General features: G+C 69.2%; 47 protein-coding genes (1 of these 47 running past the window's edge). 16 read left to right on the forward strand and 31 right to left on the reverse strand.

From position 1 onward, the window contains the following. Positions 1 to 324: 324 nt before the first annotated feature. From ACZ67T_RS19660 to thyX, 3 genes are all read right to left on the reverse strand, one after another. On the reverse strand, positions 325 to 2,010 hold the full coding sequence (locus tag ACZ67T_RS19660; RefSeq protein ID WP_469985543.1) for a ribonuclease J: 1,686 nt from the start codon (positions 2,008 to 2,010) through the stop codon (positions 325 to 327). A 135-nt stretch (positions 2,011 to 2,145) separates the two neighbouring features. Beyond that, positions 2,146 to 3,045, reverse strand: coding sequence for a 4-hydroxy-tetrahydrodipicolinate synthase (gene dapA / locus ACZ67T_RS19665; protein WP_326773827.1), 900 nt, complete (start codon positions 3,043 to 3,045; stop codon positions 2,146 to 2,148). A 208-nt stretch (positions 3,046 to 3,253) separates the two neighbouring features. Beyond that, entirely contained in the window at positions 3,254 to 3,994 is a 741-nt protein-coding gene (thyX, locus tag ACZ67T_RS19670) for an FAD-dependent thymidylate synthase (RefSeq protein WP_469985545.1), read from the reverse strand. 275 nt (positions 3,995 to 4,269) lie between these two features. Here thyX and ACZ67T_RS19675 point away from each other — a divergent pair, with 275 nt between their 5' ends. Then, a complete protein-coding gene (locus tag ACZ67T_RS19675; RefSeq protein ID WP_227297627.1) occupies positions 4,270 to 4,509 on the forward strand; it encodes a hypothetical protein in 240 nt (79 codons plus the stop codon). A 105-nt stretch (positions 4,510 to 4,614) separates the two neighbouring features. Next, the gene (locus ACZ67T_RS19680; RefSeq protein ID WP_469985547.1) at positions 4,615 to 5,175 is read left to right on the forward strand and encodes a PH domain-containing protein; all 561 of its coding nucleotides are present in this window, start codon (positions 4,615 to 4,617) and stop codon (positions 5,173 to 5,175) included. 72 nt (positions 5,176 to 5,247) lie between these two features. Here the strand turns inward: ACZ67T_RS19680 and ACZ67T_RS19685 are convergent, their stop codons facing one another. From ACZ67T_RS19685 to eccD, 6 genes are all read right to left on the reverse strand, one after another. Continuing rightward, positions 5,248 to 5,700 (reverse strand): tetratricopeptide repeat protein, encoded by a 453-nt coding sequence (locus ACZ67T_RS19685; RefSeq protein WP_469985549.1) that lies wholly within the window; start codon positions 5,698 to 5,700, stop codon positions 5,248 to 5,250. Between the two features lie 8 nt (positions 5,701 to 5,708). Continuing rightward, a complete protein-coding gene (dapB, locus tag ACZ67T_RS19690) occupies positions 5,709 to 6,464 on the reverse strand; it encodes a 4-hydroxy-tetrahydrodipicolinate reductase (protein WP_469985551.1) in 756 nt (251 codons plus the stop codon). A 36-nt stretch (positions 6,465 to 6,500) separates the two neighbouring features. Then, positions 6,501 to 7,880: a M16 family metallopeptidase gene (locus ACZ67T_RS19695; RefSeq protein WP_469985553.1), complete on the reverse strand. Its 1,380-nt coding sequence runs from the start codon at positions 7,878 to 7,880 to the stop codon at positions 6,501 to 6,503. Continuing rightward, a complete protein-coding gene (locus ACZ67T_RS19700) occupies positions 7,877 to 10,093 on the reverse strand; it encodes a polyribonucleotide nucleotidyltransferase (RefSeq protein ID WP_469985554.1) in 2,217 nt (738 codons plus the stop codon). Before ACZ67T_RS19700 ends, ACZ67T_RS19695 begins: the two co-directional genes overlap by 4 nt. A 376-nt stretch (positions 10,094 to 10,469) precedes the next feature. Beyond that, on the reverse strand, positions 10,470 to 10,757 hold the full coding sequence (gene rpsO / locus ACZ67T_RS19705; RefSeq protein ID WP_116509164.1) for a 30S ribosomal protein S15: 288 nt from the start codon (positions 10,755 to 10,757) through the stop codon (positions 10,470 to 10,472). Positions 10,758 to 10,949: 192 nt separating this feature from the next. Continuing rightward, entirely contained in the window at positions 10,950 to 12,464 is a 1,515-nt protein-coding gene (eccD, locus tag ACZ67T_RS19710) for a type VII secretion integral membrane protein EccD (RefSeq protein WP_469985556.1), read from the reverse strand. Positions 12,465 to 12,778: 314 nt separating this feature from the next. Between eccD and eccCa the strand changes: the two genes are divergently transcribed. The 5 genes from eccCa to ACZ67T_RS19735 all read left to right on the forward strand — a co-directional run bounded on the left by eccCa (position 12,779) and on the right by ACZ67T_RS19735 (position 19,098). Next, positions 12,779 to 16,747 (forward strand): type VII secretion protein EccCa, encoded by a 3,969-nt coding sequence (gene eccCa, locus ACZ67T_RS19715; RefSeq protein ID WP_469985558.1) that lies wholly within the window; start codon positions 12,779 to 12,781, stop codon positions 16,745 to 16,747. Between the two features lie 149 nt (positions 16,748 to 16,896). Next, a complete protein-coding gene (locus ACZ67T_RS19720; RefSeq protein ID WP_469985559.1) occupies positions 16,897 to 17,346 on the forward strand; it encodes a hypothetical protein in 450 nt (149 codons plus the stop codon). Continuing rightward, positions 17,346 to 18,101 (forward strand): hypothetical protein, encoded by a 756-nt coding sequence (locus ACZ67T_RS19725; protein WP_469985560.1) that lies wholly within the window; start codon positions 17,346 to 17,348, stop codon positions 18,099 to 18,101. The genes ACZ67T_RS19720 and ACZ67T_RS19725 overlap by 1 nt, the downstream gene beginning before the upstream one ends. Next, a complete protein-coding gene (locus tag ACZ67T_RS19730; RefSeq protein WP_469985562.1) occupies positions 18,098 to 18,637 on the forward strand; it encodes a hypothetical protein in 540 nt (179 codons plus the stop codon). The genes ACZ67T_RS19725 and ACZ67T_RS19730 overlap by 4 nt, the downstream gene beginning before the upstream one ends. A 119-nt stretch (positions 18,638 to 18,756) precedes the next feature. Beyond that, a complete protein-coding gene (locus tag ACZ67T_RS19735) occupies positions 18,757 to 19,098 on the forward strand; it encodes a DUF397 domain-containing protein (RefSeq protein ID WP_469985564.1) in 342 nt (113 codons plus the stop codon). A gap of 84 nt (positions 19,099 to 19,182) precedes the next feature. On the opposite strand, the gene ACZ67T_RS19740 is transcribed toward ACZ67T_RS19735, so the two are convergent. From ACZ67T_RS19740 to ACZ67T_RS19785, 10 genes are all read right to left on the reverse strand, one after another. Next, complete coding sequence (locus ACZ67T_RS19740; protein WP_469985566.1) at positions 19,183 to 20,679, reverse strand: outer membrane protein assembly factor BamB family protein; 1,497 nt, start codon at positions 20,677 to 20,679, stop codon at positions 19,183 to 19,185. A gap of 150 nt (positions 20,680 to 20,829) precedes the next feature. Then, entirely contained in the window at positions 20,830 to 21,129 is a 300-nt protein-coding gene (locus ACZ67T_RS19745; protein WP_469985568.1) for a WXG100 family type VII secretion target, read from the reverse strand. A 52-nt stretch (positions 21,130 to 21,181) separates the two neighbouring features. Next, a complete protein-coding gene (locus tag ACZ67T_RS19750; protein WP_266559376.1) occupies positions 21,182 to 21,520 on the reverse strand; it encodes a WXG100 family type VII secretion target in 339 nt (112 codons plus the stop codon). Positions 21,521 to 21,634: 114 nt separating this feature from the next. After that, complete coding sequence (locus ACZ67T_RS19755; RefSeq protein ID WP_469985570.1) at positions 21,635 to 22,807, reverse strand: S8 family serine peptidase; 1,173 nt, start codon at positions 22,805 to 22,807, stop codon at positions 21,635 to 21,637. Positions 22,808 to 22,935: 128 nt separating this feature from the next. Further along, complete coding sequence (locus ACZ67T_RS19760) at positions 22,936 to 24,663, reverse strand: WXG100 family type VII secretion target (RefSeq protein ID WP_469985571.1); 1,728 nt, start codon at positions 24,661 to 24,663, stop codon at positions 22,936 to 22,938. Next, a complete protein-coding gene (locus ACZ67T_RS19765; protein WP_469985573.1) occupies positions 24,660 to 25,136 on the reverse strand; it encodes a hypothetical protein in 477 nt (158 codons plus the stop codon). The genes ACZ67T_RS19760 and ACZ67T_RS19765 overlap by 4 nt, the downstream gene beginning before the upstream one ends. A 341-nt stretch (positions 25,137 to 25,477) precedes the next feature. Beyond that, positions 25,478 to 26,044 (reverse strand): hypothetical protein, encoded by a 567-nt coding sequence (locus ACZ67T_RS19770; protein ID WP_469985574.1) that lies wholly within the window; start codon positions 26,042 to 26,044, stop codon positions 25,478 to 25,480. Continuing rightward, a complete protein-coding gene (locus ACZ67T_RS19775; RefSeq protein ID WP_469985576.1) occupies positions 26,020 to 28,305 on the reverse strand; it encodes a hypothetical protein in 2,286 nt (761 codons plus the stop codon). The genes ACZ67T_RS19770 and ACZ67T_RS19775 overlap by 25 nt, the downstream gene beginning before the upstream one ends. 12 nt (positions 28,306 to 28,317) lie before the next feature. Then, positions 28,318 to 28,800, reverse strand: coding sequence for a hypothetical protein (locus ACZ67T_RS19780; RefSeq protein ID WP_469985577.1), 483 nt, complete (start codon positions 28,798 to 28,800; stop codon positions 28,318 to 28,320). An 831-nt stretch (positions 28,801 to 29,631) separates the two neighbouring features. Then, on the reverse strand, positions 29,632 to 29,985 hold the full coding sequence (locus tag ACZ67T_RS19785) for a DUF4333 domain-containing protein (protein ID WP_469985578.1): 354 nt from the start codon (positions 29,983 to 29,985) through the stop codon (positions 29,632 to 29,634). A gap of 260 nt (positions 29,986 to 30,245) precedes the next feature. Here ACZ67T_RS19785 and ACZ67T_RS19790 point away from each other — a divergent pair, with 260 nt between their 5' ends. Further along, on the forward strand, positions 30,246 to 30,965 hold the full coding sequence (locus ACZ67T_RS19790; RefSeq protein ID WP_469985579.1) for a hypothetical protein: 720 nt from the start codon (positions 30,246 to 30,248) through the stop codon (positions 30,963 to 30,965). Between the two features lie 72 nt (positions 30,966 to 31,037). Here ACZ67T_RS19790 and ACZ67T_RS19795 read toward each other — a convergent pair whose 3' ends face one another. From ACZ67T_RS19795 to eccB, 6 genes are all read right to left on the reverse strand, one after another. Then, positions 31,038 to 31,562 (reverse strand): hypothetical protein, encoded by a 525-nt coding sequence (locus ACZ67T_RS19795; RefSeq protein WP_469985580.1) that lies wholly within the window; start codon positions 31,560 to 31,562, stop codon positions 31,038 to 31,040. A gap of 35 nt (positions 31,563 to 31,597) precedes the next feature. Continuing rightward, the gene (locus ACZ67T_RS19800; RefSeq protein WP_469985582.1) at positions 31,598 to 32,893 is read right to left on the reverse strand and encodes a putative T7SS-secreted protein; all 1,296 of its coding nucleotides are present in this window, start codon (positions 32,891 to 32,893) and stop codon (positions 31,598 to 31,600) included. A gap of 71 nt (positions 32,894 to 32,964) precedes the next feature. After that, positions 32,965 to 33,270, reverse strand: coding sequence for a hypothetical protein (locus ACZ67T_RS19805; RefSeq protein WP_469985583.1), 306 nt, complete (start codon positions 33,268 to 33,270; stop codon positions 32,965 to 32,967). A gap of 196 nt (positions 33,271 to 33,466) precedes the next feature. Next, positions 33,467 to 34,069: a hypothetical protein gene (locus ACZ67T_RS19810; protein WP_469985584.1), complete on the reverse strand. Its 603-nt coding sequence runs from the start codon at positions 34,067 to 34,069 to the stop codon at positions 33,467 to 33,469. Beyond that, complete coding sequence (mycP, locus tag ACZ67T_RS19815; RefSeq protein WP_469985586.1) at positions 34,066 to 35,346, reverse strand: type VII secretion-associated serine protease mycosin; 1,281 nt, start codon at positions 35,344 to 35,346, stop codon at positions 34,066 to 34,068. Before mycP ends, ACZ67T_RS19810 begins: the two co-directional genes overlap by 4 nt. A 13-nt stretch (positions 35,347 to 35,359) precedes the next feature. Beyond that, positions 35,360 to 36,895 (reverse strand): type VII secretion protein EccB, encoded by a 1,536-nt coding sequence (gene eccB, locus ACZ67T_RS19820; RefSeq protein WP_469985588.1) that lies wholly within the window; start codon positions 36,893 to 36,895, stop codon positions 35,360 to 35,362. 179 nt (positions 36,896 to 37,074) lie between these two features. On the opposite strand from eccB, the gene eccE reads away from it, so the two are divergent. The 8 genes from eccE to ACZ67T_RS19860 all read left to right on the forward strand — a co-directional run bounded on the left by eccE (position 37,075) and on the right by ACZ67T_RS19860 (position 48,805). Next, entirely contained in the window at positions 37,075 to 38,436 is a 1,362-nt protein-coding gene (gene eccE / locus ACZ67T_RS19825) for a type VII secretion protein EccE (protein WP_469985589.1), read from the forward strand. Then, entirely contained in the window at positions 38,436 to 39,257 is an 822-nt protein-coding gene (locus ACZ67T_RS19830) for a hypothetical protein (RefSeq protein ID WP_469985591.1), read from the forward strand. The genes eccE and ACZ67T_RS19830 overlap by 1 nt, the downstream gene beginning before the upstream one ends. 337 nt (positions 39,258 to 39,594) lie before the next feature. Continuing rightward, positions 39,595 to 42,465, forward strand: coding sequence for an SCO5717 family growth-regulating ATPase (locus ACZ67T_RS19835; RefSeq protein WP_469985593.1), 2,871 nt, complete (start codon positions 39,595 to 39,597; stop codon positions 42,463 to 42,465). A gap of 329 nt (positions 42,466 to 42,794) precedes the next feature. Next, positions 42,795 to 44,696, forward strand: coding sequence for an ABC transporter substrate-binding protein (locus ACZ67T_RS19840; RefSeq protein ID WP_469985595.1), 1,902 nt, complete (start codon positions 42,795 to 42,797; stop codon positions 44,694 to 44,696). A gap of 77 nt (positions 44,697 to 44,773) precedes the next feature. After that, the gene (locus tag ACZ67T_RS19845) at positions 44,774 to 45,850 is read left to right on the forward strand and encodes an ABC transporter permease (RefSeq protein ID WP_469985597.1); all 1,077 of its coding nucleotides are present in this window, start codon (positions 44,774 to 44,776) and stop codon (positions 45,848 to 45,850) included. 8 nt (positions 45,851 to 45,858) lie between these two features. Next, on the forward strand, positions 45,859 to 46,794 hold the full coding sequence (locus tag ACZ67T_RS19850; RefSeq protein ID WP_469985923.1) for an ABC transporter permease: 936 nt from the start codon (positions 45,859 to 45,861) through the stop codon (positions 46,792 to 46,794). Continuing rightward, complete coding sequence (locus ACZ67T_RS19855) at positions 46,791 to 47,792, forward strand: ABC transporter ATP-binding protein (RefSeq protein ID WP_469985599.1); 1,002 nt, start codon at positions 46,791 to 46,793, stop codon at positions 47,790 to 47,792. Before ACZ67T_RS19850 ends, ACZ67T_RS19855 begins: the two co-directional genes overlap by 4 nt. Beyond that, the gene (locus ACZ67T_RS19860; RefSeq protein ID WP_469985600.1) at positions 47,789 to 48,805 is read left to right on the forward strand and encodes an oligopeptide/dipeptide ABC transporter ATP-binding protein; all 1,017 of its coding nucleotides are present in this window, start codon (positions 47,789 to 47,791) and stop codon (positions 48,803 to 48,805) included. Before ACZ67T_RS19855 ends, ACZ67T_RS19860 begins: the two co-directional genes overlap by 4 nt. 48 nt (positions 48,806 to 48,853) lie before the next feature. On the opposite strand, the gene ACZ67T_RS19865 is transcribed toward ACZ67T_RS19860, so the two are convergent. The 6 genes from ACZ67T_RS19865 to infB form a co-directional block, all read right to left on the reverse strand. Next, the gene (locus ACZ67T_RS19865) at positions 48,854 to 49,807 is read right to left on the reverse strand and encodes a bifunctional riboflavin kinase/FAD synthetase (protein ID WP_469985602.1); all 954 of its coding nucleotides are present in this window, start codon (positions 49,805 to 49,807) and stop codon (positions 48,854 to 48,856) included. 123 nt (positions 49,808 to 49,930) lie between these two features. Continuing rightward, entirely contained in the window at positions 49,931 to 53,389 is a 3,459-nt protein-coding gene (locus ACZ67T_RS19870) for a serine protease (RefSeq protein WP_469985603.1), read from the reverse strand. Positions 53,390 to 53,614: 225 nt separating this feature from the next. Next, entirely contained in the window at positions 53,615 to 54,523 is a 909-nt protein-coding gene (gene truB, locus ACZ67T_RS19875) for a tRNA pseudouridine(55) synthase TruB (protein ID WP_469985604.1), read from the reverse strand. Then, the gene (rbfA, locus tag ACZ67T_RS19880) at positions 54,520 to 54,981 is read right to left on the reverse strand and encodes a 30S ribosome-binding factor RbfA (protein ID WP_469985605.1); all 462 of its coding nucleotides are present in this window, start codon (positions 54,979 to 54,981) and stop codon (positions 54,520 to 54,522) included. Before rbfA ends, truB begins: the two co-directional genes overlap by 4 nt. Before the next feature lie 33 nt (positions 54,982 to 55,014). Continuing rightward, a complete protein-coding gene (locus tag ACZ67T_RS19885; RefSeq protein ID WP_116509238.1) occupies positions 55,015 to 55,308 on the reverse strand; it encodes a DUF503 domain-containing protein in 294 nt (97 codons plus the stop codon). 141 nt (positions 55,309 to 55,449) lie between these two features. Next, on the reverse strand, positions 55,450 to 57,671 hold the 3' portion of the coding sequence (gene infB, locus ACZ67T_RS19890; protein WP_469985607.1) for a translation initiation factor IF-2. The gene runs 895 nt beyond the window's last position; 2,222 of the gene's 3,117 nt are visible here — the last part of the coding sequence; its start codon lies off the right edge, out of view — the gene reads right to left on this strand; the stop codon is at positions 55,450 to 55,452.

Genomic DNA, 57,671 nt, shown 5'->3' on the forward strand with positions numbered 1-57,671 from the left:
ACGCTTCCTTTGTACTCACCCGAGAGACTCTCTCAGGCTTTCCTCCGGGCAGTTTCCCTTCGGTCTTGCGTTTCCGACTCTATCAGACTCTTTCGCGTCCGATTTCCTCGGTGCCTTTCAGGTTTCCGCTCCGGCCTTTCGGCTTTTTGCGTTTCCCTTTCCGGCGGTTCCGACTTTATCAGAGATTCTGAGTCGGAATTTCCGGCCCACTCGGGGAGGTTCAATCGGGCACGTGAGTGCGCCGGTTTCCCCTTGGGCGGAGCCGTAAACCTACTGGAGCGGGGCGCCCCGATGCAAATCGAGGCGCCCCGCTCCTCAGGTGCTTCAGACCTCCACGACGACCGGGAGGATCATCGGGCGCCGACGGTAGGTGTCGGAGACCCACTTGCCCAGCGTGCGGCGGATGAGTTGCTGCAGCTGGTGGGGTTCGACGACGCCGTCCTGGGCCGACTTGTCCAGGGCTTCCTGGATCCGCGGCATGACGGCGCTGAACGCCGAATCGTCGATGCCGGAGCCACGCGCCTGGATGGTCGGGCCGCTGGTGATCTTGCCGGTGCTGGAGTCCACCACCACGAAGACCGAGATGATGCCCTCGTCGCCGAGGATCTTGCGGTCCTTGAGCGCGGGTTCGCCGACGTCACCGACCGAGAGGCCGTCCACGTAGACGTAACCGGCCTGGACCTTTCCGACGATCTTGGCCTTGCCCTCGACGAGGTCGACGACGACGCCGTCCTCGGCGATCACGATGCGGTCGTGCGGGACGCCGGTGAGGGCGCCGAGCTCGGCGTTGGCGCGCAGATGGCGCCATTCGCCGTGGACCGGCATCAGGTTCTTCGGCTTGCAGATGTTGTAGAAGTACAGCAGCTCGCCGGCCGAGGCGTGGCCCGAGACGTGGACCTTGGCGTTGCCCTTGTGGACGACGTTCGCGCCCCAGCGGGTCAGGCCGTTGATGACGCGGTAGACCGCGTTCTCGTTGCCCGGGATCAGGGACGACGCCAGGATCACCGTGTCGCCGGAGACGATCCGGATCTGGTGGTCGCGGTTGGCCATGCGGGACAGCGCGGCCATCGGTTCGCCCTGCGAGCCGGTGCACACGAGCACGATCTCGTTGTCCGGGAGGTCGTCGAGCGTCTTGACGTCCACGACCAGGCCCGGCGGGACCTTCAGGTAGCCGAGGTCACGGGCGATACCCATGTTGCGCACCATCGAGCGGCCGACGAAGGCGACCCGGCGGCCGTACTCGTGAGCGGCGTCCAGGATCTGCTGGATGCGGTGCACGTGGCTCGCGAAGGACGCGACGATGATGCGCTTCTGAGCGCCCGCGAAGACGCCGCGGATCACGTTCGAGATGTCGCGCTCGGGCGGGACGAAGCCCGGGACCTCGGCGTTCGTGGAGTCGGTGAGGAGAAGGTCGATGCCTTCCTCGCCGAGCTTGGCGAACGTGGGGAGGTCGGTGAGGCGGCGGTCCAGCGGGAGCTGGTCCATCTTGAAGTCGCCGGTGTGGACGACCATGCCGGCCGGCGTGCGGATGGCGACCGCGAGCGCGTCCGGGATGGAGTGGTTGACCGCTACGAACTGGCAGTCGAAGGGGCCCAGGCGTTCGCGGTCGCCCTCGGCGACCTCGAGCGTGTACGGGCGGATGCGGTGCTCCTGGAGCTTCGCCTCGATGAGGGCGAGCGTCAGCTTGGAGCCGATCAGCGGGATGTCCGGCTTCTCGCGCAGGAGGTAGGGGACGCCGCCGATGTGGTCCTCGTGGCCGTGCGTGAGCACGATGCCGTCGATGTCGTCGAGGCGGTCCCTGATGGACGTGAAGTCCGGCAGGATCAGATCGATGCCGGGCTGCTCCTCCTCGGGGAAGAGCACGCCGCAGTCGACGATGAGCAGGCGGCCGTCGTACTCGAAGACCGTCATGTTGCGGCCGATCTCACCGAGGCCGCCGAGCGGGGTGACGCGCAGGCCGCCCTTCGGGAGCTTCGGCGGGGCGCCCAGTTCAGGATGCGGATGACTCAAAAGACTCTCCTCACCACGCGCGCCACGTACCTGTTAGGCACGTGGCGCGCGTGACGTTCGTGCAGTAGCAGTTGTCTTGTGTGGGTGCAGGAGCGGTGTCCTGCCGTCGTGCGTATTCAGTTGTGAAGTCTGTGTTTAGAGCTGTACCCCGCCCGCGGCGAGATCGATCTTGAGCTGGGCGGTCTCGTCGGGCGTCAGCTCCACGAGGGGCAGGCGCAGCGGACCGGCGGGCTGGCCCTGGAGGGCGAGTGCCGCCTTGGTCGTGATGACGCCCTGCGTGCGGAACATGCCGGTGAAGACCGGGAGCAGCTTCTGGTGGATCTCGGTGGCCTTCTGCACGTCGCCGCTGACGAACGCGTCGAGCATGGCGCGCAGGTCGGGGGTGACGACATGGCCGACGACGGAGACGAAGCCGACCGCGCCCACGGAGAGCAGCGGCAGGTTGAGCATGTCGTCGCCGGAGTACCAGGCGAGGCCGGAGCGGGCGATGGCCCAGCTGGCGCGGCCGAGGTCGCCCTTGGCGTCCTTGTTGGCGACGATGCGCGGGTGCTCCGCGAGGCGGACGATCGTCTCGGTGTTGATGGGTACGCCGCTGCGGCCCGGGATGTCGTACAGCATCACCGGCAGCTCGGTGGCGTCGGCGATCGCGGTGAAGTGTCGCAGGAGGCCTTCCTGCGGGGGCTTGTTGTAGTACGGCGTCACCGTGAGCAGGCCGTGCGCTCCGGCCTTTTCGGCGGCGCGGGCGAGCTCGATGCTGTGGCGGGTGTCGTTCGTACCGACGCCGGCGATGACATGGGCGCGGTCGCCGACCGCCTGTCGTACGGCTCGTACGAGATCCGATTTCTCCGCGTCGCTGGTGGTCGGGGACTCGCCGGTGGTGCCGTTGACGACGAGTCCGTCGTTGCCTGCGTCCACCAGGTGGGCGGCGAGTCGCTGCGCGCCGTCGAGGTCAAGTGCGCCGTCCGCCGCGAACGGCGTGACCATAGCGGTGAGGACCCGCCCGAAGGGGGTCTGCGGAGTGGAGGTCGGAGCCATGGGTAATACGCTACTCGCTGCTCAGCGCGCGGTCCCCCCTCGGGGGATGCCAGGGAGTGTGGCGGAGGTGGATCCCGGCACTGCCTGCTCGGGGGTTCAAGCAGTGCCGGGTCCGTTTGATCAGGCTAGATGAACTTTCCGAAATGCCGCAATACGGACACTTCGCACGGCTGAACCGTACATCTGTACCGAATCCTGGTTTCCCTGACTACGGCGCGACCCGGCCGTTCCCGTTGAATGCGGCGTAGGTGAGCGGCATGAGCTCGGCCCACTCCGCCTCCATCTTCTCGCCGACCATCTCGATCTCCCGCTGCGGGAAGGACGGGACCTTTGCCAGCTCGTGCTGGGTGCGCAGGCCGAGGAAGTGCATCAGTGAGCGTGCGTTGCACGTCGCGTACATCGAGGAGAAAAGGCCGACCGGGAGGACCGAACGGGCCACCTCGCGGGCGACGCCCGCGGCGAGCATCTCCTGGTACGCCTCGTACGCCTGGCGGTACGAGTCCTCCATCACGCGGCCGGTGAGCTCCTGCTGCCCCTGCGTGCCCTCGACGAACTGGTACTTGCCGGGGCGGCCCTGCTGCACCAGCTTGCGGGAGGCCTCCGGGACGTAGAAGACCGGCTGGAGCTCCCTGTAGCGGCCCGACTCCTCGTTGTACGACCAGCCCGCGCGGTGTCGCATGAACTCGCGGAACACGAAGATCGGGGCGTTGATGAAGAACGTCATCGAGTTGTGCTCGAAGGGGCTGCCGTGACGGTCCCGCATCAGGAAGTTGATCAGGCCCTTGGAGCGCTCCGGGTCCTTGGTCAGCTCGTCGAGGGACTGCTCTCCCGCGGTGGAGACGCGGGCGGCGAACAGCACGTCGGTGTCGCTTGCGGTGTGCTTGACGAGCTCGACCGTCACGTCGCCGCGGAAGGTCGGCTTGAGGTCGTCAGCAGGGGTTTCGGTCACGGTTCGAGGGGTCCTTCCATCACTTCGCTCGGGCGGCGCCCACTCTACGGGCAGGCTATGACAACGGGGCATTCGGTCGCGCCTCGCGACATTCCGATCCGAACATCGCCGAACTTCTGTTAATTCGGCGAAACAGGGCACCTTTTGGGGCATCCGTGCGTCTGTATGGGTAACGGGGCGGTTCGTTCGCCGCTCTCGGAGCTCTGAGCCCATTCGACGGCCGGAGCCGTTCCATGATCCGAACGTTTCGATCTTGACGAGGAGAAGCAGCACCCATGTTCCGTCGGCGCGAGCCCGTTCCGTTCGCCTTCATCGCCGAAGCCGACAAGTTCCGCAGTAACGTCACTCCGCCCCCGCGCGAACGCGCGTCGGCCGGCCAGATCGCCGGTCGCTCGCTCGTCGGCCTCACCGTCGTCGCCGGGCTCGTGGGCGCCCTGCTCCTGGGGATGCCCGCCCTCTCGTCCGGTCAGGCACCGGCGCACACGCAGCAGTCCGAAGCGTCCGACGGTCGCTGACCGGCCTACCCCCGTCCGGCCCCCCAGGGGTGGAAGGCGGGCGCACGCCTAGGTAGCCTCACCGGGCACAGCCCGAATACAGCGTGGATTGAGTGAGGACCAGTCGTGCCCCTGCCCTTCCTGACGGCCGACCGCGCTTTTGACGAGGTGGCCGACGACGTCGCGCTGCCTTTCGACGATCGCGACCGATGGCGGCGTCCCTACCGGCCGGGGCCGTGGCGCGTGGGATTCGCCGCACTGCTCCTGCTGCTCGCCTCGTACGTCATGTTCGCCGCGGTGATCATCGCCTTCACGGGTGGTCTCGGCGGGGGCGCGTCGTGCGCTCTCGTCGCGCTGCTCATCATCGGGGCGGCCCTGCGGCTGCTGCGGATGGGTACATGGGTGAGCGCGCACGGCCTGCGCCGTGTGGCCTTCTTCCAGACCCAGACGGTTCCGTGGGCCCAGGTCGTGACGGTCCGTACGGTCCAGCAGCCGGTCCGCTGGCTGGGACTCCCCCGCACGGTGCAGGGGCAGGCACTGCTCCTCGTACGGCGGGACAAGGCCGATGAGAGCTCGGCGCTGGTCACCAGTCACGGCGCGGACTTCCTCGCGCGGACCGAGGCCTTCGACCGGGCGTCGGACACGATCGAGGTGTGGGCCGAGGAGTACCGGCCGCAGCACGCCTGAACGAGGCACACGTGAAGGGCCGCGCCGGAACACCGGCGCGGCCCTTCACGTGTACTGGGGACTCACACGTCCTCAGACGCTGACCGTCCTGCCCTCCTGAAGGGCGATGGCGCGCTGCATCGCCTTGCGGGCGCGCGGGGTGTCCCGGGCGTCGCGGTAGGCCACGGCGAGGCGGAACCAGCAGCGCCAGTCCCCCGGGGTGTCCTCCGCCTCCGCCTTGCGGCGGGCGAAGACCTCGTCGGCGGAGTCGCGGTCGATGCGGCCGTACTGGTCACGGCGCAGCTCGTCCACGGGCAGGCCGCCCTCGGCCTCCAGGAGATCGGCGAGACGGTTCGCCTTGCGGACGAACTGGGTGTTGGCCCAGAGGAACCACAGGCCGATCACCGGCAGGATCAGCACGGACACGCCGAACGTGACGGTGAGCAGGGTGCCCTGCTCGATGAGGAGCAGGCCACGGCTGCCGACCAGGACGAAGTAGAAGACCAGGACGAGGGCGGTGACGAGGTAGGTGAGCTTTGCGCGCATGAGGTCCGTCAGACGTTCAGGTCGAGGAAGTGTTCCAGGCCGAAGGTGAGGCCGGGAGTGGTCACGACGCGGCGGGCGCCGAGCAGGATGCCTGGCATGAAGCTGCTGTGGTGCAGGGAGTCGTGCCGGATGGTCAGCGTCTCGCCCTCGCCGCCCAGGAGGACCTCCTGGTGGGCGAGGAGGCCGCGCATGCGCACGGAGTGGACCGGGACGCCGTCGACGTCCGCGCCGCGGGCGCCGTCGAGAGCGGTTTCCGTGGCATCCGGCTGCGAGGCGCTGCCGGCCTTCTCGCGGGCCGCCGCGATGAGCTGCGCGGTACGGGCGGCCGTGCCGCTGGGCGCGTCCACCTTCTTCGGGTGGTGCAGCTCGATGACCTCGACGGACTCGAAGTAGGGCGCCGCGGCCTCGGCGAACTTCATGGTGAGGACGGCCCCGATGGAGAAGTTCGGGGCGATGAGCACACCGGTCCGCGGGGAGTCCGCGAGCCAGGTGGTGAGCCGGGCGAGACGGTCGTCGGTCCAGCCGGTGGTGCCGACGACGGCGTGGATGCCGTGGCGTACGCAGAAGTCGAGGTTGTCCATCACCGAGTCGGGCGTGGTCAGTTCGACCGCGACCTGGGCGCCGGACTCCGTGAGGGTCTCCAGCTTGTCGCCCCGGCCGAGGGCCGCGACCAGTTCCATGTCGTCGGCGGCCTCGACGGCCCGTACGGCCTCGGAGCCGATACGGCCCCCGGCGCCGAGGACCGCCACGCGCAGCTTGCTCATCTTCTTCGTTCCTTACGCGAGTTGCGAACGGGTGGGCTACGCCACCGCTTCGTGCAGGCGCGCCGCCTGCTTGTCCTTGAGCGGGCCGATGACCGACAGCGAGGGGCGCTGCCCCAGGATGTCTCGGGCCACCGCGCGCACCTCGTCTGGGGTGACCGAGGCGATCTCCTCCAGCATGTCGCTGACGGACATCTGCTCGCCCCAGCAGAGCTCGCTCTTGCCGATGCGGTTCATGAGCGCGCCGGTGTCCTCGAGGCCGAGGACCGTGGAGCCGGAGAGCTGGCCGATGGCGCGGCTGATCTCGTCGTCGGACAGGCCGTGCTCCGCGACGTGGGTGAGCTCGTCCCGGCAGATCTTGAGCACGTCGTGGACCTGGCTGGGCCGGCATCCCGCGTAGACCCCGAAGAGGCCGCAGTCCGCGAAGCCCGAGGTGTACGAGTACACGCTGTAGGCGAGGCCGCGCTTCTCCCTGACCTCCTGGAAGAGGCGGGACGACATGCCGCCGCCCAGGGCGGTGTTGAGGACGCCCATGGCCCAGCGGCGCTCGTCGGTGCGGGCGAGGCCCGGCATGCCGAGGATGACGTGGGCCTGCTCGGTCTTGCGGCCGAGGAGCTCCATGCGGCCCGCTGCGCGCACAGGCTTGCGGCCGTCACGCGGGGCCATGGGGACGGCGTCGGTGCGGGTGAGGGCGCCGGCCTTCTCGAAGGCGGCACGCACCTGGCGTACGACCTTGTTGTGGTCGACGTTGCCCGCGGCGGCGACGACGAGGTGCGTCGGGTCGTAGTGCTTCTTGTAGAAGCGGGCGATCTGGCCGCGGTTCAGTGCGTTGATCGTGTCGACCGTGCCGAGGACCGGGCGGCCGAGCGGGGTGTCGCCGAGCATCGTGTGCGCGAACAGGTCGTGCACGCAGTCGCCCGGGTCGTCCTCCGTCATCGCGATCTCTTCGAGGATCACGCCGCGCTCGGCGTCGACGTCCGCCTCCTCGATGAGGGAGCCGGTCAGCATGTCGCAGACGACGTCGATCGCGAGGGGGAGGTCGGTGTCGAGCACGCGCGCGTAATAGCACGTGTACTCCTTCGCCGTGAAGGCGTTCATCTCGCCGCCGACCGCGTCGATCGTGGAGGAGATGTCGAGGGCGCTCCGGCGAGAGGTGCCCTTGAAGAGCAGGTGCTCGAGGTAATGCGTCGCGCCATTGAGCGTGGGCGTCTCGTCGCGGGAGCCGACGTTCGCCCAGATACCGAAGGTCGCGGAGCGTACGGAGGGCAGCGTCTCGGTGACGATGCGCAGGCCGCCGGGGAGGGTGGTCCTACGGACCGTACCGATGCCGTTCTCGCCCTTGATCAGGGTTTGGGTACGGGCGACGGCCCGCGCCTCCGAGGAGGTGCGGGCCGTCGCCTTGGAGCTACGGGACGTCACTTGTCGGTGTCGTCCTTCGTCTCGTCGCCCTCTTCGCCCTCGACGACGGGGATGAGGGAGAGCTTGCCGCGGGAGTCGATCTCGGCGATCTCGACCTGGACCTTGGCGCCCACGCCGAGAACGTCCTCGACGTTCTCCACGCGCTTGCCGCCGGCCAGCTTGCGGATCTGCGAGATGTGCAGCAGACCGTCCTTGCCCGGGAGCAGGGACACGAACGCACCGAAGGTCGTCGTCTTCACGACGGTGCCCAGGTAACGCTCGCCGACCTCCGGCATGGTCGGGTTGGCGATCGAGTTGATCGTGGCGCGGGCGGCCTCGGCCGCCGGGCCGTCGGCGGCACCGATGTAGATGGTGCCGTCGTCCTCGATCGTGATGTCGGCGCCGGTGTCCTCCTGGATCTGGTTGATCATCTTGCCCTTCGGGCCGATGACCTCACCGATCTTGTCCACGGGGATCTTGACCGTGATGATCCGCGGGGCGTTCGGGGACATCTCGTCCGGCGTGTCGATCGCTTCCATCATCACGTCGAGGATGTGGAGGCGGGCGTCGCGGGCCTGCTTGAGGGCCGCGGCCAGGACGGAGGCCGGGATGCCGTCCAGCTTGGTGTCGAGCTGGAGAGCGGTGACGAAGTCCTTGGTGCCGGCGACCTTGAAGTCCATGTCACCGAAGGCGTCCTCCGCACCGAGGATGTCGGTGAGGGCGACGTAGTGCGTCTCGCCCTTGATCTCCTGGGAGATCAGGCCCATGGCGATACCGGCGACGGGGGCCTTCAGCGGCACACCGGCGTTCAGCAGCGACATGGTGGAGGCGCAGACCGAGCCCATGGACGTCGAGCCGTTGGAACCGAGGGCCTCGGAGACCTGACGGATCGCGTACGGGAACTCCTCGCGCGTCGGCAGGACCGGCACGATGGCGCGCTCGGCGAGCGCACCGTGGCCGATCTCGCGGCGCTTCGGGGCGCCGACGCGGCCCGTCTCGCCGACCGAGTAGGGCGGGAAGTTGTAGTTGTGCATGTAGCGCTTGCGGGTCACCGGGGAAAGGGTGTCCAGCTGCTGCTCCATACGGAGCATGTTGAGGGTGGTGACGCCCAGGATCTGAGTCTCGCCACGCTCGAAGAGCGCCGAGCCGTGCACGCGCGGGATGGCCTCGACCTCGGCGGCGAGCGTACGGATGTCCGTGACGCCGCGGCCGTCGATGCGGACCTTGTCCTTGATGACGCGCTCGCGGACCAGGGACTTCGTCAGCGCGCGGTACGCCGCCGAGATCTCCTTCTCGCGGCCCTCGAACTTCGGGAGCAGCTTCTCGGCGGCCAGACCCTTGACGCGGTCCAGCTCGGCCTCGCGGTCCTGCTTGCCGGCGATGGTGAGCGCCTGGGCGAGCTCGGTCTTGACGGCGGCCGTGAGGGCCTCGAGTACGTCGTCCTCGAAGTCGAGGAAGATCGGGAACTCGCCGGTCGGCTTGGCGGCCTTGGCTGCCAGCTCCGACTGGGCCTTGCAGAGGACCTTGATGAAGGGCTTCGCGGCCTCGAGACCGGCCGCGACGACCTCTTCGGTCGGCGCCTGGGCGCCGCCCTTGACGAGCTCGATGGTCTTCTCGGTGGCCTCGGCCTCGACCATCATGATCGCGACGTCGCCGTCCTCGAGGACGCGACCGGCGACGACCATGTCGAAGACGGCGTCCTCGAGCTCGGTGTGCGTCGGGAACGCGACCCACTGGCCCTTGATCAGCGCGACACGGGTGCCGCCGACCGGGCCGGAGAAGGGCAGGCCGGCCAGCTGCGTGGAGCAGGAGGCGGCGTTGATGGCGATCACGTCGTACAGGTGGTCGGGGTTGAGCGCCATGACCGTCTCGACGACCTGGATCTCGTTGCGAAGGCCCTTCTTGAAGGACGGACGCAGCGGGCGGTCGATGAGGCGGCAGGTCAGGACCGCGTCCTCGGAGGGGCGGCCCTCACGGCGGAAGAAGGAGCCGGGGATCTTGCCGGCCGAGTACATCCGCTCCTCGACGTCCACCGTGAGGGGGAAGAAGTCGAGCTGGTCCTTGGGCTTCTTCGAGGCGCTCGTGGCCGACAGCACCATGGTGTCGTCGTCCAGGTACGCCACGGCGGAGCCGGCTGCCTGACGGGCCAGACGGCCCGTCTCGAAGCGGATGGTGCGGGTGCCGAAGGTGCCGTTGTCGATGACGGCCTCGGCGTAGTGGGTCTCGTTCTCCACTAGCGTTTTCTCCGTTACTTTTCGTCTTTTGTCCCGTTCCGCCCGTGTGGCGGAGGGACGGGGCCGGAGAAGCGCGCCTTGTGTGCGGGCCGGTCTTCGATCGAAGCACCCGGGGTGGACGGGATCCGTCTCCCGGGGGCCACTACCGAGGACCGGCGGCGGCGCGGGTGCGCTTCTCCTCGTGCGGTGATGCGTCGCGTGATGCGGTGCAACCGGGTGCGGTGCATCGAAGCGGTGCATGCGTGTGGTGATGCGTGTGTGGTGCTGCGGTGGTGCTTTTGTTCGTGCGTCCAGACTACAAAGCGCCTGTGACACTTCGCACGTACAGCAAAGGGAGCGGCCCCCTGTCGGTGGGAACCGCTCCCTTCACGGCGTCTTAGCGGGCGCCGGCCGCACCGCGGCGGATGCCGAGGCGCTCGACCAGCGTACGGAAGCGCTGGATGTCCTTCTTGGCCAGGTACTGCAGAAGGCGGCGACGCTGGCCGACCAGGATCAGCAGACCACGACGGGAGTGGTGGTCGTGCTTGTGCGTCTTGAGGTGCTCGGTCAGGTCCGAGATCCGGCGGGACAGCATGGCGACCTGGACCTCGGGGGAGCCGGTGTCGCCCTCCTTCTGACCGAACTCGGTGATGATCTGCTTCTTCGTAGCGGCGTCGAGCGACACGCGTACTCCTCGTAGTCTGTTCGTGGCCACCGAGTGCCCCTGGTCCACATCTCAGGGGAGCTTCCGTTACTCGGGAGGCGAGGTCCGCTGGGCGCAGTCTTCAGATTCCGGGGAAACCGGAGACCTGAGGGCGCGTACACAAACGGCCGTCACACAGCGTACCAGCCGCTCCGTGTGCTCCCGACCGTCCGGTCAGCCGGCCATGGAGCGGGCCTTCACGTACACGTCGAAGACCGCGAGCGTCAGCGGGACCAGCGTGAGCAGGACGAACGTCTCCGCGATCTCCATGAAGCGTCCCCAGAAGGGGCTGACTCCGCGGCGGGGCGTGATCAGGCCGATCGATGTGATCAGCGCCGTGGCCGCCGCGATCACCGCGACTAGCCAGACCGTGCGGATGTCGAGGGCGGTGCTGTCGCCCTTCCTGAAGAAGTCGTCCAGGTAGTCGAGCGGCGGGTGGAGCGAGAGGCCGAGGCCCAGCAGGACGAGGGCGGCGAGTCCCGCCGCCAGGAGGGAGGCGACCTGCGCGGTGTAGCGGAAGAGCTGGGCGCGCATCAGCATCGCGACGCCGGTGGCGAAGGCGAGGAGCTGGCCCCATACGTCGTGCGAGAAGCCGAGGACGGCGGCGGCGCCGACGGACACCAGGGCGCAGCCGCCGACCAGGCCGACGAGCAGCTCGTGGCCGCGGCGGGCCTGGGCCGCGATGCGGTCGGCGTCGACGGGCTCCTGGTTCGTGGGGTCGTCGCCGTACTCGCCACGGGCCGTGCTCGGGGGTTCGAAGCCGATGGGCAGGCGGGCGAAGCGCATGGACAGGCCGGGCAGGAACGCGAGGGCGCCCACGGAGAGCGGCGCGCACAGGCCGGCGGTCTCCACGGCCGTCAGGTCCGTGAGGATGGCGATGAAGGTCGTGAGTACGCCGACCGCCGACGCGAAGACGAAGGCCACGAAGGGACCGTCGCCGCCCGGCGAGACCAGGGTGAGGACCACGGAGGCGAGCAGTACGGCCGTGCAGGCCAGCAGGAACTGGAGCCTGCCGATTCCCTGGTGGTCGCCGAGGGGCAGCAGGCCGGAGCCCGCCACCGCCACGTTCGGCAGGGCGCCGAGGCCGAGCGCGATGGCCGAGCCGCGGTCGTCGTAGACCCTGGCGCGGACACAGGCGAGGACGACGAGGAGGAGGCCGGCCACCGCGGCGAGGACGCCCTGGAGGCTGTACATGTCGTGGTGCGGCTCGGCCGTCCACGTGACGAAGGCCAGGAGCGCGGGCAGGACGCCGCCGCCGATGAGCCCCGCGCCGCGGGTCAGGTCGCCGTTCCACAGGGTGCGGTCGCGGGTGACGGCCGAGGCGACCGCTTCGGAGACGTCGTCGAAGACGGCCGGCGGCAGCGACTCGGAGAACGGGCGCAGGGTGAGCAGCTCGCCGTCGAGGATGCGCTGCGCGGCGAAGGACCGGGCGCTGTCGAGGACGGTGCCGTCGCGGCGTACGAGGTGGTAGCCGACCGGTGCGCCCTCGGCGGGGCTCTGCTGGGAGAGCCGCAGGATTTCCGGATTGAGGTCGGCGACCGGGACGTCGTCGGGAAGCGCCACGTCGATCCGGCTGTCGGGCGCGACGATGGTGACGCGGCAGAAGCCGAGGCCCGTGCCGGCCCCCGAAGGGGCTCCGGTGCCCGCTCCGCCGGTCGCGCCGGCCGTCGCGGAAGCGGAAGCCGTCATGCTCACCTGCTGTTCCCCCTCGGTTGGTGTGTCCGGTGATGCAGCCGGATGTGGAGGTGTTGTGTACGCCGCTCGCGCGCGTCCCCGCCGCCCGTCAACGAGGCTTCCAGGACCGGCGTTGGCGGTCCTGCTCGCTCCCAGCCGCGTGAAATGCCCTGATTCTTCGGGCGATCCACGGTGCTCGACTGCACCTCCGGCACCCTACCGCCCACCGTTGTCAGCGACCGTCAGTAGGATCGCAAATCACGATCGACGTCCGCCTGACACGGGGCGGCGGACGGAACACCTCGGTCCGGCAAGGGAATTGGTGCGAAGTGAGTCACATCGTCGTGAAGCGCCCGCCTCGGGCGCTGCCGTCCGAAGTGCCCACGGAAGAGGTGGTCCTGCAGCCTCCGCCCGAGCTGCCGCGCGGGCAGCAGGAAGGCGCGATGATGCAGCTCCTGCCGATGCTCGGCATGGGCGGATCCGTCGTGTTCTTCTTCAACGGCCAGGGCGGGCCGTTCATGAAGATCATGGGCATGGTGATGATCGCGTCGACCCTGGCCATGGGCATCGCGATGCTGGTGCGCTACCGGCGCGGCTCGCAGGGTCAGATGTCGGACATGCGCCGCGACTATCTGCGTTATCTGTCGCAAACCCGGCGCGACGCCACGAAGACCGCGAGGAAGCAACGCGACGCGCAGTACTACCTGCACCCCTCCCCCGAGCAGTTGTGGGCGCTCGTCGCCGAGGGCAGCCGCGTCTGGGAGCGGCGCACGGGCGACGAGGACTTCGGGCAGGTGCGCGTCGGCCTCGGCCCGCAGGGGCTCGCCACTCCGCTGGTTCCCCCGCAGACCGCGCCCGTCGACGAGTTGGAGCCGCTGACGGCGGGCGCGATGCAGCGTTTCCTCGCCGCGCACGGCACGCTCGAGGACCTGCCGATGGCGGTCTCGCTGCGGGCCTTCTACCACGTGACGGTCAGCGGCGAGCCGCAGACGGTGCGCGGCACGGCCCGCGCCGTCGTCGCCTCGCTCGCGTCGCTGCACTCCCCCCAGGACCTGGTGATCGCCGTGGCGACGGGCCGGGAGGCCGCACGGCAGTGGGAGTGGGCCAAGTGGCTTCCGCACAGCCAGGCCGCGGGCCAGACGGACGGCGCGGGCAGCCGCCGTCTGATCACCACCGACCCGATGGAGCTGGAGGCGATGCTGACCACACGCCTCCAGGGCCGTCCGCGCTTCCACCCCGGTGGTGCGCCCGTCCCCGAGCAGCCGCACCTCGTCGTCGTGCTCGACGGCGTGTCCCTGCCGCCGGTGTCGATGCTTGCCAGCCCCGAGGGCCTGCAGGGTGTGTCCGTCGTCGAGGTCGTTCCCGGTGAGCTGACGGCGGGCCGCGGCGACCTCTCGATCGTCGTTCAGCCCCGCTCTCTGACGCTGGAGTCGGCGCACGGCATGGTCTACGAGGGCACGCCCGACCTGCTGTCGTACGAGGCCGCGGACGCGCTGGCGCGGCAGTTGGCGCCGCTGCGCATGGCCTCGGGCGGCGACGACGACGAACCGCTGCTGGCGAACCTGGACTTCACGGATCTGCTGAGCCTCGGCGACGCCGCGTCCGTGGACACCAAGCGCACGTGGCGCCCGCGCTCGCAGGCGGAGCGGCTGCGCGTGCCGATCGGCGTCGGCGAGGACGGCCGGCCCGTCATGCTCGACCTCAAGGAAGCGGCACAGGAGGGCATGGGCCCGCACGGCCTGTGCGTCGGTGCGACGGGTTCCGGAAAGTCGGAGCTCCTGCGCACCCTCGTCCTCGGCCTCGCGGTCACGCACTCCTCCGAGACGCTGAACTTCGTACTCGCCGACTTCAAGGGCGGCGCGACGTTCGCGGGCATGGCCCAGATGCCGCACGTCGCGGCGGTCATCACCAACCTCGCGGACGACCTGACGCTCGTCGACCGCATGGGCGACTCCATCCGCGGTGAGCTCAACCGCCGCCAGGAGATGCTCCGCGACGCGGGCAACTACGCGAACATCCACGACTACGAGAAGGCGCGCGCGGCCGGCGCCCCGCTCCAGCCGATCCCGTCGCTCGTCCTGGTGATCGACGAGTTCAGCGAGCTGTTGACGGCCAAGCCCGACTTCATCGAGATGTTCGTGCAGATCGGTCGCATCGGCCGTTCCCTGGGCGTGCATCTGCTCCTAGCCTCCCAGCGCCTCGAAGAGGGCCGGCTGCGCGGCCTGGAGACCTACCTCTCGTACCGGATCGGTCTGCGGACGTTCTCGGCCGCGGAGTCCCGCGCGGCGCTCGGCGTGCCCGACGCGTACGAGCTGCCGAACGTACCGGGTTCCGGCTTCCTGAAGTACGGCACGGACGAGATGGTCCGCTTCAAGGCGGCGTACGTGTCCGGGACCTACCGCTCCGGTTCCGCGCAGACCGCGGTGGCGGGCGGGCCGCTTCCCGTGGACCGGCGGCCGGTGCTGTTCACCGCGGCCGAGGTGCCGGTGCAGTACGTGGCCGTGCCCCAGCAGCGCTCCGAGGCCGCGCCCACGACCGACGACGCGCTCGCGGACACCGTGCTCGACGTGATCGTGCGCCGGCTCGAGGCGCAGGGTCCGGCCGCCCACCAGGTGTGGCTGCCGCCCCTGGACAGCCCGCCGTCGCTCGACAGCCTCCTTCCCGGCCTCGCCGCCGTGCAGGGCCGCGGGCTCACGCAGCCCGGCTACGAGGGCGCGGGGCGGCTCATCGTCCCGGCGGGTCTCGTCGACAAGCCGTACGAGCAGCGGCGCGACCCGCTGTGGTGCGACTTCTCGGGTGCGGCCGGCCATATGCAGATCCTGGGCGGCCCGCAGTCCGGCAAGTCGACGCTGCTGCGGTCGCTCATCGCCTCGTTCGCCCTGACGCACACCCCGTACGAAGTGCAGTTCTACGGACTCGACTTCGGTGGTGGCGGTCTGTCGGCCGTCGCCGGGCTGCCGCATGTCGGCGGGGTGGCCTCGCGCCTCGACCCCGAAAAGGTGCGCCGCACGGTCTCCGAGGTCTACGGCGTGATGATGCGCCGCGAGGAGTACTTCCGCTCCTCCGGCATCGCCTCGATCGGCGACTTCCGCGCACGCAGGGCGCGCGGCGACATCTCGGTCACCGACCAGCCGTGGGGTGACGTCTTCCTCGTCATCGACGGCTGGGGCAACTTCCGGACGGACTACGAGGGTCTGGAGCCCGCGGTGCTCGACATCGCGGCCCGCGGCCTGGGCTACGGCATCCACCTGGTGCTGACGGCCTCGCGGTCCATGGAGGTCAGGGCGAACATGAAGGACCACCTCATGAACCGCCTCGAGCTGCGGCTCGGCGACACGATGGACTCCGAGTTCGACCGCAAGGTCGCCGCGAACGTGCCGACGGGCGTGCCCGGCCGCGGCCAGTCACCGCAGAAGCAGCACTTCATGGCGGCGGTCCCGCGGATCGACGGTCTGTCGTCGGACACGGACCTGGCCGAGGCCACGGCGGCGCTGACCGCCGAGGTGACGCGGCACTGGACGGCGCCCGGCGCCCCCGAGGTGCGGCTGCTTCCGCGCGAGTTCGCGGCGGACCGGCTGCCCCCGGGGAACCTGTTCCCGGACCGCGGCGTGTCCTTCGCGCTCGACGAGGACAACCTGGAACCGGTGTTCCTCGACTTCGAACAGGACCCGTTCTTCCTCATCTTCGGAGAGAGCGAGTCCGGCAAGTCGAACCTGCTGCGCCTGCTCATCAAGCGCCTCACCGAGCGCTACGACGGCGACTCGTGCAAGCTCTTCGTGGTCGACAACCGCCGCGCCCTGCTGGATGTGACCCCGCCCTCGCACCTGGCGGAGTACATCCCCATGTCGAACTCGATGGGGCACCACATGGACGCGCTCGCCGACCTCATGCAGCGGCGTACGCCGACGGCCGAGGTGACGGCGCAGCAATTGCGGGACCGCAGCTGGTGGCGCGGTCCGAACGTCTTCGTGATCATCGACGACTACGACCTGGTGTCCACGTCGAGCGGGAACCCGCTGTCGGGCCTGACCGAACTGCTCCCGTTCGCGCGGGACGTCGGCGTCCGCTTCATCATCGCCCGCTCCTCGGCGGGCGGCGGCCGGGCCGCGTACGAGCCGTTCATCCAGCGCATGAAGGAGCTCGGCGCCCAGGGCCTCGTCCTCGCGGGCGACCCCGGCGAGGGCGACCTCCTCGGTGGGGTGCGGCCTCGGCCGATGCCGGCGGGCCGCGGCGTGTTCGTGTCTCGCAAGCGGGGGAAGCCGCTTGTCCAGACGGGACTGGTCCCGTCGGACCAGTGACGTATTGAGATCGTCATGGTTGGGCAAGGTCGCTTGAACTGACCAGGTCACTCTGGTCAGTTGGATGTGCTGTGAAGTGCCCGTCTCCCTCATGGAGGGAGACGGGCCCTACGGGAGCACATCAGTGACACGGGGGAAGGGGTCAGTAGATGGCCTGGGACGAATGGGAGCAGCTCAAGGCGGAAGCCCTGCACAAGGGGAACGCCAAGATGCAGTTGAACCAGCTTGCCGACCCGGGCGGCGGCGGTGGGGGTAATCCTCAGGGCGACCTGACGGTCAACTTTCCCGATCTGGCCGCGATCGGAGATGCGGCGTTCCGGCTCCGTACCCGCATGGACCGGGAGAGCGACCATGCCCGGATCTCCTCGATGAAGGCCGCCGGGGGACTCAAGTCGGAGTTCGCCGTCGGCAAGGCCCTGGACCATGTCGCTGAGCGCTGGGTGGACCAGGTGCAGTCCCTCCTCGACGCCTGCGCCCACATCTCGAACCACCTCGACTACACCCAGGGCGCGCACAAGGGCGACGAGGAGCACATCTACGGCGTCATCAGCAGCATCTCCACCCTGGACAAGGGCTTTGACGAGAAGCGGGGCAACTGATGGACCTCGACGCGCTCCGTTACGGCAACTTTTCCGCCCTGGGTGAGGCCGTCGGCGACTGGGAGGAAATGGTCGTCAACCTCAAGTCCCTTCAGGACGACGCCGAGCGTGACCTCAAAGCCAAGGCCGACAAGGCGAACTGGCACGGCGCCAACGCCACGGTGTCGCGTGAGTTCGTGGACAAGACCGCCGGGGAGTTCGCCGATGCGCATACGCAGGCCAACTCCATCGCCAAAATCCTCGGCGACACCCGTAGCGAACTGATCGACTACCGGCAGCAGCTGAACGACGGGCTGAACCGCGAGATCGTCCACGACATCAACACCGATCACCCGAGTGATCCCAAGGAGACGCTGCAGCGGGCCGGCGCGACCGTCGGGTTCCTGGAGGAGGCGCGTTATCAGGCGCTGGACACCGACAAGGAAGACCCGTCCTGGAAGGCGAAGTGGGCCTACCACGGCATCGGCGGCGCAGCGAACTTCATTCCGGTGGTCGTCGACGCCGCACAGCGCGGCGTCGACGCAATCACCTACCAGTGGCAGCAGGACGAGCAGGGCCGTATCGACGACGAGAACCACCAGCAGAACGGCAAGACCTTCACGGGCCGTGAAGGCCAGCTGGAGTCCCTGGCGAAAATCTGGGCCACGGCCAACCCCGGCCGGACCGAGAACAATTCCTACACGTTGACCAACGAGATCAACGCGGCTGCCTTTGACGGCAACGCGCGGGCTCGAGGACTGGCGGGCGATCAGTGAGGCGGAGCGCACTGTCGAAGCGGTGGGGTGTCGCCGCGGTTCTGGTGATGCTCACCGCCGCGGCATGCACCGGTTCATCCGAGAAGGACTACGCGGTGCCCAAGGCCGCATGCGGAGTCCAGGTGGGCTCCGGTCTGCTGTCCCCGCTCCTGCCCGACGGCAGGAAACTGACCGAACGGGACTACGACTTCGGCCCCACGCAGCCGCGTTGCCAGCTGAAGGTCGACGGGGATCTCGTCGTGTATTTCTCCGGCGATGTGGTTCCGGCCGGCACCGATGTCATCGCGGTGAACCAGCGCGACATGCGAGGCCTTGGCCACCCTGCCGCCACGGACATCGGCCAGGACGCCCGCGTCGCGGACCGCGGAGCCCTGGCCGTGGCCACGTGCGTGTACGGCGGGAAGCGGCAACAGTTCGTCGCGAACATCGAGTTGAAGCAACTGGCGCTCAAGGACGTGCCCGAGCGACGCGATGCGCTCCGCTCACTTCTGAAGGCGTACCTTCCCGCGGCGATGAAGGACGTGGGCTGCGGCTGAGGCCGTATCTGTATCTGAGGACTCCGGAGGTGCAAGTCGTGTGACGCGCCTCGCACGTCCGGCTGCCCCAAGTAGGCTTGGCGCAGGGCAGGTACGTACATCGGGAAGGGGCCCGGATCATGGCCGAGGCAGTGCAGGGCGCCGAGCAGGGTGCGGGAAGCAAGGCCGCTGACGAGTCCCCGGAGGACGTCAAGGCGCGCAAGGAGCGGGAGAAGAACGAGCTCTACGCCCTCGACATCTCCGACGCCGAATGGCACAGCGCCCCCGGCACCGAGGACCACGAGGAGCGCGTCGAGATCGCGTATCTGCCGGCGGGCGCCGTTGCGATGCGGTCGTCGGTGGAGCCGGAGACGGTGCTGCGGTACACGGAAGCGGAGTGGACTGCGTTCGTGCTGGGGGCTCGGGACGGGGAGTTCGATCTGGAGGATGTGGCGCGTGGAGAGGCACCTGCGGCCGACTAGTCGTTGGGGGCCGCAGCGCGGCCGAAGAGCCCTCCGCGAGCCAGGTGGCGGAGGGCTCCAGTGGTGGGGCCGAGAGGGCCTACCTCAGCTCGACGGACGCTGCACAGAAACGCTCTCGATACCCACAGCCCCCCACAGTCGCGCTGCCTTCCCGCCCTTACTCACCCCTTGCAGCTCCCTCGCCGCAAAGTAGATCCGCCCATGCTCGAAGACAATGTCGTCAAGTTTCGGATCCATGAAATTCGCCTCAGCCAGCACGTTGAAGTAGTAATACGGAGTGATGACTCCTGTTTTCGGGTCGAGACTCACGACCGAAGACGGTGCGAAGTTGTCCGTGCTCCGCCTGAACGCGAGAACTTGATCGCCGCTCATTCGGATCGGGTAGATCATCTGGTCCTGCCCCGAATCGAACTTGAGGTCCGTCCTCCCGGTAGCAAGGTCGAATGAAACAATCCAGTTCGAGGTGTGATTGATTCCCTCGACCCGTTCACCGCTCGTAATGAAAGCCTGTTTGCGCCCGACCACTACGTGCGCACAGTCTTCGACAGAACTCTCGTTGACGAGATCAGCACTGCAATCGACCTCATAATTGCCACCCTCAAGGCGAATTGTCGCCCGATACTTCCCCCTGCCGTCCAGCGAGATCAGGTCGGTCAGACCCGCATCACCTGCCGCGACAGCGACTACGGGCGGCTCGGACGACGCGAGATACACAAGGTTGACGCCGTCAGCGACATGGTAAGTCCATTTAGACTTACCTGTCTGCGGATCGATCTTCTGCACTTGGTATCGACTGTTCCCCCATTTTTCAGCCTCGTTCACGCAGTCGCGCCTGAGGAGAAGCCCCCGACCTCCCGCAAATCCCCCGTCCCTGCATTTGGCAGTGCGCTGGTGAACCCAAAGCCGCTTTCCCTCTGCCATGTCATAGGCTGCCGAACCTGCTCCCCATGCGGTTGCAACGACACCTCGCGTCAGGGTCACGTTGGGGTCACTGAAACTGTGTCCGGATTTCGGCGTGGGAACAGTCACCTGCCAGAGCTTCTCTCCCTTGTTCAGCGAAAAAAGCGCCAACCGGTCGCAAGGCGCGTCCTCGCCTTTGCTGCTCCTGAAAAGGATTGCGGTTCGACCGTCCGTAGTCACGTGCCGCGTCGTACCGCAAATCAGGCCGGGCAACCTGTAGTGCCAGGCCTCCTCATCCGTTCCGGCCTTGATTCCTTCAAGCGTGGAGTTCATCCCCTTGACGAGAACCTTGCTCGTCGCCCACGTACCCGGCATCGCGAGGTTCTTGCCGGGCGGCAAAGCGTCGATCAGGGAGGTTCCAAGATGCCCGGAGCGGTCCATGGGAGGCTGCTCCACCGTCTCTCTGACCTCATCCGGTGCCTGCCGGGGAGCCGCTTGACCGCCCACCGCGTCGTCCTTGTTGTCACCGGGCAGCCCTCCCCACGTGAACCACACACCTGCGCAGGCGACCACAGCCAACCCGGCGACTACGGAAACCCACACCTTCGTACGCCGCCGCCGGCGCTCAACGGCTACGCGTTGCGACTGGGTAAAGGGCGATGGCGGGGGCCCGAAGGTCACTGGTAAACATCCCTCTCAATGACAAGGCAGCATGAGGTGCTCCTCATCGGAAGTTAATTACTGGTGTTGGTCAGTACCGGCTCCGGCACAGCGATGGGGTGGGCGCCTCCCGCGCGCGCCCACCCCAATGCGTCTATCGGCTGACGCCGATCACTCGAAGTAGCTCGCGGCCTTCTTGTCGCCGCCCATGTAGTCACCGCCGGCCTGGTGAACCTTGTGCCCGATCGACTCGAGCGCCGCGTGGATGCCCTGCGCTTCGCGGTCCCATTCCGCCTGCTTGCGGGCGTATGCCTCGTGGGCCTCGCCTTCCCAGAGGCCGGCCACGTTGGCCACTGCCTGCTTGATCTCCGCCAGGTCCGCCTCAAGTCGCTTGGCCTGGGTGCCGAGTTCAGTGGCCGTCGCGTCCAGTCCGCCGTACTTGACTACGAGCTCGTCATGGTTCATTCCCATGATTGTTCCTCTCTTCGGTATTGGTCAGTTCGATGGGACGAGGAGACGCCGCTCAGTAGCTGTTCAGAGCCGAGTGTGAACCACCCAGGTCCACATCGATGCTCTGCACGGACGCGCGGACCTGGTCCTCGGTTTCGTTCTTGATGTGCCGGGTCTTGTTCATCGAGTCCATGAACCAGACCAGAAGGTTTCCGATCTTGACCATGCGCTCATTAATCTCGGTCTGCTTCGTGTCGAAGGCGTGAGCACCAATACCCTTCCAGTGCCCCTCGAGGGAGTCGATGGTGCCCTGAAGTCGCCCGAGCTGCCCCTTGATCGACTCGAACTTCTCCGCCAGGTGCTTCTCGAGCTTGATCAGATCGCTGTCTGTAATCCGCTGGCCCTGTGCCATTACCGGACTTCCTTCCTCAATTGTTTCTGGAACTGCCTGGGTTGCGACTCGCCAGGAAAAAACTCAGAACCTGGCCTGGGCTCAGTGCGATGCGCTGAACCCGGAGAGCGATAGTCAGCCACTACGTCGCGACCGAAGCACCGCGAACGCCCCGCCCCCGATCACCACCACCGCCGCAGCGGCACCGAGGACAATCCACAACTGGTCATTGCCGTCCGAGGACTTCGCACTCGATCCTGCCGCCGAGGTCTCGCCACCTGAAGTGGATTTCGAGGGCTGTGACGAGGCTGGTACGGAGGCGGAGGCGGTAGCGCCAGTAGTGGAACCGGCAACTGACGTCTTCTCGTTGGTGATCGGATCGACGTCGGGAGCGCCCGGCTTCCCCTTGCCGGCGATCAAGTTCTGGGCGGGCCTGATCAGTCCGTAGCCGAGATACTTGCTCGGCTGGTTCCTGGGCCAGTCACGACCGGCAGTGTCGATCAGGACCCGGAGTACCTGGCTGGCCGTCCACTTGGGGTGCGCCGACCATATGAGGGCGGCGGAGGCGGAGGCGATGGCGGTTGCCTGGCTCGTGCCCTTACTCGGGCAGTACTGCTTGAAGGTCGGGTCGCACCAGACGGGTACGTCCACGCCGGGAGCGGCGAGGTCGATGTAATCACCGGACTCGGAGAACTTACCGACCGTTCCCGATTCGTCCGAGGCCCCGATTCCGACTACTTCCGGATACGCGGCCGGGAAACCGATGAAGTTGTCCTTGTCGCCGTTGTTCCCGACGCCGGCAAACATCAGTTTGCCCTTCTTCGCGGCGTACTTGACGGCACTCTCCATGGCGTCGTCCCCGTACTCACGCCCGATCGAGAGGTTGATGATCTGAGCGTCGCTGTCGGCAGCGGCCCTGATCGCGGCGGGGACCGAAACGGTCTTCTTGCGCTCGGCCTTGGACTTCAACGTGGTGAGCTGAGTCCGCACCGGAATGATCCTCGCCCCGGGAGCGAGCCCCTGAAGCCCTCCGCCGGCCCCGGAACCTGCGATGAGCTCCGCCATCGTGGTGCCGTGACCGTCGTAGTCGCGCGTGGCTCCGTACGATGCGGCGGCAGGCACGTCGTCCGACAGCACCTTGCCCTTCAAGGAAGAGGTCGAAGGGTTAACGCCGGAGTCGACCACCGCGACCTTTATGCCCTTGCCCGTGCTCACCTTCCACAGCCGCTGGGCCAGCATGTCGTCCAAGTACCACTGCTTGGCATGCACGTCGTCGGCAACGGCGCTCGGAGCCAGCCCGGTGGACATGACGGCAAGGGCGCCAACTGCGGCGCCCATCACGGACGCGCGTCTCCCTACCCGCCCCAGGAAGGGCACAGTCCATCTGCCGCGTCGGGTGATCCCTGACTTCATGCTTCGTCTGTCCTCGCTCGTGCTTAGTCGATCACCGGCGGCACATCGCGCTGCGGCTTCTTGGGGATATGGGTCTGATCGTCCCCGACCAGGTAGTCGGGCCGCAGTACGCCATCGCCCTCTTCCTGGTCGGAACTCGGGTTGCCCTCGGGCCCTCGTACAAGGCCGGAGCCGCCGGCGGTGAAGCCGTTCCTGCCCGCGCGGGAGGGGGAGTTGCGTCCCGCGGGAGCACCAGTCACGCCGTCGGAGTTGCCAATGGAGCCGCGCCCCGGCGTCTGGTTCCTGCCGTTGCCGTTCTTCGTGCCCGGCGCGCCCACGACGCCCCGCTGGCTGATTCCGCCCGTCGAAGAACGCGAACCAGCAGCGCCCTCGCCCCCGATGACCGTGGCTCTCGGCACCTTGGGACCTGTCTTCGCGGTCGCACCGGTCGAGGTGGGCTTTCCGCCTATGACGCCACCGTTGCTCCGGCCCGCGCCGGTCGGCCCCATGCCTTGGCGGCCGGCCGGGGTTCCTCCGGACTTAGGCATACCGCCGGTGACTCCGCGCCCCATGGCCGGCGGACGGCCGCCGGGCATGCCGCCCTTGGCGACAGCCTGGCCGGTCGCGTTGGGGCGCCCCAACGGGTTGGTGCCGCTCTGGCCCAGGCCTCGAGCCGAAGCAGGTCCGGGGGTTCCGGCTCGTCCTTGTGCGGTCGCTGGATTCCTCGGCATGCCGGTCGTACCGAACGCTCGTCCCACAGGACCCTTGGCCAGGGGATTTGGCACCCCCTGGGCATAAGGAGGAAGCGGGACACCTTGCGGGCTGGTTGTCGGCGTCGTCGGGGTGGTAGTGCTGGTCACGGGAGTCGGCGTCTGCTGAGGAAGCGTGTCGACGCTGTCGATTGCCGTTCCGACTTCTGGGACCTGCCGGGTGGTCGAGTCGGGGACGTCCTTGACCGGTTGCAAGCCGATGTCCGCGTGCGGGACACCGGTCGTGTGGCGTTGCTCTACCGTGCCATCGGTGCTCGACGCATGATGCTGCGTCGTGCCCCGGGGTGCCCTGGAGTCAATCGGGATAGCGTCGCCCCCCGCCGGCTTCGGCACCCCCACATTAGGCATAGCCTCGAACGTGGGAGGTTCCAGCCCCTTCAGCGACTCCTCGGAGACGACGTAGTACGACGACAGCCGGTTCATCTGGTTGATGGCCTCTTGGCGATGGCCCTCAACCTTCGTAGCCGCGGTGTACTCGTCGTTGGTCTCTACCCGCGCGACCACCGGGATGTCGCCGACCGACTTCCGTACGAGACGACTGTCCCGGGGCGGCATGGCGCTGCGCACGGACGCCAGGCCCGTACCGGCGGACGTGATCTGGACGCCCGCGGCCTTCGCGTAGTCGGCGAGGTCGTCCGCGTGGCCGGCGAGTCCCTTGCCCCAGATCTGGAAGGCCTTGCCCGCCTCGCCCTTCCAGTCGTCCTCGGCGGCCGTCAGGTGCCCGCGGAGTTCGGTCGCCGCGTCCGAAATGGCCTTCTGTGCCTTCCACAGGGCCTCACCGGCGCCCTCGAGGTCTGACGGGTTCGTGTTCTCAACGATGTCGATCATGTCGTTGAGGTCATGGTCCTCGAAGTTCGACTTCTGACCCGGGGTACGGAGCCTGCCGAAACCGAAAGCGTCGTGCATGACCTCGGACATCCGACTGGTCATTTCGGTGGCGCCGACCTGGACGTTGCTCTGTTCCTGGCCGGACAGCTTGTCCCAGTCGTCCTTCCCAGTCACAGCCCGAATCCCTTCTTCGACTGCTTCTTGTCGTTGCGCGGCTGCTCAGGCGCGCCCGCCTTCTCGCGCTCCGCAGCCTGCTGGTCATGCTCGATCTTCGACTGGATGGCCCAGAACCGGCGTCGCTGTTCGTCCTCGAGATTGTCGTAGCCGACCTCCGCGCCATGCGCGGCGATACCCATCGCCTCGATCTGCAGGCTGAGCGTCTTCGCCAGCGAGGTGAGCCGTTCGTGAACAACGTTGTACTGGTGGTAGAGACCGTCAGCTTCGGGAAACTTCGTACCGGCGCCACGCAGAGAGGTCGGCGCGATCCGCTGGCCACCGACCTTGGACGGCGCTCCGTCCGAGCCCTCGAACTCGCTCAACAGCGTGTCGACGCGCTGTTTGAACGTCTTGAGCACCCCCGCGCCGACCTTCAGGTCGGCGGCAGCCGCAGCCGAGACCCCGCCCATCGCCATGTCCGCAGGCAGCATGACGGCCCCCTTCCCCGTTCCCCGTCGGTCCTTCAGTCCGCGCCCGGAGCGCGGTGGCGCGAGCGTCCCTCATCGCGCCTTTACCACTGTAGTCACCCTGTACAACCGAACCAACTGACCTATGTGTTAAGTCAGTTACGAAACGCCCTTCCCGTATCGCGCTTTCGGTGCAATCTTCTCATCTCGCCGACGCGCGCTCGATGCCCGGTCGAAGTCGTGACACTCGCGCGCAGGCACTGCCCGCGCGGGAGCCCGGCGCACCCTCCGGGAGGCGAACATTCCTCCATGAAATCTTCACCGTCGTGACTACGGGGGAGGCAGGAAATACGGCGTTCAACAATTCAGCCCGATTTCACTTCGCAAGGCGAAGACCTCTTCAGCGACTCCGTGTATTCCGTGATCAAGTTCTTGAGGGCCGATTCGTCCTTGTGTCCCGGTTCGAAGACCCTGATGACCGTGGAGATGTCCTCCTTGACCACGTCCTGGGCGGTGCACCCGGTGATCGATACGGCGGCCGAGTCCGTGTACGCGATCGTGCGGGCCTCCGCGGATTTCGGGTCGTGGGCGGAGAGTTGGTCCACGGCGATGTCTCGCGCCGCCGCGCCCGGTTCGCGACGCTCGCGTTCGACGGACAGCACGACCTTCTTGTCCACGGCGACCTCACAGGTCGTGATGGCGTCGGGGACGGGATTGTCCGGCTTCACGGCGATGTGCTTCCCGGGCGGCAGCAACGGCGTGAGCGTTGCCGCCTTGAGGTGAATGCCGCACAGCGAGGACGGCACGGCGTACTCGCGCTCGGCCGAGTCTCCGCATCCCGCTGCCGCCGCCGTCAGCACGGCGGTGACGGCGGCCAGAGGCAGGAGCCGCGCCCCGCGCGCCGGCCTCAGTGATGGCTTTCCGAGTTCCACTGTGCTCCGTCCGAATGGCTGATGCCGGCTGCGGTGCGTGCGGCGCGCTGCAGGTCGTCCGCTGTCTGCAGGTCGATTTTCGGGTTGTGGCGCACGGCGTTGTCGACGGCGTCCTGGGCCGAGCGGATCGCCTCCGAGCGGCCGTGCGAGTACTCGCCTCCGGCCTGGTGCTCCGCTTCCGTCGTCGTGTCCTGTTCGATGCTCTTCATGACGCTCTCCTGGATGTCCTCCGACGCCCACCCGATGGGCGCGCCCAGGATCGGAACGTGCTCGGCCGCCTTGTCGACGCCCATCCCCAGGATGCGGTTCACCCACTTCGCCTTGTCGGCGGCGGCCTCGTTGAAATCCGCGTCGGACGCCGCGTGGTACTGGTAGATGGCGTCCGCGCGCGAATCGCTCATGATGCCCGCGATGGCCGCTCCCGGCGCCACCGCGTCGCGCACGCGGCCGTCCATCGACGTCGTCGACGTGGTGGGGTCGTTGACGACACCGTTCACCACGTCCGCCGTGTACGCCTGCTGCGCGGCGGTGATGGCCGAGTACGCATGCGGGTCCTGGCCCACTTCGCTGAGGAACTTCTGGGCGTGCCCGGGGTCGAGGCCCGCGGCCGAGCCGAACGTCGGGAACATGTCGCTGCCGGCGTTCTCCTCGTACATGGCCTGCTGGAAGTCACCCATGTACTCGGAGGTGATGTCGCCGAGGCTGTCCTTCATGGCGTACAGCGGGCCGCTCTCGCCCGAGTCGCCGTTGTGTTTGAGCAGTTCGGGGTCGCTGCCGAACTTGTCGACGATGTCGTGCACGAGTCCGGCGCGTTCCGGCGTGTGCCGCACGGCGTCGCCCATGTCGTCACTGTCGTACGGCCGTCCCGTCGTGGCGGATTCCAGGGCGTGGCCGAGCGCTTCGGGGCCGACGTTGCGCGCGGCCCGCAGCGCGTCCTCGTTGCCGTAGAGGTATGCGTCGTTCGAGTCGGCGTTCCACAGGAAGTCCTTGTCGGTGAAGACGTCCAGGTAGGACTTGAAGCCCAGCTTTCCGTCCTGCTTCACCGTCCCGTCCTCGTTGTACGCGGTGGGAGGGTCGGTGAAGAACTTCTCCGAGGCCTCCGGGCTGTGGCCGAGGGCTTCGAGGACGCTGTTCAGCGGGTCCTCGCCGGAGCCGAGCTTTCGCGACGGATTGAATCCGTAGCCGTCACCCTGCCCGTGGCCCACGTGGGTGAGGAGCTTGTCCGGGTCTTCCTGGTGGAGTTGCGTGAGGTGTTCGGCGATGGGGTTGATGAAGGACGGGTCGTAGTTTCCGTACCGCATCAGGCCACCGAGCACCTGATAGCCGTAAGGCTTCGTCATCTGGTGCGGCATCCAGGAGATCTGCTGCGTGCCGAGCCTGCGGAACTCGTCGCCCCAGCCGGCGGGGAGGTGGTTCTTCGTGTCCGGGTCCGTGGCGTTGGCCAGGGCCGGACCCATCACCTGCTGGAAGTCCTTGACGGCGTCGAGACGGACCTTGCCCGCGTCCTTCTCCGTGCCGTCCGTCGTGATGTCCGCGTAGAACTCGAGCGCCTTCTCGGGACCGCCGAGGCCCTTGTAGAACCCGGTGGCGAACTGGCCGTCCTTCTCGCCGCCGTTGAACTTCATGATGCGGTTGAATTCGCGGAGTTCGACGTCACTCATATTGTGGCCCTTTTTGGCGAGTTCGAGCGCGCGCTCGACCTGGGCGTCGTTGAGTGATCCGTATTCCTTGTGACCTGCGTTGTTCGGGTCGTTTCCGTGGCTGCGGGTGAGTGCAAGCTTGACCGACTGGTCGATGTCGTTGGCGCGGCCGACGTTGGCCGTGATCTGGTCGGCGTAGTGCTGGAGTTCCTTTTCCGGGACGCCCTTGGGGGGCTCGCCGGGTCCGACGTATTCGATGACGGAGACGCTGGTGTCGCCGTTGTCGAATACGCGGTATCCCTTGCCGATGGCCTCGGAGACGAGCGTCTTCGTGCTGCGCTGGAGCTGTGTCAGCTCCTGGTGGGCGTCGTCGAGCACTTGGAAGATGCTGTTGGCCTCGCCGTGCAGGTCCTCGAATTCCTTGGTGGTCTTGCCGATGAGCACGCGCACCACGTCGGCGTTCTGGCCGGCCCATCGGGCCCCGTCCGATTTCGCCTGCATTCCCGTCCTGGCGTTCTCCGCCAGGGTCTTGAGGTGATCGACGGCCGCTTTCCAGTCGGCGACGGACGCGCCGAGCTTCGCGAGGTCGACCTCGGCCAGGTCTGTGTACTTGAGCGTCATGGCCTGCCCCTCCTACTTGAGCAGGTCGTTCAGCCGGGACACGGGCACGGCCGAGCCGTCTCGCTGGTGGAGGTCGACCGCGATGGTCGCGTCGTCCTGAGCGTGCAGCTTCTTGCTGTAGTCCAGGTGGTTGGAGATGTGGGCGCAGGCCTGAAGGACCGTTTTGACCTGGGTCGTCCAGACGCTGACGGTCGTCTCGAGGGCCGAGCCCATCTCGAAGTTGCTGACCTTGAGGGCCGTCGCGGCCTGCATCGTGGATCCCGAGCCCTGCTTGTCGGCGCCGGCGCCCGCGATGTCGGCCTGCGAGTGCAGATGGTCGTGGAGGATGAAGGCCTCATGCCCCACGGCGCCGAGATCGTCCTGGTTGACCACCAGGTCGGCGCCGCCCGCGGAGCCACCGCCGCCGGGTTCCGGGGCCAGCTGATTGAGCTGCATCTTCTCGCTCTGACGGGCGGCAGCGTCGGACTTCAACTGCTCCCATTCGTCCCAAGCCATGCCCTGACCTCTTCCCCCGTAACCCGGCGCCCGCCGGCTCGGAAGGACAAGGCTCCGTACCAACGGATCAATGTGCGGGTCGAGCTTCCTACAGAAGAGTTGCACGGGCGGAGATGGCGACGGGTAAAAATCTCCACAACTCTCGGTGGCGTGTACGCCGTCGAAATCGCGATCACGGAATTGCCGAAGAGCCGGAGGAGATCGAATTCAAGCGGAAGGGGACCGAACCCACAAGACTCTCCATTACGGACACACGCCTACAACTCATGTCGTCCACAAGACCTTCACTTGCCAGCATCTCGGGCGTCGGCCCGAACGGCCGCTCTTCGCGGTCGAGTTGCGAACTTGACCGGATGGTTGCCGCCCGTCGGCGGTAACAGGCGGGCACGCGCGGGATCAGCGGCAACAGGCGCGCACGCGCGGGGGCTCACTCGTGGCGTGGGACGAGGAGGAGCAACTCGAGACTGAGGCGGCCGGCCGTCAGTCGACGCAGATGGGGCGGCCCAGGCGTACTGGACCTCGACCATTCGGCACGCGGTGCGGGGCGGAGCCCCTCGCAGACCGTAGTGCGGGCCGGAGGAGTGATCGGCAGCGCCAGGCTCTCCCGAGCCCCTGACGGCGGCTCACCTACAGGTGCGTGGCCGCCGACAAGGCCCCGGGAAGACTCAGCAGCCCGGCGTCCGGAGGGAATACCTGGGGGGCGCTTGCCGACCCGGCGAGTAGGCCTCCATGAAACCTTCGCCATCGTCACAGGAGGGGAAGAGCAGGCATCGAGACCGGCCCAACAAACGGTCCGATCGCCTCGCGAGAGGCGCGGTGGAGTCGAAAGAGTCAGCTCGCGGCCGGGGAAGGCGTCTCGTCGGCCTTGATGTCGAAGTTGACGTTGTCTCCGTCGACCGAGGAGACCTTGACCGTCACGCCCAGCGTGCTGCCGTCGCTCGCCGTGAGCGTGCAGCGGCCGGTGTTGCCGACCTTCCCGACGAGGTCCTCGGGGCACGTGACGTCCGGCTTCGGCTGGCCCGTGGTGGCGGCGAGCTTTTCGGCGACCGTGTCGGCCAGCTTGCCCTTGGACACCTTCGGGTCGGACTTGCCCGCACTCACCGACCCCGAGCAGCCGACGAGGAGCACTCCTGCGGCTGCGGCCGACAGGGCCCACGTTGCGGCGGAGAGGCGGGACTTGATCATGAGGGGTCCGTTCCGGTGGCTGGAGAAGCAGGTCACAGAAAACCGAAAAGGGCAGGGCAGACCGCCCCCTTCGGCGTTCCAGCATATGGCGCACAGGAGACGCCTACTTGGGGCACATTTCTGATATCCGGGCAAATCAGAACACTCCACGGACCCTTCGCCTCACCAGCAAACGATCTTCACTCGCGCGATCGGCGGCTGCGGTCACCAGGCCAACCTCGGTTCACAGGAGCACAGGGTGTCCGCAATAATCTCGCCTCATGGAACAGCTGCTTCAGATCCTGGTGAAGATCCTCTTCTTCGCGTTCATTGCGGGAATGTTCACGCTCGTCATCAGAGCGTTCATGCGCAACAGTCGAGAGGTCGACCGGATCAATGAAGGTTGGGCGAACCTCGAAGGGGTCGCCGCTGCGCGCGGCTGGACGTATGAGCGGCGCGCGCGCGGACGGGCCACCGAGTATTGCGGTGTGGGCCCTATGCCGGGCAAGGGCTCGAACCTGAGCGCGTGGCACTACATCACAGGGGAGTTCCGCGGCCGCTCCTTCAAATGCTTCGAGTACCGCTACACGAATCCCTTGTCGCCCACCACCCAGTCCGGGACCAGGAAGCTCACGTACGAGTCGGTGTTCCTCGTCTCGGCGCCGGGCCAGGGGGCATACATGCATATGGAGCCGCCGAGCAAGCTGGACGGTGTGCTGGGGCGGGGTCCCAGGAAACTGCTCGATGTTCCGGAATTCGACAAGAAGTTCCGAGTTGACAGGCATGACGAAGCTTTCGTCCGGAACGTCCTGACTGATGACGTGAGGGCCTTTTTCCTCACGGACCAGCGTGCCGAGAAGAACCCGCTCCGAGTGCGCGACGACGAAGTGTTCACGTGGTACACCGGCACCATGACTCCGCAAGACATCGAGGACCGGTTGAACTACCTGTGCGACGTTGTGGAACGCATTCCCGCGCAGGCATGGACATCCGCCGCCTGAGAAAAAGCGAAGCGCCCCTTGCCCCGGATCGAGAATGCACCGGGCCAAGGGGCGTTTTGCGTGTGTCGACGGCTAGCTGGCCTCGCCGGCGGAGTCATCGGCCTGCCGCACGGTTCGCAGGAATTCCTTGTAGTCCTCGATGACTTGACCGAGTTGATTCTGCGTCGCGGTGAGAACGATTTCGATCACCGCGCGCTGAGCCGGGTTCCGCACGTCCTCCATGCCGAGGTACACCTGGCTCTGGCACAGCTCGATAGGCTCCCCGCGCAGCGTGGTCGAGAGCACGAGGTTCTGCACGATTCCCGGAGAGTCCGTGAGCCCGGGGAGGTCCGGCGTTCCGATCTCGGTCTTCTTGAGGACGCGCACGGGCCCGCCCTGCTCAAGCCGGGGCAGCGACTCATCGGCGATCTGCGAGATGGTGGCGCCATCGTTGCGCATCTCGCCGGAGATGGTGATATTCGCTGTGAATCCGCCGTCGACGGAGGCCGCGTGGAGCGCGACGAACGCGACGTTCGGCGCTCCGACCTCGTCCGGCGGCGCCGCCTGCCAGCCGTCCGGCAGCGAAAAGGAAATCTTGACCGGCAACGTGGCTGCCATGGTGGATCCAATCCTTCAGTGAACTTCGGCTCGGGCTAGAGCCAGCTGCCGACTGTGCTGTCCCATGCATCGCCCACGGCGTCGGCACCATCGCTGAGCGCGCCGGTCAGCTTGCCGGTATCAACGGTGACATTGAATCCGACCTTGCCGCCAAGACCCAAACCCACTCCGACGTCGCCGCCGATGGTGAACTTGCCGTCCTTCATGCCCAGATCGCCATGTGCTTCGGCTCCCACGCCTGCCCAGGCCTCGCCGTTCACACCAGCGCCGACACCGGCAACGTCGGCAGAGGCGGATCCTGTCGCTTTGGCTCCGGCGAACGCCTCGGCGCCGCCGTGCACTCCGTCCTTGCCGACGGAGACGTTCGCCGACGCATCGGCACCTACGAATGCCTTCGCTTCACCCTGGACTGCGGCGACGCCGTACTCCAGGCTGCCATTCGCGGACGCCTGGGCGAGATACGCCGTTCCCGAGACACCTGCCTTGAACCGTCCGTCGGTGACACTCAGACCGGCCGAACCGTCTACGCCCAGGGCCTGGGCACCTGCGGCGTACTTGTACTTGGCGTCGCCCCATTTCCCGTCGCCGTCGATGCCGTCCGACCATACGCTGGCCTTGCCCGACCACTCGGCGATTTTGATACTCACCTCGGCCTTTTTGGGCGGTGTGCCTTCCTCGTCGGCGCCGGCCGCATCAGTCTTCTCCCGGAAGTACCACTTGCCGTCCTCGCCCTTACCCCACTCCCTCTCCCTGTGGCGTGGGTTTTCCCGGGTGCCGAACCACCGCTTGTTCTCCCTTTGCCACGCATCGGGCGCGATGGCGCTCTTGCCGACGCCGTGGTCCTCCAACCACTTCTGGGCGTCCACGCCACTTCGGATCGCGGTGAGCCAGTCAGGGCTGTCCTTGGAGTCGCCCGCGAGGTCGTGGAGCTTTTTGGTGAGCTTCTCGGCCTCTTCCTTGAGCTGCTTCTGCGCACCCTTCAGGAGGGTTTCGGCGCCCTCGTGGTCCCCGGCCTTCCACTTGTCGATCGCGGTTCCGGCCTGCCCCTGCGCCCAGGTCAACATGGAGGAGTACGAGTGGACGGCCTTGGCAGCCCCCGACATCGCGTCGCTCGCGAAGTACCAGTTGGTCTTTTCCTTGCCCAGGGTGGGCCAGAAGGCCTCGCTGGCCTGACCGACCCAGCCCTTGATGCGCAGGTCGCGCAAGCCGTCGCCGATCTTCTCGAACTTGTCCGACCAGCTGTTGAAGGCGGTCTCGATGTCGCCGAGCTTGCCGGCTTCCCCCGGGACGAGATCCTTCGGGTCGTCAGTCGACCCGAGCGTCGCTGCCATTGAGTGCGAAATCCCTGTTCTGTTCTTGTTCTTGAGTCTGTGTCAGTGCTGGATCGGCTGGATCAACACCGTCAGGCAAGCGCGGTCTTGACGGACTTCACGGCGTCACGGATGGCCTCATCCGTGTCCTCGTAGTTGCCGTTGGCCGCTTCCAGTCCGTCTGCCAGAGTCGCCGCGCAGTCGGCGAGGAGTGCTCCCCCCGACTCCCACGTCGCGCAGAACGTCACCAGGGACGCGGCCACGTCGTCGTTCCCCATCTTGGTGGACAGATCCGCTGCGTCCCCAAGGTCCACCTTCTTGACCGGTTTGAGGATTTCCACCATGTCCTTCGCGCCCTGCTTCAAGACGCCTGGGCCGACTCCGAGATCCGCAACCACGGCGGCTCCCCCTTCTCAACTCCGCCTGCACGCACACCCGACAGCACCGGGCAATGGCACGCTACCAGCGGAAACGCGCCTCGACGCGCTCCCCTCACCGCCCCTTCACCACTCCACCTCACGACCCCTTCCAGCGCCGAGAAGGAGTACGCGAACTCCGTTGCCCAGGGGGAGGGTTACGGCAGGGCCTGACGCCTCAGCACGTGCCCTGCTGGGATGTCACCGTCAGGCGGTACGCGCGTTCGGTGAATGTTCCCTCGCCGCCGTCGATGCCCGGTGGCGTGTAGTCGTCCTTCGCGCGCCGGGCGCGTTCGACGTGTGTGCAGAAGGCAGCGTCCGCGCCGTCCGCCTGCACCGTGAAGTACGCGTCGGTGTCCGTGTTCGTGGCGGCCGGGCCGGCGTCCACGCCTGACTGGGGTGCTCCCCCGCCGCCGTACTGGACCACCTTTTCCTCGAGCAGGGACTCGTAGTCGTCGAAGTAGGCGGAGTCGGTGGTGAGTCCGTCGTCTCGGTACATCCAGCCGTCCAGGTCGTCCGTGGCCTGGCGTACCGCGCTGGTCAGTTCATCGTCGCTCCAGCCCGAGTCGGCGGAAACCCTCAGCAGGTTGAACCCCTCGAACATCATGACGCAGGCCAGGACGAGGAAGATCACGCGGCCCACGACGAACGCGGCGTCGGGGAGATCGGGCGCTGACGCGTTGAGGCTGTGGCGCCAGCCGCGTACGCGATCCGCCTTGACACAGGCGGCCACCAACAGCAGGGCGGCGATGCCGAAGCTGAGCGCGACCATCGCTCTCACGCCCCGCCCGCCACCTTCCGGCCCCGCCGCCGCGCGTCCCGTACCGCGACGGCCGCCCCGCCCAGGCCCGCCACCAGCACCGCCGTGCCGACGACCGTGTATGTGGCCAGGCGGGTGTTGCGCTGTTCCGCCGTCTCGCCGAAGTGGAGTTTCGCCGCCGTAGGAGCCTCCGCGCGGGTGACCCCCTCTTCGGGGGACGGGGACTCGATCGGGTGGTCCGGGTCCTCCGTGACCGCGCGGACGGGGTCGACGACGCCCCAGCCGACCAGGCGGTCGTGGCCCGAGGTCGAGCGTTCCGCGGTCTGTTCGATCTGGGCGACGACCTCGGCCGCCGTCCAGTCGGGGTGCTTCGCCTTGACGAGGGCCGCGACTCCCGCCACGTACGGGGCGGAGAAGCTGGTGCCGTTGTCCGAACAGTGGCCGCCACCGGGGACCGTGGAGACCATGTCCACGCCCGGCGCGGCCACGCCCACGAAGTCGCCCGACTGGGAGAACGAGGCGCGTTCGTTGTTCCGGTCCGAGGCCGCGACCGCCAGGACGCCGGGGAACGAGGCCGGGTACGTCTCCTTGACCTTGCCGTCCAGGCCGTCGTTGCCCGCCGAGGCGACGACCACGATCTTGGCGGCGAGCGCCGCGTCGACCGCGTCCTGCAGCACCGGGGCGGGTTTGACCGCGTCCGCCGTGTCCTGGGAGATGTTGATGACCTGGGCGCCCGCGGCCTTCGCGTCCAGGATGGCCGTCGCGAGGGTCTCGGCCGTGCCGTGGCCCTCCGCGTCGTTCTGCTGGATCGGGATGATGGTGGCCTCGGGGGCCAGGCCGACGAAGCCGGTGTGACCGGCCGGGCGCGCGGCGATGATGCCGGCGACGCGCGTGCCGTGGCCCACGGTGTCGGTGGTGCCGTTCTCCTTGCCGCGCTCGATCTTGTTGCCGTCGTCGTCCTTGAGGTTCTTGGGCAGCAGGTTCTTGCCCTTGGACGCGTCCACGGCATGGGCGAGCTGCGGGTTCTTGACGTCGACGCCCGTGTCGATGACGGCGACCCTGACCCCCTTGCCCTTGGTCTCGCTCCACAGGTCGTCCAGGAGGACGCGCTGGAGCGACCATGGACGGCCCGCGTACTTCGGGTTCTTCGGGCCGAAGGTGCACTGTTCACCGTCGGCGGTCGCGGGTCCCGCGGGCAGGAGCGCGGTGGTCGTCACGGTCACCGTCAGCGCGGCGGCCAGCGCCGCCCTGCGCGCCCATGTGGCTGCGGCTGCGGATTCCCCGGATGCGTACGCCATCGTGTCCCCCGCCCTAGGAGCCCTGCGGCTGGCGGGCCGCAGTCGTGGACAGGCGCGGGCCCGTGGGCAGGAACTGCGACCAGGCGTACGGGATCGGCGCCGGGTCGACCTTGTCGTAGCCGAGGCTGGTCACCGCCAGCTTGGCCTCCTGCCGCTGCTCCTTCTGCTGCTTCTCCGTGGCGCCGATGCCCGCGTCGTCCGCACCGCTGTCGCTGTTGGACTGCATCGCGTAACGAAGGCCGGTGTCGGTGACCAGGAAGACGGGGCCCGCGGCTGTCTCGGTGCCCTGGAACTGGCGGTAGAGCTGGCCCGATCCGGCGGTGACGTAGGCGCTGGAGGAGCCGGTGGGAAGGGGCGCGGGGAACTTGGTGCCCGCCCATGTGCTCAGGGTGGTGCGGCCGTTGTCGGGGTCGACCTTGTTCAGCACGTTGCAGACGGTGTTGCGGCTGCCCGCCGTCGTGGTGGCCTCGTTGACCGTCTTCGGCTCGTACTTCGGCCAGTTGGCGGGTCCGAAGGGCCGGCTGGCGGCGACGGCACCAGGGCTCACCTTGAGCGCCTCGCCCTGCTGTCCCAGGGACACCAGGTCGGGGGAGCCCAGGAGCAGGTGCGCGGTGAAGTCGGTGATCGGGGCGACCTTGCCGGGCAGAACGACGTAGAACTGGTCCGGCGTCTTGAGGACCATGCCGACCTTGTTCGCCGCGTCGTCCAGCAGCGTGCTGTTCAGGCCGGCGGGGTCACCGGCCTTGCCCGGCAACGTCGGGAAGGAGATCGCCGTGCCCTTGTGGAGCGTGTCCAGCCAGTTCCTGGAGACGCGCTCCGGTTCCTGGTTCGCCTGGTTGATGCCGAGGGCGCGCAGGAGTTGTTCGCTGTCGTCCCCCTGGGCGGCGATGCGGTAGGCGGTTCCGCCCGCGTCGACGACGTACTCCGTCTTGGCCTTGTCCGGGCCGACGACGTACATCAGATCGCCGCCGCGCAGCTTCGCGTCGTGTCCCTCGGTCTTCGACTCGTCCCGCTTCGCGAGGACGAACGCCGCTTTCTGGATGGCGCGGCCGCCTTCGCCCGGGCGCTCGCAGACGGCCCAGCGCTTGGCTGACTCCGCCTCGGAGTCCGGCGGCAGGCGGTCGGGGGCGTACGGGATGCCGATCGTGGCGCCGTGCGGGATCTTGCCGCTGTCGAGGACCTTCTCCGACACCGTCACGATGGGGTTGTCGCTCGGCGCCACGAGGAGCTTGGCCGACGCCATGTTGAGGACAGGGTGCAGCTGGGCCTTGCCGTTCGTCTTCAGGACCACGTAACGCGTCGTCGACTTGTCCGCGACAATCACGTTCTTCGCCGTTTCATCCCAGTTGGGCGGCGCTGTCGGCTTGAACATCCCCCACGCCCCGAAGACCGCCAGGACGACGACGCCGACGATGACGCCCGGCATCACCGCACGCAGCGGCTTCGGTGCCCCTTCCTCCGAACCGGAGGGTGAGGGCTGAAGGAAGGACGCGAGCGTACGACGCTTCGCGAAGGTGTAGGCGTTGAGTTCGTCCCGCCGTGATGCCATCTGTGTCCGCTTCTCCCCGTGCAGCGCTCGGGGGTACCTGCGTCCCCCGCCCTCCGTTGTCAGACCCGGCCCCTACTATGCCTGTTGCGTGCTTGTGCGTGTGGGACGGGTAGGGTGCTGGGGCCTTCAAAGGCCCTGTACGTCAGGGATTTTCGGGAGAGTTCGGGGGGTTTGGAGTGATGGCTTCCGCAACGCGGACCCGGTCACGGTCGCAATCCCGGTCGCGGTCGGACGGTCGGCCGGGGCCTGGAGACGGTGCGCCGGGGGCTCGGTCGGGCGGTGGGGCCGGCTCTCCGGCGACGCCCGCCGGTCCGGTCTCACTTCATCTGAAGTCGCGTTCCGGACGGGCCGGGTCGTTCCGGCTCCAGCAGATGGTGATGATCGAGGTCGCCGCCGCGCTGGTCGCCGCCGCCGCGGTCGTCGACAAGCTGGCGCTGGTGCCCGCGGGTGTCGTCGCCGTGATCCTCGTCCTGTTCGCCCTCGTACGCCGCCGGGGGCGGTCGCTGCCCGAGTGGCTCGGCACCGTCCTGGCGCTGCGTGCGCGCAAGCGCCGTGCGGCGAGCACGCCGGTCCCGCCCGGCACCGAGCCGGGCCTCGCGCCCGCCGTCGAGTGCGACCCGTCGCTGCGGACGTACAGCTACAGCCGCGGTGACGACCGCGACCAGCGGCCCATCGGCATCGTCGGCGACGGCGGCTTCCTGACGGCCGTGCTCCAGGTCGAGTCGGACGCCACCGCCCTGCGGGCGGAGCGCTCCCGGCGGCCGCTGCCCATAGGAATCGTGCGGGACGCCCTCGATGTCGACGGGATCCGGCTCGAATCGGCGCAGATCGTGCTGCACACGCAGCCCGCGCCCGCCCTGCACCTGCCGCAGCAGTCCGTGGCGGTGAGCAACTACGCGCCGCTGCAGGCCCAGACCGGCTCCCCCGCCGTCCGCATCACGTGGATCGCCCTGAAGCTCGACCCGGAGCTGTGCCCGGAAGCCGTGGCCGCGCGCGGCGGCGGCACTGTGGGAGCGCAGAAGTGCGTGGCCCGCGCGGCCCAGCATCTGGCGAGCCGGCTGACCGGTGCGGGCTTCCGCGCCAGTGTGCTGACGGAGGAGGAGCTCACAGCCGCCGTCGCCACGTCCGCGTGCGCCAACCCGATGGTGACGGCGCAGGCCGGACGGAGCGAGCTGCCGCAGCGCAGGACCGAGGAGTCCGGCCGCAGCTGGCGCTGCGACAACCGCAGACACACCACGTACTGGGTGCGGCGCTGGCCGCAGCTCGGCGGATCCGGGCCCGCTCTGCACCAGTTGGTCGCGCTCTTGACCACGGTGCCCGCGCTGGCCACGACGTTCAGCCTCACGCTGTCCCGCGGTGACCAGCGGGACATCCAGCTCTGCGGCCACATGCGGATCACGGGACGCAGCGAGAGCGAGCTGACCACGGCGCGGCGGTCCCTGGAGACCGCGGCCCGGCAGGCCAAGACGGGTCTCGTCCGGCTCGACCGCGAACAACTGCCCGGAGTTCTCGCCACGTTGCCCCTCGGAGGTGCGCGCTGATGGCCATGACGTCATCTCCCCCGGCCGGGACAGGATCCTGGGACGGAAATTCCTGGAACGGCAATGGGAACGCGAACGGGATCGGCAATCCGGGCGGGGCTCCCGCGCCGGCCGCCGACCGCTCCCGTACCGGGTTCGGACTCTTCGGGCCGCGCCACCAGCGCCACACGCTCTCCGTCGAACAGTTGGACACCCTCGCGCTGCCCATCGGGGACGACGGTGTCGTTGTCGGCGTCGACGCCGACGGCCAGCCCGCCGTGCTCGGGGTGAACCGGCCGACGCCGTACGACATGGTGCTCATCGGCGGCCTGTGGACGGCCCAGGTGCTCGCGCTGCGGGCCGCGGCGACCGGCGCGCGGGTCGCGGTGGAGACCGGGCGGGCGCAGGCCTGGGCGCAGTTGGTGCAGGCGGTCGGTGGCGGCCAGTCCGGGATGACGGTGCACGACGTCGGGCGGGTTCCGCCGCAGGGCGCGTCCGCCGGTGGCCCGGTGCTCGTGGTGCGGGACTGCGGTATGCGTCCGCCGCGCGGGCGCGTGGCATCCGCGCCGTGGCAGTCCGTGCTGACGCTGCTGCCCTATCTGAGCCCGGTGGCGCCCCGGTTGATGCGTCAGGCGCGGCTCGTCGGGGTCCAGCGCGTCTCGCCGGACGAGGCGGCGGAGATCGGCCGCGTCATCGGACTGCCCCACGGCGAGTGGGAGTCCCTGCCGACGCTCGCGGACGGCGTCACTCTGTGGTGCACCGACCGCGACCGGCAGTACGTGATGACCCGGGCGACGGACGCCGAGACCGGATTGTTGGGTAACGCACGCCGGATGGACTGAGGCCGACCTGGAGCCTGCCACGGAGTGGTCCGGCGATCGAACTCGTTCCCCTTTGCGGCTTATTCGGGCAGTTTGCGCGTGGCGGATCGAGGGGTGTTCGTCACTTCCGTATCGCTTGGGCATCACTTGTTGGCCGGGTGTGACCCGTCGGACGGCGCCGGGGGGACGGACGGGCCTGCCGTGCACGTGGTTTTGGTGATTAGGCTGGGACAAGGACGCGCGCGTGAACCCACGAACGGCTCGTACGCGTCCCAGGGGAAGAGCGCGGCGGATCGGACGACAGGAACGGTCGCCCCCCACCACGGCACGAGGGTGCTCGACCACACCAGGAGGCATTGTGAACAGCGATCGGGACGAGATCCGCGGGGGTTGGGACACACCCGTCGATGATCACTCCGACGCGGAGTCCGCCACTGAGACGACGGGCGAGTTCACCATCGACTACGCCCCACCGGCCTGGTACACGCAGAACGCGTCGTCGGGCACGGGCGAGACCCCCTCGGCCACCCCCGCCACGCCTCCGCCGCCGGTGCCTCCGGCCCCGGCTCCTGCGCCCGCGCCCGTGGCGCCCCAGGCGCCGCCCGCGCCCTACACGCCGTACACGCCCGCCGCTTCGGCCGCCGAGCCGGACGCGGGTTCCGGGAACGGGGATCTGGAGAGCGGCGCGACGATGCGGTTCTCCGCGGCCGCGCTGAAGCGGGAGTTCGCCGAGCTGGCCGCGCAGGGTGAGCAGAAGGCCGAGCATACGACCGAGGAGCAGGGCGGGGACGCCGCGCCCGCCGACGCGCAGGCGGGTGCTGACGGCGAGAACGACGACTCCGGTGACTTCGCCGTGGTCGCCGCCGCCGGGCCCTCCGGGGACGCTGCGGACGACGGGGACGCCGACGCCAGCACCGCTCAGGCCTCGGCCGACGGCACCGACGCCGGGGCCGCTTCTGACGACGCGTCCGAGGCGGAGGGGTCGACCGGCTCGGACGACTCGGGCGACAGCGGCTCCGAAACCCCTCCCACCGGAGCACCGGCCGACGCAGGCGCGAACACCGGCACCGACGCCGGCGCAAACACACCGGCCGACGCGCAGAACGCCCCCGCCGCCTGGGCCCCGCCGCCCGTGCCGCAGGAAGGTATTCCGCCGCTCCCCCCGGCGTTCCAGCCCGCCGCCCCCACCGCGGCCCCGCAGTGGCCCGCGCAGCAGCAGCCGCAGCCCGGCGCACCGGTTCCGGCCCAGGGCGCGCCCGCCCCGCCGGCCTGGCCCGCGCAGAACACCCCGCCCGCGCCGCAGGGTGGTTACGGCTTCCCGCAGCAAGCGGCCCCCGGCGACCCTCAGCAGCCCGCGCCTGCGGCACCGGAGCAGCAGCAGGGCTACGGATTCCCGCAGCAGACGCCGCCCGCGGCGGGCGCACCGAACCAGCCTGCCCCTCAGGGCGGTTACGGGTTCCCGCAGCAGCCCCAGCCCGGCACGCCCAACCAGCCCGCCCCGCAAGGCGGTTACGGATTCCCGCAGCAGCCCCAGCCCGGCGCGGGCTACGGGTTCCCGCAGCCGCAGCCCGGAGCCCCGGCTCCGGGACACCCGGCCCCGCACCTCCCGGCGCAGCAGCACCCTCAGCAGCCGCCGGCACCGCACACGCAGCAGCCCGGCCCTCAGCCCCCCGTCGGACAGCAGCCGCACCCGCAGCCGCCCGCGCCGCAGGCCCCGGCCCCGGCCCCGCACCCTGAAGGCCACCCCGGCCTGCCGCAGCCCGATCAGCAGTTCCAGGGCCAGCCCGGCCAGCCGCTCCCGGGACAGGTGCCGCCCGCCGACCCGCGGGCCAGTGGCGCCTGGCCGCAGCCCATCCAGCACGACCAGCGCACGCCCACGAACGTCGGCGGTGCGCCGCTCGGCTACACGGCGGCCGTGGAGCTGTCGGCCGACCGGCTGCTCAGCAACAAGAGGCAGAAGGCGAAGAGCACCCGCCCCGGCGGCGCCAACTCGCGCTTCAAGCTCGGCGGCAAGAAGGAGGAGGCGGAGCGGCAGCGGAAGCTGGACCTGATCCGCACGCCGGTTCTGTCCTGCTACCGGATCGCCGTCATCAGCCTCAAGGGCGGCGTGGGCAAGACGACCACGACGACCGCGCTCGGTTCGACGCTCGCCACGGAGCGCCAGGACAAGATCCTCGCCATCGACGCCAACCCGGACGCCGGCACGCTCGGCCGCCGTGTGCGCCGTGAGACCGGCGCCACCATCCGAGACCTGGTGCAGGCGATCCCGCACCTCAACTCGTACATGGACATCCGCCGGTTCACCTCGCAGGCGCCGTCCGGCCTGGAGATCATCGCGAACGACGTGGACCCGGCGGTCTCGACGACGTTCAACGACGCGGACTACCGCAGCGCGATCGACGTGCTCGGCAAGCAGTACCCGATCATCCTGACCGACTCCGGCACCGGCCTGCTGTACTCCGCGATGCGCGGCGTCCTCGACCTCGCCGACCAGTTGATCATCATCTCGACGCCGTCCGTCGACGGCGCGAGCAGCGCCAGTACGACGCTCGACTGGCTGTCGGCGCACGGGTACGCGGATCTGGTGTCGCGTTCCATCACGGTCATCTCCGGGGTCCGCGAGACCGGCAAGATGATCAAGGTGGACGACATCGTGTCGCACTTCGAGACGCGGTGCCGCGGCGTCGTCGTGGTGCCGTTCGACGAGCACCTGGCGGCCGGCGCCGAGGTCGACCTCGACATGATGCGGCCCAAGGTGCGCGAGGCGTACTTCAACCTCTCGGCGATGGTCGCGGAGGACTTCCCGCGGGCTCAGCAGCAGCAGGGCCTGTGGACGTCGGACGGCAACCCGCCGCCCACCATGGCTCCCCCGGTGCCGGGTCACCAGCAGCAGCCGTACCCCGCGCAGCAGCCGTACCCGGGCCAGCCGTATCCGGGTCAGCCGGGCGCGCCCCAGCCGCCCGCGCCGGGGCAGCAGTTCCCGGGCCAGCCGTACCCCGGTCAGCCGTATCCGCAGCAGCCCGGCCAGGCCCAGGCCGGCGCCCCCGGCCAGCCCCAGCAGCCGGGTCAGCCGAGCCAGCCCGGCCCTCCGCAGATGTGGCAGCAGCAGCCCTCCGCGCCGGGCCAGCCGGCACCCGGTCAGCCGCCCGCCCCCGGCCAGGCCGCCCCCGGTCAGAGCGGCCACCCCCTCCCCCCGTACACCGCACAGCCCCAGCCGCCTCAGCAGTAACAACGCCGAATCCCGGCCTCCAGGGCAGACAGAAGGCCCGCACCGACACCACGGTGCGGGCCTTTGCCGCGTCTGCCGAAAACCCCTCAAACAACCACCGGACAGGCATAGTTGTGCGGTACGGGCATCATGCCCTGACCTGCAAGGCATCAGAGGTCTTGACCAATGTGCGTGAAATTCGGGTCAACTCGTTATTTCCGCAGGCCACATGGGGTTCATGCGTCGTTGACGTGCGCAGACTGCCGCTGATAGACACACACATCAACCAGCTGGCGTCCCATGATCAACCTGCCACTCCTGCGTGAGCAACGACGCGAGGTCACCGACCCATGGACACAAAAGATCAGCCCCAGAGAGCACACGCTCCGCTCTTCTCCCGTTCCCCACGGCGCGCGCCCCGCCGGACCCTGCGGGTCCTCCTGGCCGCCGGCGCCGCGGCGTTCACCCTGACGGCCGGCCTCGCCACGCCGCTCAACCCCGCACCCCAAGAGGCCAAGGCCGCCGACAGCGGCAAGAAGGTCCTCACCGTCGCCCTCGCCCAGAGCGTCGACTCGCTGAGCCCGTTCCTCGCCCAGCGACTGGTCAGTACGACCATCCACCGGATGATGTACGAGTACCTGACCAACTACGACCCCAAGGACAACCACGCCGTCCCGGCCTTCGCCACCGAATGGAAGCCGTCCGCGGACAAGCTCACCTGGACCTACACCATCAGGTCCGACTCGAAGTGGTCCGACGGCAAGCAGGCCACCGCCGCCGACGCCGCCTTCACCTTCAACAAGATGATGACGGACGACGGCGCCGCGACCGCGAACGGCAGCTTCGTCTCCAACTTCAAGAAGGTCACCGCTCCCAGCGCCACCCAGCTGGTCATCCAGCTGAAGAAGCCGCAGGCCACGATGGCCGCGCTCGACGTCCCGATCGTGCCTGAGCACATCTGGAAGAACGTCAAGGACTTCTCGAAGTTCAACAACGACAAGACCTTCCCGGTCGTCGGCAACGGCCCGTTCGTGCTGACCGACTACAAGGTCGACCAGTACGTGAAGCTCAAGGCCAACAAGAACTTCTGGCGCGGCGCGCCCAAGTTCGACGAGGTCGTCTTCAAGACGTACAAGGACCAGGACGCCGCGGTCGCCGCCCTGCGCAAGGGCGAGGTCTCCTTCGTGGCCGGCTCCCCCGCCCTGACGCCCGCTCAGGCGGCGTCGCTCAAGGGCGAGCAGAACATCAAGGTCAACGAGGGCCCCGGCCGCCGTTTCTTCGCGCTCGCCACGAACCCGGGCGCGCAGACCAGGGACCACAAGAAGTTCGGCAACGGCAACAAGGCCCTTCTCGACCAGAAGGTGCGCCAGGCGCTGTTCCTGTCGATCGACCGCAAGACGATCGTCGACAAGGTGTTCCAGGGCCACGCCATCGAGGGCCAGGGCTACATCCCGCCGCGCTTCGGTGACTACTTCTGGAAGCCGTCCGGCAGCCAGGCCCTCGGGTACGACCCCGACAAGGCGGGCAAGCTGCTCGACGAGGCCGGTTACAAGATGAAGGGCAGCGAGCGCGTCGGCAAGGACGGCAAGCCGCTCAACTTCCGCATCCTGTGCCACGCCACGGACCCGAACGACAAGGCGATCGGCAAGTACCTCAAGGAGTGGTGGGGCAAGCTCGGTATCGGCCTGAAGGTCGACTGCCTCGACGACGTCTCGGTGCCCTGGTACGCGGGTGAGTACGACCTCGCGTTCGACGGCTGGTCGGTCAACCCCGACCCGGACTTCGTCCTCGGCATCCACACCTGCGCCGCCCTGCCCGTCAAGGCCAAGGAGAGCGCCCAGACGGACAACTTCATCTGCGACAAGACGTACGACGGCCTGTACAAGAAGCAGCTCGCCGAGTACGACCCGGCCAAGCGCGCGGACATCGTCAAGCAGATGGAGTCCTGGCTGTACGACTCCGGGTACATGAACGTCATCGCGTACCCGAACGCCGTCGAGGCGTACCGCACCGACCAGATCAAGTCGATCCAGACCATGCCCACCGAGGCCGGCAACATCTACGGCCAGGACGGGTACTGGAGCTGGTGGTCGGCCGTTCCGGCGGGCGGCACGAGCGACGCGAAGAACAGCGGAAGCGGTTCCGGCTCGAGCGGCGTGATCATCGGTATCGTCGCGGCCGTCGTCATTCTCGGCGGCGGTGGGCTCCTCCTCGCGCGGCGCCGCCGCACCTCGGCGGACGACCGCGAGTAGCAGCACCCGGCCCGGAAAAACGCGTCACGTCAGTCCGCAGGGCGTCGCAAGTACCGCACGAGTAACGAGAGTTCCACATGACAGCAGAGAGCACTCCGGCGCTCGTGCAGAGTGCGGACACCGACGGCCCGGCACAAGCCGGGCCGTCGGCGGCCCGTGGTCCACGTGCGCGCACCACCAAGGCCTATCTCCAGTACGTGGCGGGCAAGATCGCGGGGGCGGTCGTCTCGCTCTTCGCGGTCCTGGTCACCAGCTTCTTCCTGTTCCGCCTGATCCCCAGCGATCCGGTGAAACAGATGACCGGCGGCCGCCGCGTCTCGGCGCAGCAGCTCGACAACCTCCGCCACCAGTTCGGCCTCGACCTGCCGATGTGGCAGCAGTTCACCAACTACATCGGCGACGCGCTGACCGGCGACTTCGGCACGTCGTACCAGTTCCACACCCCGGTCATCGACAAGATCACCGAGGCGCTCCCGGCGACGCTGCTCCTGACCGGCACGGCGTACGTCCTCTACACGGCGCTCGGCATCTGGCTCGGCACGCGCACCGCCTGGCGCAACGGATCGCGCAGCGACCGCTTCAACACCGCGTTCGCCCTCACGCTCTACTCGGTCCCGTCGTTCTGGCTCGGTCTGCTCCTCATCATCGTGTTCTCGGTGGGGCTCGGCCCGATCCCGGGTCTGTTCCCGACGGGCGGTCTGGAGTCGGGCGGCGAGAGCGGGTTCGCGTACGTCATGGACGTCGCGCACCATCTGGTCCTGCCGGTGGTCACGCTGGTGGCGGTCGGCTACGCGCAGACGCTCCTCGTGATGCGCTCCTCGCTGCTCGACGAGATGGGCAGCGACTATCTGACGACGGCGCGCGCGAAGGGCCTGCGCGACGACGTCGTACGCCGCAAGCACGCCGTCCCGAACGCGATGCTGCCCACGTTCACGCTGATGTTCGTGAACCTCGGGCATGTCGTGGCCGGTCAGATCCTCGTCGAGACGGTCTTCTCCTGGCCCGGCCTCGGCGGCCTGTTCTACTCGGCACTCAGCGTGCCCGACCTGCCGCTCGTCCAAGGGCTGTTCTTCGTCTTCGCCACCGCGGTGATCCTGGCGAACACCCTCGCCGACGTGCTGTATCCGCTGCTCGATCCCCGGGTGGGCCGATGACTGCCGATATGAACACCGATCTCGACACCGCGCAGCTCCCGCCGCCGGCCGAGAAGAACGCGCGGGCCCTGGCGCGGGCCCGAAAGCGCCGCTCCGCCGCCCGCTTCTGGCGCGAGTACCGCACCCACCGGAGCGGGCTGTGGGGTCTCGCCGGGCTGGTCCTCATCGCGCTCATCGCGATCTGCGCGCCCCTGCTGGTCGGCGCGGACGCACAGAGCGTCACCGACGCGCCCGGCGGCGCACTCGAAGCTCCCAGTGCTGAATTCCCGCTCGGCACCGACCAGTTCGGCCGCAGTGTGCTCGCTCTGCTGGTGTGGGGGGCGCGCGTGTCCCTCACCGTGGGCCTGCTCGCCGCGTTCCTGTGCGTGGCGATCGGCACGGTCGTCGGCATCGTCGCCGGCCACTTCCGCGGCTGGTACTCGACGGTCCTGATGCGCGTCACCGACTGGTTCCTGGTGATGCCGACCCTGGTCCTCGCGATCGCGCTCGCCACCGTGATGTCCCGCTCCATCTGGACGGTCATCCTGGCGATCGGCGTGACGACCTGGCCGACGACGGCCCGCCTCGTCCGCGCCCAGACGCTCGCCGTGGAGTCACGGCCGTACATCGAACGGGCCCGCGCGCTCGGCGGCGGGCACGGGCACATCATGCTGCGCCACGTCCTGCCGAACGTGATGCCGCTCGTCCTCGCGCAGACCACCCTCGTCATCTCCGGCGCGATCCTCACCGAGGCCACACTCGCGTTCCTCGGCCTCGGCGACCCGACGATCACGTCCTGGGGCGGCATGCTCCAGGACGCGCGCGAGGCGGGCGCGGTCAGCGCGGGCGACTGGTGGTACCTCGCGCCTCCCGGACTGGCCATCGCCCTGGTCGCGCTCGCGTTCACGCTGTGCGGCCGTGCCGTCGAAGCCGTCCTCAATCCGAAGCTGGGGGTGGCCAGGTGAGCCTTCTCGACGTCAGAAACCTCGAAGTGACGTACGCGGGCGGGGCCCGGGCCGTCCGCGGTGTGAACCTCAGTGTCGACGCGGGCCAGAAGCTCGGCATCGCCGGCGAGTCCGGCTGCGGCAAGTCGACGCTCGCTCTCGCGCTGCTGCGTCTCCTGCCGGCCGGCACGAAGGTCTCCGGCGAGATCCTGCTGAACGGCGAGGACGTCCTGTCGATGAAGTGGGGCCAGGTCAGGGCCGTGCGCTGGGCCGGTGCCTCGATCGTCTTCCAAGGCGCGATGCACTCGCTCAACGCCGTGCACCGCATCGGTGACCAGATCGCCGAGCCGATCCTGCTGCACAAGAAGGCGACCCCGGCGGGCGCGAAGAAGAAGGTCGCGGAGCTCCTGGAGCACGTCGGCCTGCCCGCCGCCCGCGCGGACGGGTATCCGCACGAGCTGTCCGGCGGCCAGCGCCAGCGCGTGATGATCGCGATGGCGCTCGCCTGCGACCCGGGCCTGATCATCGCGGACGAGCCGACGACGGCCCTCGACGTGATGATCCAGGCGCAGATCCTCCGCCTGATCGAGCAGCTCGTCTCCGACCAGGACCTCGGCCTCGTCATGATCAGCCACGACCTCGCCGTCCTCTCGGACACCTGCGACCGCCTCGCGGTGATGTACGCGGGCCGCGTCGTCGAGGAGGGCCCCGCCTCCGAGGTCTACGAGAACGCGCAACACCCCTACGGGAAGGCCCTGTCGGCGGCGTTCCCGCGGATCGGCGACAGCGCGTCCCGGTTCGCGCCGCGCGGTCTGCCCGGCGACCCGCCCGACCCGTCGGCCCTGCCCACGGGCTGCACGTTCCACCCGCGCTGCCCGGTGGCGCTCGACAGCTGCATCAGTGAGGACCAGGAGCTGCGGGACGCGGGCACGGCCCGGCTGGCGGCCTGTGTGCACGTGGGCGGCGCCACCGATCCGGACGACGCCGCCGGCGCCGAGGCAAGGAGCACCACAGCATGACCAGTACGTCTCCCCTGCTCACGGCCGGCGCGCTGCACGTCACCTTCCCCGGCCGCCGTGGCGCGGACCCCGCGCGGGCCGTGGACGGTGTCGACCTCGACATCGCGCCCGGCGAGATCGTGGCGCTGGTGGGCGAGTCGGGCTGCGGCAAGACGACGCTCGCCCGCTCCCTGCTCGGCCTGGTGCCCCCGACGTCCGGCCGGGTCACGTTCGACGGGAAGCCCCTCGACTACTCCTCACGCGCCCTCAAGGCGTACCGCAAGCGCGTGCAGCTGGTCCTCCAGGACCCCAGCGGTTCGCTGAACCCGCGGCACACGGTGTACGACGCGGTGGCCGAGGGCCTGCGCATCCACGGGTACGCGGGCGACGAGCGCGAGGCGGTGGCGAACGCCCTGTCGCGAGCCGGCCTGCGCCCCCCGGAGCGCTTCTTCCTGCGCTACCCGCACGAGCTGTCGGGCGGCCAGCGGCAGCGTGTCGTGATCGCGGGCGCGCTCGTCCTCGATCCCGAACTGATCGTCGCGGACGAGCCCGTGGCCTCCCTCGACGCGTCGGTGCGCGGCGAGATCCTCGCGCTGCTGCTCAGGCTGCGCGACGAACTGGGCCTGTCCGCCCTCGTGGTGACGCACGACCTGGGTCTCGCCTGGAACATCGCGGACCGGGTGGCGGTGATGTACCTGGGCCGGATCGTGGAGACGGGAACGGTGGAGGAGGTCCTGACGGCGCCTCAACACCCGTACACACAGGCCCTGTTGTCGGTTCTGCCGGAAGCGCCGGGTGATCCGGTCGTCCTGACGGGCGAACCGCCGGACCCCTCGCGCATCCCGTCCGGCTGCCGCTTCCACGCCCGCTGCCAGATCCTGGCGTCGGGCGAGGCGGAACGGTCGGGCGTGGCGAACCGCTGCCGCGGGGAGGACCTGCCGGTCTTGTCGGGCGCGAGCACGACCCAGGTGGCCTGCCACTGGGCGTCCGCGAAAGCCGGCGCGTCCGGCCGATCCAGCTCGTCCGGCGTCTGAGGTCCGGGGGTCCAGGGAAGCGCCCCCGGACCCCTGGTCACGCTCCGCCTACTCCCCTTCGTAGGCTTCGAGCAATTCCCGCGACCGCTTCACGTCGTCCGCGATGGCGACGAGGAGCGACTCGATCGAGTCGAACTTCGCCATGCCGCGCACATAGGCGAGGAAGTCGACGGCGACGTGCAGCCCGTACAGGTCGAGGTCCACGCGGTCGATGGCGTAGGCCTCGACCGTGCGCTCGGTGCCGTCGAACTGCGGGTTGGTGCCCACGGAGATCGCGGCGGGCATCGCCTCGTCCCCCACGTGCAGCCAGCCCGCGTAGACGCCGTCCGCCGGGATCGCGGTGTGCGGGAGCGTCTCGACGTTGGCGGTCGGGAAGCCCAGCTCGCGGCCGCGCTGGGCGCCGCGCACGACCACGCCCTCGACGCGGTGCGGGCGGCCGAGGATCTCGCGCGCGCCCTCCATGTCGCCCTCGGCGACGAGCCGCCGGGTCAGCGTGGACGAGAAGGGCTCGCCGCCGCCCGCCGAGCCGCTCACGTACAGATCGACGACCTCGACCTCGAAGTCGTACGTCGTCCCCTGCTCGGCGAGGAACGCGACATTGCCCGCGGCGCGGTGGCCGAAGCGGAAGTTCGGTCCTTCGACGACGAGGCGCGCGTGCAGCTTGTCGACCAGGACCTTCGCGACGAACTCGGCCGGCGACAGCTTCGAGAACTCGGTGGTGAACGGAAGGATCAGCAGGGCGTCGACGCCGAGCTCGGCCATCAGCTCCGCCCGCCGGTGGTGCGGGGCGAGCAGCGGAGGGTGGCTGCCGGGGCGCACGACCTCGCTGGGGTGCGGGTCGAAGGTGACCACGACGGCGGGCACACCGAGCTCACGGGCCCGTTCGACGGCCCGGCCGATGATCAACTGATGGCCGCGGTGCACTCCGTCGTAGGAGCCGATGGTGACGACGCTGCGCCCCCAGTCCTGGGGGATGTCCTCCAAGCCACGCCAGCGCTGCACGGTGATTGCTCCTCGCGAACCTGTGTACGACTGTTACGTCTCTTTGCCGAATACGCAGGTCTAAGAGTGCCATGCCGAGCGCCCACGCCCCGCATCGGGAGGCGCCGTACCGGCATGGGCAGGTCAGGCGGGCACGCGTACGCCGGCCAGGGCCTCGATCATGCGGCGGGCGCTCGGCCCGACGAGGGCGGCCCACTCGCGCGGCGCCCCCTCCAGCCACTGGACGAGAAGTGCGGCGAACCCGGGCACCGAGTCGGCGACCTCGACGAGACCGCGGTCGAAGCGTGCGGCTCCCTCCGGAGTGCGGACGAGCCGCTGTCCGGTGCGCCGCACCAGGTCGCGGGTGCGGGTCGCCCCGGCTCCCCCGGCGCTGCGGGCGGCGGTCCGCAGGACGGCGTCCAGCACGTCCGGGTCGTCCTCGTGGGCGAGCAGTACGTCGAGGAGCTCGCATCGCAGGGCGCGTGAGGCGCCGGTGCCGGGTGCGGCGAGGACGGGCGCGAGCGCGGCCCGCCCGGGGCCCGGACAGGTGCGGAGCAGCCCCGTGACAAGGGGGAAGAGGACAGCTCGCCCGGCCGGCCCGTGCTCCAGGCACCGGTCGACGTACGCGGCGACGTCCTGAGCGGCGTCGGGCCGGTCCGCCGAGAGCTCCTCGACGAGGGCGGCCGCCCGCCGCGCGAGTGCGGGCGCCGTCACGGCGGCCAGGGCCCCCAGCACGTCGGCCGCGCCGCCCGGCTCCCGCGCACGGTCCCGGAAGGCGCGCAGGACGGGCTCCGGGTGCGTGGCGAGGGCGGCGGCGAGCGCGCTCACGGGCAGCTGCGGGTCGCCGTCCGCGAACCGCTCCAGGGCGCGCGCCAGATAGGTGTCGCGGGTCTGCGGGTCGCGCACGAGGAGGGCGAGCGCGGCGCCGTGCCGGGCGCTGTCGGTGGTGCGGGCGAGCAGGGCGAGCGCGGAGTAGCGCAGCAGGCTGCGATCGGCGTCCGTGGTGACGTGCGGGGCGATCCGCAGCGCGTAGGTGACGGCGGACGCGCGGCGGGCGGGGCGCTCGTCGTGGGCCCAGCGGTCGACGGCGCGGCACAGCGCGGACGGCTCCTCGTCGGCGAGCACGGCGAGGAGTTCGTCGGCGTGCGGGTGCGCGCAGTCGGCGAGGGCCTCGGTGAGGTCGTCGACGGCGCGGTGCCGGTGCGTGTGCAGGAGCGCCTGGGCAGCGGTGGCGACGGTCGCGTCGGGCAGTGCGGGCAGCGGCCGCGCGTCGTCGAACCAGCGGGTGAGGTGGACCTGGACGCCGGCCGGGTCCGCGGTGAGCAGGTCGGCCACGGTGTCCAGGTGGCGGTCGTGACTCCCGGGCGGCGGATCGTGCACGACGAGGCGGCGCAGGAGGCCGAGGCGGTCGGCGTCCGTGACGGGGATCCGGCGCCAGAACGAGGGGTCGAGGCGTCCGCGGTCGGCGAGTGGTTCGAGCACCCCGAGATAGGGAGTGGCGTCGGGCACGCGCAGGAGCGCCTCCTCGACGAGGTGGGCCGCCCACCAGGAGGCGTCGGCGTCTCCGGTTGTCAGGGACCTGAGCGCCAACTCGGCGAGGTGTGCCCCGAGTCGGGCCGGCCCCTGCTGGCGTTCGACGAGGAGGAGGGCCTGGACGACGGGGCCCGCGCGATGCCGGGGCACGGGCACCGCGGGCACGGCCCGGCCGGCGTCCCGGTCGCGGTGGACGAGCGCCCGCAGCGCCTCGTCCAGGTCCAGGTGCATGCCCTGGATCCAGTCGGCGACCTCCTCGTGCGCGAACCGGTAGCCGCGCCCCGCAGGGACCAGTACGCCTTCGGTGAGGACGGCCGGGGCCCACGCCGTGACGCCCCCGCCGTGCCGCCCCGGCAGCGCACCCCAGGGGAACACCTCCTCGAACGCCTCCCGGTCCAGCTCGCCCTGACCCGGCCCCAGGCAGCGCCGCGCCGCCTCGTGGACCTGCCCGGACACCCGGGCGGCGAGCCTGCGCACGGCCGTGCCGCGCAGCCCGTTCACAGCGGCGAGGCGCACCGCCACGCGCAGGCACATGAGGTCGAGATACGCGGCGAAGACGGCGTCCCGGTCGGCGCTGCCCGGCACGGGTCCGGGCAGCGCGGCCCGTACTTCGGAGAGGAGCCGCAGCGCGAGCGGATGCCGTGCGTCGCGGCCGGCGAGCGCGTTCTCGGGCAGCCCGTACCGCTCCCGCGCCACGCGGGCCTGGTCCCCGGCCAGCTCCCCCAGCGGGACACAGGCGGGCAGCCGCCCCGTGTGCCCGTACAGCACCCGGGCCGGGAACAGCTCGCCCGCGCGCTCCCAGTACTCCCCCCGGCACGCCACGACGAGTCGCACGCCGGTCTCCCGCAGCCAGCGCGCCGTGCCCTCGGTCCACTCCGCCAGCCGGTGCGCCAGGACGGGCGGCATCTCCTCGGGCCCGTCGAGCAGCAGCACGAGGGGACGGCCGGCGGCGCGTGCGGGCGCCGCGATCCGCTCCGGCGACACATCACCGACGCCGGCGCCGCCGGGTTCCGGGCCCACGGGCTCCCCGGTCTGTCCGGGGGCGGCCCCGGGCAGTGACGCCGCGACGATGCGCCCGGCCCTGACCAGCGCCCGCCGCGCGGCGTCCGCCACGCTCCGGTCGTCGCCCTGCAGATCCGCGCCGCGCAGCCAGAGGGTGGGGGCGGGGTGGGCGCCACGTCCGCGGCGCGCGGCATACGCGGCGAGCTCCGTCGTTCGGCCGCTGCCCGGTGCCCCCACGAGGGCGAGGACGGTCGCGTCGGACACCTCGAACTCGGCGAACTCCCTTGCCACTTCGGGCCGTTCGACCGGCTCCGGGTCGAGGACCGCGCCCGGCCCGTCGGATCCGACCGACGTGGCCGTCAGCTGGAGCGAGCCCGCCAGGTTGAGTTCGTCCCCGTACACCGGCACGGTGGCCGCGTTCCGCGCGAGAAGCGCGGCGAGCGGCCCGTCCGGGTCGGCGGCGGCGGCCTCCCGCAGCGGCACGGCGAACCCGGCGGCGCGGTGTCCGGCCTCGAGCGCCGTGCCGAGAACGGCGAGGACGGAGCCGGAGGCGGTGTCGACGACGGGTCCCCCGGCGGCCCCTCCCCCGAGCCGCAGCGCGTCGCGGCCGTCCGTGCCGATGGCCAGCTCCATGGCCCCGGGGACGATATGGAAGCCGTCGGTCGCGGTGTACGTGACGTCGGCATGGCCGAGGACGCGCGCCTCGCGCCAGCCCCCGGCGGCGATCCGCACATACGCCCCGGCCCCGGCCGGACCCCGGACGGCCACCGGCAGCGGGCGCATGCCGAGGCCCTCCGTCGCGTCGGTGCGGATGAGCGCGAGGGCCGACCCGGGCAGCGGGACGACATCGGCTGCGCCCACGACACAGGTGATCCCGCCGGGCGCACGCAGCACGACGCGGCCGAGTCCGTCCACGACTTCATGGCTCGTGACGACCGTCCCGTGGTCGTCGGCGACGAAGCCGACGCCGCGCGGGCGTCCGGCCAGGTCGAAGACACGGACGAGGGGTGGACCGGTCCCGGGACCCGTCGCGTCCCCGTCCCTGGCCCGGGGGCCACGTCCCGCCATCGTCGAACCTCCCGCCACGCCCCGTAGGACCGACGGTAGGCGCGCGATGATCAGCGGAACAGGCGCCGGAGCGAACGCGCCCCCTTCCACTCCCTCGGTTCACTCCGAGCGCCCGCCCGAAGGGGTGAACAGATCGGGGGTGATGGACAGACCCTTGGGGAGGGGGATCGTGGAGCGGCACGCGGCTGACTGCGCGCCGCTCCACGGCGGGGGCCGGCGAAGAGATCAGCCGAAGACGGCGAGGCTCTTCGCCTTGCCCTTCGACTCCTCCACGAGCGCGAGGAACACGCCCTCGGGGTCGAACACGGCGACGGGCCCGGCGCCCGCGTACTCGCCGGGCACCTCCAGACGGACGCCGTTGAGCAACAGCTTGGCGCGCTTGGCGTCCACGTCCCAGCGGGGGAACGCGGCGGTAGCGGCGTCCGCGACGGGCATCACGGTCAGCTCCTCCTGGAGCTGGTCGAGGGTGCGCGCGGAGTCCAGCTTGTAGGGGCCGACCCGCGTGCGCCGCAGCGCCGTGAGGTGACCGCCGACGCCGAGGCCGGCGCCCAGGTCCCTGGCGAGGGCCCGGATGTATGTCCCGGACGAGCAGACCACCGAGACGACCAGGTCGAGGACCGGGGTCCCGTCCTCGGCGACCGCGTCCCGGATGTCGTAGACGGTGAAGGACGAGACGGTGACCGGCCGCGCCGGGATCTCGAACTCCTCGCCCTCGCGGGCCCGCTTGTAGGAACGCACGCCGTTGATCTTGATGGCGCTGACCTTGGACGGGACCTGCATGATGGCGCCGGTCAGCTTGGCGACCCCGGCGTCGATCGCATCGCGGGACACGCCGGACGCGTCGGTGGACGACGTGAGGTCGCCCTCGGCGTCGTCGGTCAGCGTGTTCTGGCCGAGCCGGATCGTGCCCAGGTACTCCTTCTCGGTCAGCGCGAGATGGCCGAGCAACTTGGTCGCCCGCTCCACACCGAGGACCAGGACACCGGTCGCCATGGGGTCGAGCGTGCCCGCGTGGCCGACGCGGCGGGTCTTCGCGATCCCGCGCATCTTGGCCACCACGTCGTGCGAAGTGAAGCCCGACGGCTTGTCGACAATGACAAGACCGTCGGGCGTCGGGGTGTTCTTCTGGGTCATTCCTGGGCTTCGCCGTCCTGGTCCGCGCCGTCCTCGTCCTCGGGCTTGCGGTACGGGTCCGCGCCCCCGGCGAACTCGGCGCCGGCGGACACCTCCCGGACCTTCTCGTCCGAGATCCGGGCCTTGTCGAGGAGGTCCTCGATGGCCCGGGCGTTGTCCGGCAGGGCGTCCGCCACGAAGGCCAGGGTCGGCGTGAACTTCACACCGGCCGCCTGGCCCACCGCCGAGCGGAGTACACCCTTGGCGCTCTCGAGGCCGGCCGCGGCAGCGGCACGCTCCTCGTCGTCGCCGTAGACCGTGTAGAAGACGGTCGCCTCCCGCAGGTCACCCGTCACCCGGGTGTCCGTGATGGTCACATGCGTACCGAGCCGCGGGTCCTTGATCCCGCGCTGGAGCTTCTGGGCCACCACCTCTCGGATGAGGTCCGCCAGCCTTTTCGCCCGCGCGTTGTCGGCCACTGCGCCGTCTCCTTCTTCGCCTTGCTCTTAAAGTCAGTCTTCGTCGCCGTGGAGCCTGCGTCGAACGGAGAGCAGCTCCACCTCGGGACGGGCGGCGATCAGACGCTCGCACCGGTCCAGTACGTCGGTGAGGTGCCCCGTGTCCCCGGAGACCATCGCCAGGCCGATCTCGGCCCTGCGGTGAAGTTCCTGATTCCCGGTCTCCGCCGCACTCACCGCGTACTTGCGCTGGAGTTCGGCGACGATCGGGCGGATCACGGAGCGTTTCTCCTTCAGCGAGTGAACGTCGCCGAGGAGCAGATCAAAGGACAGAGTCCCCACATACATGTATGTCCGGATGTCCCGCCGGTTCGGGTTCGTGGCCCCGCCAACCACTTGGCGGGGACACCCGAACCGTACACGGAACGGCCGGGGCCGATCGACGGGATTTCGTCCCGCCGACCGGCCCCGACCTTCACCGTGCGCGGATCAGGCGCGCGGCTTCTCGCGCATCTCGTACGTCGCGATGACGTCGTCGATCTTGATGTCGTTGAAGTTTCCGAGGTTGATACCGCCCTCGAAGCCTTCGCGGATCTCGGTGACGTCGTCCTTGAAACGACGCAGACCGGAGATGTTGAGGTTCTCCGCGATGACCTTGCCATCGCGCAGCAGGCGCGCCTTGGTGTTGCGCTTGACCTCGCCGGACCGGACGAGCACACCGGCGATGTTGCCCAGCTTGGACGAGCGGAAGATCTCGCGGATCTCCGCCGTGCCGAGCTCGACCTCTTCGTACTCCGGCTTGAGCATGCCCTTGAGGGCCGCCTCGATCTCCTCGATGGCCTGGTAGATCACCGAGTAGTAGCGGACGTCGACGCCCTCGCGGTCCGCCATCTGGGCCGCGCGGCCCGCAGCGCGGACGTTGAAGCCGATGACGATCGCGTCGGAGCCGGTCGCCAGGTCGATGTCCGACTCGGTGACGGCACCCACGCCGCGGTGCAGGACGCGGATGTCGACCTCTTCGCCGACGTCGAGCTGGAGCAGCGAGGACTCGAGAGCCTCCACCGAACCGGACGCGTCGCCCTTGATGATGAGGTTGAGTTCCTGCACCAGACCGGCCTTGAGGGCCTCGTCCAGGTTCTCCAGGGAGAACCGGACGCCGCGGCGCGCGAAGTTGGCGTTGCGCTCACGAGCGGCACGCTTCTCGGCGATCTGACGGGCCGTACGGTCCTCGTCGACCACCAGGAAGTTGTCGCCGGCACCCGGGACGTTGGTGAGACCGAGCACGAGGACGGGGGTCGAGGGACCCGCTTCCTCGACGTTGTTGCCGTTGTCGTCGAGCATCGCGCGGACACGGCCGTACGCGTCGCCGACGACCATCGTGTCGCCGATGCGCAGCGTGCCGCGCTGGACGAGGACGGTCGAAACGGCACCGCGGCCACGGTCGAGGTGCGACTCGATCGCAATACCCTGCGCGTCCTGCTCCGGGTTGGCCCGCAGGTCGAGCGAGGCGTCCGCGGTCAGGACCACGGCCTCGAGCAGGGAGTCGATGTTCAGACCCTGCTTGGCGGAGATGTCGACGAACATCGTGTCGCCGCCGTACTCCTCGGCCACCAGACCGAACTCGGTGAGCTGACCGCGCACCTTGGTCGGGTCGGCGCCCTCGACGTCGATCTTGTTGACCGCGACGACGATCGGCACACCGGCCGCCTTCGCGTGGTTGAGCGCCTCGACCGTCTGCGGCATGACGCCGTCGTTGGCCGCGACCACGAGGATCGCGATGTCGGTCGACTTGGCACCACGGGCACGCATGGCGGTGAACGCCTCGTGACCCGGGGTGTCGATGAAGGTGATGCGGCGCTCTTCTTCGTTGACCTCGGTGGAGACCTGGTACGCACCGATGTGCTGCGTGATACCGCCGGCCTCGCCCGCGACGACGTTCGTCTTGCGGATGGTGTCGAGCAGTCGGGTCTTACCGTGGTCGACGTGACCCATGACGGTCACGACCGGCGGACGCGCGACGAGGAACTCCTCGCCACCCTCGTCCTCGCCGAACTCGATGTCGAAGGACTCGAGCAGCTCGCGGTCCTCCTCCTCGGGGCTGACGATCTCGAGGATGTAGTTCATCTCATCCGCGAGGAGCTTCAGCGTCTCGTCGGAGACGGACTGCGTGGCAGTGACCATCTCGCCGAGGTTCATCATCACGGCGACGAGCGACGCCGGGTTGGCGTTGATCTTCTCCGCGAAGTCGGTGAGGGAGGCACCGCGCGACAGACGGACGGACTGTCCGTTGCCGCGAGGCAGCATGACGCCGCCGACCGACGGGGCCTGCATGGCCTCGTACTCCTGGCGCCTCTGCCGCTTCGACTTGCGGCCACGACGGGCGGGCCCGCCGGGACGGCCGAACGCACCCTGTGTGCCACCGCGGGCACCGGGACCACCGGGACGACCGCCACCGGGACGACCGGCGAAACCGCCACCGCCACCGGGACGACCGGCGAAACCGCCACCGCCGCCACCGGGACGACCGGCGAAACCGCCACCGCCGCCACCGGGACCGGCCGGACGACCGGCGAAGCCGCCGCCACCGGGACGACCGCCGCCGCCACCCGGACGACCGCCGCCGCCGGGACCACGGCCACCGCCGGGGCCACCACCGGGACGCGGGCTGCCGGCAGCGGGACGCTGCGGCATCATGCCCGGGTTCGGACGGT

The organism is Streptomyces sp. NPDC107517 (assembly GCF_055582645.1).

Excerpts from the sequence above, each read along its gene's own strand:
- eccE (WP_469985589.1), top strand. The coding sequence starts at position 37,075 with ATGGCTTCCGCAACGCGGACCCGGTCACGGTCGCAATCCCGGTCGCGG.
- ACZ67T_RS19780 (WP_469985577.1), bottom strand. The coding sequence starts at position 28,800 with ATGGCTTGGGACGAATGGGAGCAGTTGAAGTCCGACGCTGCCGCCCGT.
- truB (WP_469985604.1), bottom strand. The coding sequence starts at position 54,523 with ATGACCCAGAAGAACACCCCGACGCCCGACGGTCTTGTCATTGTCGAC.
- ACZ67T_RS19850 (WP_469985923.1), top strand. The coding sequence starts at position 45,859 with ATGAACACCGATCTCGACACCGCGCAGCTCCCGCCGCCGGCCGAGAAG.
- ACZ67T_RS19765 (WP_469985573.1), bottom strand. The coding sequence starts at position 25,136 with ATGCTGCCTGCGGACATGGCGATGGGCGGGGTCTCGGCTGCGGCTGCC.
- ACZ67T_RS19830 (WP_469985591.1), top strand. The coding sequence starts at position 38,436 with ATGGCCATGACGTCATCTCCCCCGGCCGGGACAGGATCCTGGGACGGA.
- dapB (WP_469985551.1), bottom strand. The coding sequence starts at position 6,464 with ATGAGCAAGCTGCGCGTGGCGGTCCTCGGCGCCGGGGGCCGTATCGGC.
- ACZ67T_RS19745 (WP_469985568.1), bottom strand. The coding sequence starts at position 21,129 with ATGGGAATGAACCATGACGAGCTCGTAGTCAAGTACGGCGGACTGGAC.
- ACZ67T_RS19720 (WP_469985559.1), top strand. The coding sequence starts at position 16,897 with ATGGCCTGGGACGAATGGGAGCAGCTCAAGGCGGAAGCCCTGCACAAG.
- ACZ67T_RS19795 (WP_469985580.1), bottom strand. The coding sequence starts at position 31,562 with ATGGCAGCCACGTTGCCGGTCAAGATTTCCTTTTCGCTGCCGGACGGC.
- eccD (WP_469985556.1), bottom strand. The coding sequence starts at position 12,464 with ATGACGGCTTCCGCTTCCGCGACGGCCGGCGCGACCGGCGGAGCGGGC.
- ACZ67T_RS19775 (WP_469985576.1), bottom strand. The coding sequence starts at position 28,305 with ATGACGCTCAAGTACACAGACCTGGCCGAGGTCGACCTCGCGAAGCTC.
- ACZ67T_RS19800 (WP_469985582.1), bottom strand. The coding sequence starts at position 32,893 with ATGGCAGCGACGCTCGGGTCGACTGACGACCCGAAGGATCTCGTCCCG.
- ACZ67T_RS19840 (WP_469985595.1), top strand. The coding sequence starts at position 42,795 with ATGGACACAAAAGATCAGCCCCAGAGAGCACACGCTCCGCTCTTCTCC.
- eccB (WP_469985588.1), bottom strand. The coding sequence starts at position 36,895 with ATGGCATCACGGCGGGACGAACTCAACGCCTACACCTTCGCGAAGCGT.
- ACZ67T_RS19725 (WP_469985560.1), top strand. The coding sequence starts at position 17,346 with ATGGACCTCGACGCGCTCCGTTACGGCAACTTTTCCGCCCTGGGTGAG.
- ACZ67T_RS19685 (WP_469985549.1), bottom strand. The coding sequence starts at position 5,700 with ATGCGCGCAAAGCTCACCTACCTCGTCACCGCCCTCGTCCTGGTCTTC.
- mycP (WP_469985586.1), bottom strand. The coding sequence starts at position 35,346 with ATGGCGTACGCATCCGGGGAATCCGCAGCCGCAGCCACATGGGCGCGC.
- ACZ67T_RS19885 (WP_116509238.1), bottom strand. The coding sequence starts at position 55,308 with ATGTATGTGGGGACTCTGTCCTTTGATCTGCTCCTCGGCGACGTTCAC.
- ACZ67T_RS19790 (WP_469985579.1), top strand. The coding sequence starts at position 30,246 with ATGGAACAGCTGCTTCAGATCCTGGTGAAGATCCTCTTCTTCGCGTTC.
- ACZ67T_RS19785 (WP_469985578.1), bottom strand. The coding sequence starts at position 29,985 with ATGATCAAGTCCCGCCTCTCCGCCGCAACGTGGGCCCTGTCGGCCGCA.
- ACZ67T_RS19845 (WP_469985597.1), top strand. The coding sequence starts at position 44,774 with ATGACAGCAGAGAGCACTCCGGCGCTCGTGCAGAGTGCGGACACCGAC.
- ACZ67T_RS19860 (WP_469985600.1), top strand. The coding sequence starts at position 47,789 with ATGACCAGTACGTCTCCCCTGCTCACGGCCGGCGCGCTGCACGTCACC.
- dapA (WP_326773827.1), bottom strand. The coding sequence starts at position 3,045 with ATGGCTCCGACCTCCACTCCGCAGACCCCCTTCGGGCGGGTCCTCACC.
- ACZ67T_RS19735 (WP_469985564.1), top strand. The coding sequence starts at position 18,757 with ATGGCCGAGGCAGTGCAGGGCGCCGAGCAGGGTGCGGGAAGCAAGGCC.
- ACZ67T_RS19755 (WP_469985570.1), bottom strand. The coding sequence starts at position 22,807 with ATGTCCACCGGGCTGGCTCCGAGCGCCGTTGCCGACGACGTGCATGCC.
- ACZ67T_RS19750 (WP_266559376.1), bottom strand. The coding sequence starts at position 21,520 with ATGGCACAGGGCCAGCGGATTACAGACAGCGATCTGATCAAGCTCGAG.
- ACZ67T_RS19870 (WP_469985603.1), bottom strand. The coding sequence starts at position 53,389 with ATGGCGGGACGTGGCCCCCGGGCCAGGGACGGGGACGCGACGGGTCCC.
- ACZ67T_RS19675 (WP_227297627.1), top strand. The coding sequence starts at position 4,270 with ATGTTCCGTCGGCGCGAGCCCGTTCCGTTCGCCTTCATCGCCGAAGCC.